The sequence below is a fragment of the Escherichia sp. Marseille-Q3837 genome (genome assembly GCF_916618735.1).
GTDB lineage: Bacteria > Pseudomonadota > Gammaproteobacteria > Enterobacterales > Enterobacteriaceae > Escherichia > Escherichia ruysiae.
This window is the reverse complement of record NZ_CAKAKC010000001.1, coordinates 2,645,844-2,703,514: the sequence shown is the minus strand read 5'-3', so window position 1 is coordinate 2,703,514 and position 57,671 is coordinate 2,645,844. Positions and strand designations below refer to the sequence as shown.

The window sequence follows — 57,671 nt, the reverse complement described above, 5'->3', positions numbered from 1 at the left end:
CACCGCCTAATACAATGGTTTTCGGTTTAAGAAATTCGCCATAGGCACGACCAATGCGCCAGGCGATATCTTCATTCAGTTCTTCACCTAATTTTCCGCGAATATCATAGGCTTTAAAGCAGGTTAATTTTTTCATGTCGTTACCCTTTTTCAGGCAATAGTTGACCCTGACCGAAGCGGCCAATTTTGTTTTTGTCGTTATTTACATCGCGGTTCGGCATTCATTGCCTGATGCGACGCTGCCGCGTCTTATCAGGCCTACAAATCCGAACCGTAGGTCGGATAAGACGTTTACACCCGTCCGTAGCGATCCGCAAAGCGCACCACATCATCCTCTTCGAGATAAGAGCCGGAGCGCACTTCAATTAAATCGAGCGGAATTTTCCCCGGGTTTTCCAGGCAGTGCGTCGCCCCCAGCGGAATATAAATAGACTCGTTTTCGCCAAGCAGTTTGATATCACCGTCAATGGTGACTTTTGCCGTTCCCGCGACAACCACCCAGTGTTCCGCGCGGTGATGGTGCATCTGTACCGACAAGCCCTCACCGGGTTTCACGGTGATGCGTTTTACCTGGTAGCGGTCGCCTGCGTCGATAGAGTCATATTTGCCCCACGGGCGATACACTTCGCGATGTACCCGATGCTCATGGCGGCCATCGGCTTTGATTTGCTCGACCACTTTTTTCACATCCTGCACCGCGTTACGGTCGGCAATCAGCACCGCATCTTTGGTCTGCACTACCACCAGATCTTTCACCCCGACGGTGGTGACCAGGCCAGATTCGGCATACACATAGCTGTTTTCGGTTTTGTGATTAATCACATCACCGTGGCAAACGTTGCCCTCGGCGGTGTGGGCGCTGATCTCCCATAAAGAAGACCAGGACCCCACGTCGCTCCAGCCCGCATCCATCGGCACCACAACCGCATCTGCCGTGCGTTCCATGACCGCGTAGTCCACCGACTCTTCCGGGCAGGCGAGAAACGCTTCTTCATCCACTCGAATAAAATCGAGATCAGGATCGACGGCGCTCATCGCTTTTTCACAGGCATCGAGAATATCCGGGCGATATTTTTTCAGTTCTTCGAGATAGCGTCCGGCGCGGAACAGGAACATGCCGCTGTTCCAGTAATATTCGCCGCTTGCCACATAGGCCTGCGCGGTTTCCAGATTCGGTTTTTCGACAAACTGCGCCACTTCAAAGGCCACCGTATCCTGCTCACCCGCCGATACTTCACCGCGACGAATATAGCCATATCCGGTTTCAGGTAGATCCGGCACAATGCCGAAGGTCACCAGTTTGCCTGCTTCAGCATACGGCATGGCGTTACGCACGGCGGCGCGGAACGCGTCTTCATCGGCAATCACATGATCCGCCGCCAATACCAGCATTAACGGGTCGCTCTCCGGGCTATGACGTTTTGCCGCCAGCGCCGCTAGCGCAATGGCAGGTGCAGTGTTACGCCCTGCCGGTTCGAGAATAATGTTCTCGGTAAGTTTGTTCAGTTGACGCAGCTGTTCCGCAACAATAAAGCGGTGCTGCTCATTGCAAATCACCACCGGGCTTTCGCACTCCACGCCGTTCAGGCGGCAGATGGTGGTTTGCAGCATGGTGAGATCGCCTTTCAGGCATAAAAACTGCTTGGGATAAAGTACGCGGGAAAGCGGCCATAAGCGGCTACCTGAGCCACCTGCCATCACGACTGGATAGAGTTTCGACTGCGCCATAATTATCCCCGAATATCATTTATAAATTGACGTAACACGTTCTCTTTATCGAGCGTGCGTTCGGCATATTCACGTGCCACCGTGTTGTGTTTGGGCAGCAGGAGCGCCTGACAAATCCCCGTCACCAGCGCCTCGACCGATTCCGGTTCTACGCAAACCGCAATTCCTGGGAAGGTTTCGCAAAGCTGCCCCAGTTCTGTATGGGCTTCTGCGGTAATCACCGCGTTACCACCTACCGCCAGAATATTGGTCAGTTTCGACGGCAATACGGCATCTGCCGCGCCGCGTTTTTGCACCACCAGATGGCAATCGCCCATCTTCAGCAGTGCGGGTAAAGCGTCATACGATTGCAGCGGGAAGAATTGCATGTTTCGCAGCCCACGCTGCTGCGCCATTTTTTCCAGCCGCGCTTTGCCGCCGCCCTGCCCGACAATGGCAAAAATCAGCGGTTCATCGCGCAGGCGATCGGCAGCTTCAATAACGTTTTCCAGCCCCTGCTTTTCACCAATATTGCCGGAGTAAAGAATGATTTTTTTGTTATCCGGCAGGTCAAGTTGGTTACGAAGGGCATCAACATCAGCCTCTGCGACATGTTGAAAACGGGCGATTTCCGACCAGTTGGGGAAGAAGATGACCTTTTCCGCCGCCACGCCTTTTTCGACAGCTTTATTCATCATCGAACGCGAAATCGTGGAGACGTTATCGACGTTATGCAGTCCGCTACGTTCGAACGCCGTCGCCAGCTGTGCCACTTTGCCGCCTTTGCCTTTTCCGGCAAGGCCCAGCCCCAGCATGGCGTCCACTTCGTAATCCTGAATATGCAGCACGGTACGCGCGCCAGAGAGTTTCGCCAGCAGACGCATTCCCGGCGTGCAAAACAGCGTTGGCACTACGCCGATAATGCGCTCCGGCTTCCAGCGACGTTGCGCCATCAGCGGAAAGAAACTGCTGGCGGCAAAACTGCCGAGATGCAACAAGCGTTTCAGGGTGCTCGGCTGTTTTGGCACATACAGCGGGCAGCGCCACACCGTAGCCACGCCCTCTTCTCGTTTGTAACGCCAGGCAGAATAGTTCTCCCCCACCTGCCACTGCGGGTAGTAAGGCGGTGCGGTAATGACCCGCACCTCATGACCTTGCGCCGCCAGCCATTCCACCATCTCGCCGGTGTATTTGCCGATACCGGTTAACTCCGGCGAGTAGTTAATGCCGTAGACCAGTATTTTCATAATCCGGGTACTCCGGTACGCTTCTCAGCGAGAAAATAGGCGCGGCTGTTAGCGTGAACATTGTCACTGGCGAGCAGCGCATCCGGCGTCAACCAGCGGTAATCGTCATGCTGCTCATCCGGCAGTAACAGCTCTTCTTCCGCTACCCTGAAGCGAAAACCGAGCACCACATAGTGAGTGGTGAAATCCGTGCCAGAGAAGTTATCGTCATAAAAGTGCTGCCAGATGCCGTAAAACTGGCCTGCTGTTATCGGCAGACGCAGCCCCAGTTCCGCCATCGTCAGCCGCTCAAATGCGGCTTCCAGCGTTTCGTCTTTCTGCACGCGCCCTCCCGGCACAAACCAGTAACCCTGCGCCGGGCGGTTGGTTCTTTTGCCAAGCAGAAACTCGCCGCGACTGTTCTCGACAATAAAGTCGAGAGAGACAAGCGGAGTGGAGCGCACTACCGTGGCAAAGTCTTCCTGACGTAAAAACATCATTACCCCCGAAAGCGGTCTTGATTCTCAAGGAACCACTGGTAAGTGCTGGCAAGCCCCGCTTCCAGTGAGATTTCGTGATACCAGCCAAGCTGATGCAGGCGCGTCACATCCAGCAGTTTGCGCGGCGTACCGTCCGGTTTGCTGGCATCAAAAACCACCCGACCTTTGTAACCCACCACTTTGGCGATGGTTTGCGCCAGCTCGCGGATAGTGCAGTCAACGCCCGTGCCGACGTTAATGTGCGACAGCATCGGCTGGGTGTTTTCCAGCCAGACTTCGTGCGCCAGCTCCATGACATGAATGCTCGCCGCCGCCATATCATCGACGTGCAGAAATTCTCGCATCGGTGTACCGCTGCCCCACACCACCACGTCCGGTGCATTCTGTGCCGTCGCCTCGTGGAAGCGACGCAGCAATGCAGGGATCACATGCGAATTACTTAGATGGAAGTTGTCATGCGGCCCGTACAGGTTGGTCGGCATGACTGAGCGGTAATCGCGTCCGTACTGGCGGTTGTAAGATTCGCACAGTTTGATCCCGGCGATTTTGGCAATGGCATAAGGCTCGTTGGTCGGCTCCAGCGAACCCTGCAATAACTCGCTTTCTGCCATCGGCTGTTTTTCCAGTTTCGGGTAGATACAGGACGATCCGAGAAACAGCAGTTTGTTCACGTCGTTCTGATGCGCGGCGTGAATGATGTTGCTCTCAATCATCATGTTCTGGTAGATGAAATCCGCCGGATAGGTGTTGTTGGCAACAATGCCGCCCACTTTCGCCGCCGCCAGATAGACCTGGTCAATACGTTCGCTGGCAAAGAAATCATGCACCGCGCGGCTGTCCAGCAGGTTCAGTTCGTCGCGGGTGCGTAATACCAGCTCCACATCACCGCGCTGTTCGAGCTGCCGCCTGATGGCGGAACCGACCATCCCGCGATGGCCAGCGATAAAAATGCGTTGTTTACTCATGCTTATGACTCCAGCGCAATCGCCACGTCGTAGCCGTGAGATTTCAGCAGAGAGTGTTTTTTCGCCGCTTCGAGGTCATTAGCCACCATTTCAGACACCATCTCTCTGAGGGTGATTTCTGGTTTCCAGCCCAGCTTTTCGTGCGCTTTGGTCGGGTCGCCGAGCAGCGTCTCTACTTCAGCAGGACGGAAGTAACGCGGGTCAACGGCGATAATCACATCGCCCGGTTTAACGCCCGGCGCGTCATGCCCGGTGACGGAAACCACAATGCCCTTCTCTTCAACGCCCGTACCTTCAAAGCGCAGTTTGATGCCCAGTTGTGCCGCCGCCATTTCCACGAACTGGCGCACGGAGTACTGAACGCCGGTAGCGATAACGAAATCTTCCGGTTGTTCCTGTTGCAGCATCATCCACTGCATTTTTACGTAGTCTTTGGCATGGCCCCAGTCACGCAGGGAATCCATATTGCCGAGGTACAAGCACGACTCCAGCCCCTGGGCGATGTTGGCGATTGCGCGGGTGATTTTGCGGGTGACGAAGGTTTCGCCACGGCGCGGAGATTCATGGTTAAACAGAATGCCGTTGCAGGCGTACATGCCGTAGGATTCACGGTAGTTAACGGTGATCCAGTAGGCGTACAATTTGGCGACGGCATACGGAGAGCGCGGGTAGAACGGCGTGGTCTCTTTCTGCGGGATTTCCTGCACCAGACCGTAAAGTTCAGAAGTGGAAGCCTGATAAAAACGGGTTTTCTTTTCCAGACCGAGAAAACGGATCGCCTCCAGCAGACGCAGCGTGCCCATCGCATCAACGTCAGCGGTGTATTCAGGGGATTCAAAAGAAACCGCAACGTGGCTCATCGCACCCAGGTTGTATACTTCGTCCGGCTGCACTTCACGCAAAATACGCGTCAGGTTGGAAGTATCACTCAGGTCGCCATAATGCAGATGGAATTTCGGGTTGCAGGTGTGTGGATCCTGATAAATATGATCCACGCGCTCGGTGTTGAATGACGATGCACGACGCTTAATGCCATGCACTTCGTAACCTTTCTCCAGCAGCAATTCTGCCAGGTAAGAACCATCCTGTCCGGTTACACCGGTGATGAGAGCGACTTTTGACATGTCTTATTCCTCTGTATTTTTTGAATTTATTCAGTTTCAACGCGTTCGCGTATCACCACTGCGGGATTCCCCCGGCAAATGGCATTTGCCGGAAGCGATTTAAAAACACTGCTTCGCGCACCCACGACGGTGCCGTTGCCGATCGTGACGCCAGGGGCAACAAAGACATCGGTTGCCAGCCAGCATTTCTCGCCAATCACAATAGGTGTGGCGTTAATGGTGAAATGTTGACTTGCATGGTCGTGGCTACCGGTGCATAAATAACTTTTTTGCGATATCACCGAATTTGCGCCAATGGTTATTTCACCGAGGGTATATAAATTGACCTCATCGCCGACCCACGCGTAATCACCTAAGGTTAATTTCCACGGATAGGTAATTTTTACTGACGGACGAATAACTACGTTTTTTCCTATTTTTGCGCCGAATAAACGTAATAAAAAAGCCCGCCAGCGATACAATACTTGTGGCGACCAGGCAAATATTGTTGCCTGTACTGCCCACCACAATTGCACTTTAATAGCGTTGCCGCCCCGGAACCCTTTCGGCACCGAGAAACCACTTAAATCTTGCATCGTTTTCCCTTATATTCAGCTTTTGTTATATAAGGCTTTCGTCTTTGAGGTAGTACGTTGGCGTAAATGCCAGGATAATTCTGCCCAGAAGCCAGGCACATGTAATATTTGCCGTTGGACTTTTTTCGCGTCTGCACACAATTCCATATTATTGGTGGTAGATACCCCACCCATAGAAAATTCAGACACCAGGCCATTGAGTTTTTTAAATGCATAACCGGCCTTATACATTTTGGCCGCCAACGCATAATCGGAAGAAACTTTATATTCCAGGTCATAACGCCATTTTTTCAAACCGGATACCGGGAAAAATATCGCCTGATGACTGGCGGGCAGGCTGTGATAAATATACCAGCCCGGTTTGGCGCTACGTTTAATTTTATGCCCGTCGCCAAAATCCAGCAGCGCATCGCCGGTGATCATCACGTTATCTTTTTGCATTTTTAACTTACGGACAAAAATTGCGGCATCCTGATGAAAAATATCGCCTGAGTTGAGAAACAACGCGAACGTGCCTTGTGCCATCGCAATGCCCTTGTTCATGGCGTCGTAGATACCGTTATCTGGCTCGCTGACAAAGCGTAGGTTATAGATACCATTGAGTTTTTCCAGATACTCACGGGTGCCGTCGTTGGAACCGCCATCGACAACAATCCATTCGAAGCTGATATCGTCCGCCTGTGCCAGATGCGCCAGCGAGGCGTGCGTTTTGACTATCCCTTCGATGTTACGAAACGCGACGGTGATTATGCTAAGCAACATGTTCTTATTCTTACCTCGTAATATTTAACGCTTTTCGCAAAATAAACGGACAGACGATTAAAAAAGCATATTCCGGGCTAAATATCGAACCGGTAAAAAACAGCGATACCGGCGTAAAAAGATAGAGCTGCACGCGAAAATTACGATTATCGCCAAAAGCGTTGAGCATCATTTTTATCACTTTCCCCATGTACCACAGAGATAAAAACACCGCGAACCAGGAAAAATAAATAATCAGCAGATACAAACCATTGTCTATGGTTTTTCCGACATCCGCACCGTTAAATATTCCGAATGATGCGACATATTCATAAAGTGAGCCAAATCTGACTACACCGTCAATATGGGTCAAAGAATAACCGACCATCACCAGCGGACCGACAATACGATAATACGATGACGATCCTTCCGTACCTAAATCGCCCAGACGGGTGGAAATATAAGGAAACGCGATTACCACACCAACCAGGAATACAGCCAGAGAAATCAATGCTAACGGTAACTTTTTCTTAATCGCTTCTTTATTCAGATACTGAAATGCCCACTCCAGCAAATAAAACAGGATAAAGGTCATAACACCTGAAAACGATCCGGATAATATTATTCCTGCGAGAATCATAGCATCAGTTTTAGGCGTTTTGATACCAAACTGTTTGATACTAAGCCAAATTGAGATTAACGCCAGAGCGAAAAATGCCGGTTCGAAATAAAGTGCCGTAGTTCGCTTACCGCCGAATTTAATGAAATTCAGTACATAGCTGTTGCTGTAAATCAGATATTTCGAAATCGACTCCATAATACTGCTGCCGCCGGTGAGAATAATTTGCGCCATCTCCACCGCCGCCAGCGCCACCACCAGCCCGACCACCAGATAAAAGAAACGTAATATCTTGCGATGGTTGTGGGGCGAAATCGTTTTAAAGCGAATACTCCACACCATACCAATAATGATCACGATATAGACAAATAGCATGGTTGAAGTGACGTATTTATTGGCATCCAAAGACTGACCAAACAAATAGTTAAACGCCGTGAGTCCCGCGCCAATCCCTAACGCTATCATCAATTTTTTAACGCTGATGCGCTCTAAAAACAGCAGCAGCAAGACAGGTAAAAAAGTGACGATGGTGATGGGGAAACTTTCGCCAAGCTGGGCGATTTTGACGTTAACCAGCAGGTAGATCAGCGGCAGCAGCAGGTAGCTACAGATTCTGATAGAAGTTGACATACTCCTCCAGCATCTGTTGTCCACTGTAGGCGGCGCGGCTGCGTTGGCTGAACTCAGCCAACGTAGTACCAAATATCGCCTGCGCGATTTCCGGTTTGCTTAACTGCGCCAGTTGCAGCACCTCTTCTTCGCTGACGGTTTTACCACCGGATTTTTGCAGCACTTCCCGCGCTGCGTCGCTATGGGTGGCGATCACCGGCACGCCAATCGATAGCGCCTCACACAAAATCAGCGGGTAGTTATCGACACGAGAACTGAACACCAGCGCATCCATCTGATTGAGCACGCTCATCAGCTTACGTTTGTCGGTTTCAAAGCCGTGATTGACCACATTACCAGCGGTGAACGGCGAGAACTTACCGAAGGTATGCAGTTCGATTTTGTCTCCCAGCGCCATCATCTCGCGCACCAGTTGCTGGTTAGTTTTGCCGTCGTAACGCAGGTCATGCGCCACCACCGCGATTTTCGGCTTGCCCTGGGTTTCGCGCACCGGTGGCAGTTCCGCCAGAATGGCTTCGGTTGCCATATCAATACCGTTATTGATAATCCGGCAACGCCCTGGCCCGTACAGGCTATTGAAAGCGTCAGCCACATGCTGGCTGGGGGAAATAAACTGACAGCCCAGCACCAGCATCTCGCGGAACAACTGGCGTTTACCCGCCACCAGCTGGTGCGCGCGATCAATCTTCACCGGTGGATAGTTATTTAAGGTCGGGCATTTCTGGCAGCCCGTTTTCCAGCCTTCGCAACCGTCGGTAAAGGCGCAGCGCCCGGTAACGCTCCAGTGATCGTGCAGCGTCCAGACCAGAGTGATGTCTGGTTTGTGGTTTTTCACTTTTTCGCAAAAGCGCACCACGCTGTTAAGATTCAACCAGTAGCTGTGCAACACATGAAAATGCAGGACTACCGGCCCCGAAGTGCGGGTTATGGAACGATACAACTCATTGAAATTGCCAAACAGATCGCGATTAAACAGACGAAACAGCGCGATGTTCGCCATCGCGGTCATCCGAGGCGTATGTTTGATGACCTGCGGATAGTTCTGATGGCTGACGCTCTCTTTGCCGCCTTTGCCGTAGCCGTAGACAAAATGTGACGCCAGCCCCTGTTGCAGCGCACGCTGGTGGAGATCTAACGCCACACCTGCCGCCCCGCCTTCCGCCAGTCGCACATTAAATTGCAGAATATTCATTTAATTACCTTCACTCGCGCTTTTTCTCCCACCACCAGCGCGTTGTCCGGGACAGAGTCGAGCACCACGCTGCCCGCGCCCACGGTGACGTTGTTACCAAGCGTGATATCACCCAGAATAATGACGTTGGCACCGAGTTCGACGCCATTGCCAATGTGTGGACATGCCATGTTATCGGCGCCACGATTGCCGATAGTGACGCCGTGGCGAATGGTGAAATCATCCCCCGCCACCACGTTTTTATTGATCACTACGGCGTAACCGTGATGGATAGTAAAACGACGGCCAATGGTTGCGGCGGCCTGGATTTCATAGCCGAAAAAGCATTCGGTGATAATGCGATACAGCACCAGCAGCGGAGCCGCCCACAGATTATTGAGGGCGTTCTTTTTGCGCCACACCGAGCAAAAATGGGCGACACGATAGGCGAGAACCATGCAACACGGGCGTAAACTCCAGCTGTTAGCGCGCAGATCTTCCAGCATCCTTAACGCCCCCGTATTCCATCAGCCAGACGTTTGCCGTTACGCACCGACAGTAGCGTCAACAAAGTCCGCCAGGTCATGCGTTTATTGCGGATCTGGTAGAGGGTAAACAATTGATATTTTTTGCTGGCGCGGTCGAATTTGTCTTTGTGCTTACGGTAAAAGTGGAAGTATCCGGAGAATTTTTTCGGTGACGAGGTGATCTGCATTTCGCCGTGATTGATATGCAGGATCTGCGTCGCCTCTTCCACCTTCCACGGTTCGCCATATTCCACCACCATCCGCAGGAAGATGTCGTAATCCTGTGCCGCTTTCAGTTCGGTATCGAACAAACACTCTTTGAAACGCCACGCCCAGGTAAAGACCTGATTGCCAATGATATTGCGTTTATAGAACAGGCGGCGTGAATACGGCGATTTGGGATACAGTGGCAAACTTGCTGGTTGGGAATAGACTTCGCCCTGGCAAACGTAATCGTTAGCGTACAAAAAGGCGTGAGTGACCAGTTGCTGTTTATGGGCGAGGAAGACGCTCAGGCGGTTGGGCGTCCATTCATCATCGTCATCGATCCCGGTAATGTATTCCCCTTGCGCCAGCATAATAGCCTGGTTACGTACCGCGCACGCCCCGCTGTTAATGTCGTTGTGAATGTAGGTAATACGCGGATCGTTGAGGGCGGTGACGTACTGTTGCAGTTGTTCCCAGGAGGTGGAGCAATCATCCACGATGATCATCTCCCAGTTACTGTAGTCCTGGCGCAGGACCGATTTTATCGCCCGAATCGCCAGTTGTTGGCGGTTCCAGGTCGGCATATAGATTGAGATCAGCGGATTTTCTTTCATAGGTTGTTCTCCCGACTTATGAGCTGGTTTGCTTGCCGGATGCGGCGTGAACGCCTTATCCGGCCTACGGGGCGGTGCGAATGCAGGTGTCGTTATTTCGCGTCCGACTTATATTCGTATTCGTAATAGCCATAATCCTGATACGCGCTGGCGCGGCGGAAGATGGAGTTCAGAATCACCCCTTTCACCGGAATACCGTTTTGCTCAAAGCGGCTCAGGCTGGTTTCCACTTCTTTTAAGGTGTTGACTGCATAACGCGCTACCATCAACGTGGTTCCGGCGTGACGACCAACAATCGCTGCATCGGTTACCGCCAGAATCGGCGGCGTATCAATCAACACCAGGTCGTAGTTTTTACTCGCCCAGCTCACCAGTTCGGCAAAGCGTTCGCTCATCAATAGTTCAGAAGGATTTGGCGGCACCTGACCGCGCGGGATCAGGTCAAATTTGGGAATCGAAGTGGGTTTAGCAGCGGTAGTAATATCGCCCTGACCAAGCAAAATCTCTGACAGGCCATTGACGTTATTGGTGCCCAACAGCTCGTGGGTATAGCCTTTGCGCATATCGCAGTCGATCAACAACACCCGTTTATTGGTCTGACTGATCACCGCCGCCAGGTTGGCACAGACAAAGGTTTTACCAATTGACGGGCTAACCCCGGTCATCATCAACACATTGTTCTGCGCCTGCATCATCGCAAAGTGCAAACTGGTACGCAGACTGCGGATGGCTTCAATCGCCAGATCGGTTGGATTCCCCACCGCCAGTAGCTGGCTCTGTTTATAGCGTTTAACCCCTTTGATGGTTTTGACGCTATCGCGCGCTTTCTGCCATTCCGACAGCGGGATGCTGGCATAGACGCTGATACCGTGTTCTTCCAGCACCTGCGGGCTTTCGATGCCACGATTAAACAACGAGCGCAGCAGTACACCCACGATAGAGAGCATCAGGCCAAGAATAATCGCACCGAGGATAATCAGCCCTTTCTTCGGTTTCAGCACGCCAGGCTGGGTGATTGCCGGGTCAACAATGCGCACATCGCCAACGGTGCTGGCTTCGGTGATTTTCAGCTCCTGCTCTTTATTCAGCAGTTGCATATAGACCTGCTGACCAGACTCGACATCACGCGTCAGGCGTACAATCTCCTGCTGAGTTTTCGGCATCGCCGTTACGCGACCGTTAAGTTTGGCTTTTTCGTCTTCCAGCACCTGACGTTTCTCCAGCAGCGTGCGGTACGCCGGATGAACTTTGGTGAACAGCTTAGAAATTTCCGCCTCTTTAAAGGTTAGTTCGTTCAACTGCGCGTCGATGTTCACCATCGAATCGAGCACCGCTTTCGCTTCCAGCGGCAGATCCACAGAATCTTTATCCTGACGGAAGGCATTCAGTTTGTTTTCGGCGACATCAAGGCGGCTGCGCACTTCCGGCAATTGTTGCGCGAGGAAAGCGAGGCTTTTCGACGCTTCCGCCGATTTGCGCTCAATATTTTGTTCCTGATAGTTACGAGCGATACTGTTAAGAATGTCGCGGATCTGTTCGCGATCTTCACCGGTATAAGTCAGGCTCAGTACGCCAGCGTCTTTGCCGTTCTCCGTTACCGTCAGACTGTTTTGCAGTTGATTGATCATCCCCAGCGTGGAGTATTTGGTGACGGTAAACTCACTGCCCGGGCTGGCGTGAATGGCCTCAACCATCAGCGTGACGCCTTCTTTTTTCAGCATCTGACCTGCTTGTCCACGGGCGCTAAAACCACTGTCGCTACTCAGCGTGTAGTTTTTGTTGTCCAGAACATTAAGTGTAAACACCTGATCTGCCATTTCTTTTGGACGGTTAAAGGTGGTGACTTTCACCGTCTCATTCTGACGTCCCATCAGGCGATCCCAGCCCGCACCGAAAATCGGGAACGTGTTTTTGCTCACCGCAATATCGAGGTCGAGATCGTCCACCGTTTTACCAAGCACCAGACGCGAACGAATCAACTGGATCTCAGCGTCCGAGGCTGGCGGTTTGTTGGCTAACGCCGAACCAATGTCCTGCACCAGCGAATTGCCGCTGCTTTGTTCGATTTGTACCAGTGCGTCGGCACTATAAATCGGCGTGGCGAAGAAAGTGTAAACCACAGCACAGAGGGCAAATACGGCGGTGATGCCAATCACCCACCAGCGCGCTTCAATGACGGTGCCGACCAGGCGACCGATATCGATTTCATCACTGCCCGTTACCGGAGCGGCATGTTGTTTTACTTTTTCTGTCATTCTTATACCTGCTCTGCGTTCAATGCCTGCGCCCACTGGCGGGCAGACCGTTCAAGTAATGTGTACACCGCTGCAAACGTTTCCCGGCTTTTGCGATACGGATCGGGGATTTCACATTCGTTATCCCAGTGACCAAACAGCATCACTTTGCCGCGCATCTCAGGTGCCATCTCGCATAAGCGTTCAATATGGCGCTTTTCCATGGTCAAAATCAGGTCATAGTTGCGACACAGGCGGCGGCTGATTTGCCGTGCACAGTGACCTTCCAGAGACAGTTGATGTTCTGCGGCGACGCTGATAGCGGTAGGATCAGCGCCCTTACCGACCAGCGCGCCGAGTCCAGCGGACTCCACTTTCAGCTCCGGGTGATAACGTTGCAGTAAGCGTTCCGCCGTCGGGGAACGGCAAATATTGCCGACACAGACAACTAAGATGTTGTTAAACATGACGATTACCAGTTATGAATGTCGCTGGCTGTATCCGTCATGTAACGGACACCGCTAATAGTTGGCAGCAACTGATTGATCAGACGGTTCCAGCGGGAAACCGGGGCGGTGGTGACATACACCACGTCATAAGGTTGCAGGCGGAATTCTGTCGCCATCACCAGCGACGTCGCATCGGACATATCCAGCTGATAGATATTGGCAATCTTGCCGTTACGCCCGCCCTCGCCTTTCAGCGGACGAATGACAAAGATGCCGCTGGCGTTGGAGGTGGTCATGTCGATACCTTCGGCATTGCCCAGAGCTTCAGTCAGGGTCATGCCGCTAAAGTCCATTTTCAGGGTGCTCTGTTTCTTCACTTCACCCATCACAAATACTTTCAGATCATCATTACGCGGCACGTAGAGAATATCGCCGGGATAAAGCAGTCGGTTCTGATTGAGGTCGCCGTTTTGCATCAGCGCCTGCAAAGAAATGCGTTCTTCACGACCATTGTGTGTTAGCACCACGTTGCGCCAGTCAGCGGTGTCGGTCAGGCCACCTGCGGCGTTGATGGCATCGAGAATGGTCAGTGGCACGTTGGTGATCGCCTGTTGACCGGATTTATTCACCTGACCGGAGATATAGGCCTTTTGCGAGCGGAAGGCGGCGATATTAACGTCCACCTGCGGGTCAGCGATGTACGTCGCTAAGCGCCCGGTAATATCACTGCGGATTTCAGCGAGCGTTTTCCCCACGACGTGAACCTTGCCGATATACGGGTAGAACATGGTGCCATCAGGCTGCACCCAGTTGCCGGTGTCGCTAGAGCTGCGGTACTGACCGGCTGGCGTAGTGAGTTCCGGGTGATCCCAGACGGTGACATTAAGAACGTCACCCGGCCCGACGCGATACTGGTAATTAGCAATCTCGCTTTCCAGCGTCATATTGGGGCGCGCCACGTTCGGGCGTGGGCGTAATTGATCAATCAGGCGCGGGGTCAGCGGATAAACATTCACCATTTTGTCGAGGTCGAAATCAGCGTCCTGCTGTTTGATGACGTCTTTACCCAGCGTAGACATATTACTGCCCGGAAGTACTGTGCAACCGCTTATCAAGGTTACTGACACCAATAATGGCATCAATTTCATTTTGGATTTCATCATTGTTTATTTATCACTTTGGCAGAGTAATTATCCTGTGCATTATTTATCGACATGCACATTTACCTTGCAGCTAATTGAATAAGAATTTAACTGGCATCAGTCCTAAAAAAATTGATTTCATCCGCAGGCTATTGACAGAATAATTCAGACTGGTCTTTCAGGCATCCAGACACGCTACCGCCCCTGGCTTTTTAGCTACCAATACACTGATTTAGTTTGGTTTTTAAAACCCTCTCAGCATACAGTCGTTTATGAGAAAGGGTTATTCAAGAAATTAACTTCCGAATATAAGGTAGCATTATGGTAATTGAATATTGGCTCTCCAATAATGCAGGAGGAAGTGTTACAGCTAACGGAATAGCAGGCAAGGTAACAATTCGACAATGGGCTATTTTTAAGAATTATAGTAAGTGTAATTTGTGGTGTTTTTTAGGAGTTTCTTTAGGTTGACAATATTTAATATAGCATCTCTATATGCGATATTTCTTAAATGATATTTTATTATTACCCCTTTTAATTCAGGGATAATGCAATGTTATAGTTCTCAAATAAAGTCAGATAAATAGTGCTGCAACATTGCATTTTTGCCCTGAATTATCCATGATCGAATTGTGACATTTGTCATACAACGAATAGGTTTTGTACTTACTATGGAATGGATTGCCGATCCGTCTATCTGGGCCGGGTTAATCACGCTGATTGTGCTCGAACTGGTCCTCGGCATTGATAACCTGGTCTTTATTGCCATCCTCGCCGAAAAACTACCGCCGAAGCAGCGCGACCGCGCACGGGTTACCGGGCTGCTGCTGGCAATGTTAATGCGCCTGTTACTGCTGGCGTCAATCTCCTGGCTGGTCACCCTGACTCAACCACTGTTCAGCTTCCGCTCATTTACCTTTAGCGCCCGCGACTTAATCATGCTGTTTGGTGGTTTCTTCCTGCTGTTCAAAGCCACGATGGAGCTGAACGAGCGACTGGAAGGGAAAGACAGCAATAACCCCACGCAACGCAAAGGTGCGAAGTTCTGGGGTGTGGTGACGCAAATTGTGGTGCTGGACGCCATCTTCTCACTCGACTCGGTGATTACCGCCGTCGGGATGGTCGACCATTTGCTGGTCATGATGGCTGCCGTCGTTATCGCTATCAGCCTGATGCTGATGGCAAGTAAACCGTTAACGCAATTTGTTAACAGTCACCCGACGATCGTTATTCTCTGCTTAAGTTTCCTGTTGATGATTGGCTTTAGCCTGGTGGCGGAAGGTTTCGGCTTCGTCATTCCGAAAGGCTATCTGTACGCTGCGATTGGTTTCTCGGTGATGATCGAGGCGCTCAATCAGTTAGCCATCTTTAACCGGCGACGTTTTCTTTCCGCTAACCAGACCCTGCGCCAGCGCACCACCGAAGCGGTAATGCGCCTGTTAAGCGGGCAAAAAGAAGATGCGGAACTGGACGCCGAAACCGCATCAATGCTGGTGGATCATGATAATCAGCAAATCTTTAATCCGCAGGAGCGGCGGATGATCGAGCGGGTGCTTAATCTTAACCAGCGTACCGTCAGCAGCATCATGACCTCGCGCCACGATATCGAGCATATCGATCTCAACGCGCCGGAAGACGAGATCCGCCAGTTGCTGGAGCGAAATCAACATACGCGTCTGGTCGTTACCGATGGCGATGACGCGGAAGATTTGCTTGGTGTTGTTCACGTTATCGATCTGCTACAACAGTCGCTGCGCGGCGAACCGCTCAATCTGCGGGTGTTGATTCGCCAGCCGCTGGTTTTCCCGGAAACCTTGCCGCTGTTACCTGCCCTGGAGCAGTTCCGTAATGCCCGCACGCACTTTGCTTTTGTGGTGGATGAGTTTGGTTCAGTGGAAGGGATTGTGACATTAAGTGACGTCACCGAAACCATTGCTGGTAACTTACCGAACGAAGTGGAAGAGATCGACGCCCGCCATGATATTCAGAAAAACGCCGACGGTTCCTGGACGGCGAATGGTCATATGCCACTGGAAGATCTGGTGCAATATGTGCCGCTGCCGCTGGATGAAAAACGTGAATATCACACCATCGCCGGGCTGCTGATGGAATATTTACAGCGTATTCCAAAACCTGGCGAAGAAGTTCAGGTGGGGAATTATTTGCTCAAAACGTTACAGGTGGAAAGCCATCGCGTGCAGAAGGTGCAGATTATTCCACTGCGTAAGGAAGATAATTTGGAGTACGAGGTGTGATGGTATGTAGGCCTGATAAAACGCGTAAAGCGTTGCATCAGGCCTACAAATTATATCATCTGGAAATTTACATCTTCTCCAGCAACTTCTTCACATCTTTGCCATTGCGGGAATCTTTATTGCGCTCAGCCCAATCGTGCAAGCGACGTTTGGCTTCATCCTGTAAGTGTTTGCGCAGTAACTGATCCACTTGCAGGCTGTAATTGAGTTGCTGCCAGTTGCCGTAAACCCGCAGCGGTACTGGCGTTTCTTTGAGGAAATCAATCAGTTTGCTTTCTCCGTTCCAGCCGCCAATGACGCGAATGTCAAACAGGGTATCGCAGGTCTGCTCTGCCAGATTCAACGTGCCTTCCCCTGTCAGTGCCAACACCGGCGATTGACCTTGCATGTCGTTTAACGTCACGAGGCCATTATGTAACGTGAGATCGGTCGTAAAGCGGTCGAGACGAGTCACATTATCGAAGTTTTCAGCGGCCTTCACATCACCGCCGTTACGTTCTACCGCTTGCTGAATCATCTGCTGGAAGTTCATCCCTTCCATGCGCGTGTCGGTCATTTCAACATGCGCTTGCCCTTGCCAGTTGTGGCGGAATGCGTCGGCATCAATATCAGCGCCAGAGAAGTCGCCAGCCAGAGACATTTTTCCGGTTAACGAAATCGGATAGTTAAATGCCTTCAGAATGGTGCCAATCTCAACGTTCTCCAGCCGTGGCTGGAAGCTTATACGTGGATTTGTTGATGTCGCGTCCAGCGTCCCCGGCAGCGATACCTGTCCACCGTTGAGTTTGCCTTGCAGTTGGGTGATTTCCAGCAAACCCAATTTATTGGTCATTTGCGTAGCAACATCAGTAAAATTCATCCCGCGCCAACGCACGTTACTGGCCTGCAACAAAATATCAGCCGCAAAACCTTTTAACCCCTGATAGGCCGGTTCATCAATACGCGAGGAAATGACCGGACGCGGCAGCATTGGCTGGTTCTGCCCCTGTTGCGTGGTTCCGTTTTCACTGTTAACGGCTTCATTAAGCGGTATGAGATTATCAAGATTCAGTTGCGAAAACTGCAATCTTAACAACCATTCGGGCTTTTCAGTCAGCGTGACCTGCGCTTGTCCACTAAGCGCGCTGTCATTCGCGGTCAAATTGATTTGATTAAATGAAAGGCGTTTATGTGGCTCTTGCCACTGAGCCTGGAAGCTCCCCTGCCCCTGAATACCTTGCTGTGGCAGATCTGCGCCTTGCAGCTGCCAGCTAATTTGCTCAATGGCTGCGGTTAAATCATGCGGATAATCAGAAGCATCCACCGTGCCCTTGAGAGATAACGTGAGATCGCGCTGATCGCGGTTAACCCGCCCGGAGAACTCAAACGAACCGCGATGCTGTGGATCTTGTTCCATTTGCAGACGGATATTGCGAATCGTCACCTGCTCGTCATCTTCATGCTGGAACACCAGCAGACTGTCCGCCACTTTCAGACTGGAGATATCAAACGACCAGCCGCGATTTTCTGCCAGATCCGGCAACGTATTGTCGCGCGGCGCAACAGGGGCATCGTCACGACGAACCGCTTCCGACTGTGGCGTAAGTTGAATTACCGCGCCTTTCAGCATCACCTGCTTAACGCTCAGTTGATGACTCAATAACGGCAATAACGCCACATCAAGGCGCATATTATCGGCGCGCACCAGTGGCTGGCTCGCGCCCTGGGCGGTGAGGGACATTCGCCCGGAGAGGATACTAAGCTGCGGCCAGACGTGCCAACGCAGCGGCCCATCCAACTGCAATTGATAACCACTACGTGCAGCGACCTGCTTGACCATATAGTCGCGGAAATCATTCGGATTCACCAGCAACACTAACGCAGATAATCCGGCCACCAGCACGACCAGGATTATCATCAGGGTCGTCAGAAATCGTCTCATGGTATCCTCAATGAGCCTGAATTAGTCTTTATCGATTCGGCTGGCAACCGCGCCCTGCTGGTTGCGATATTTCGCATCTTCACGACGGTTGTATGGTCGCGCCGCCGGGCCGGAAAGCGGCTCAAAACTTAACGCGCCAATTAACATGCCCGGACGCAGCGCCAGCGGCAATTTACCGGAGTTGTAAAACTCAAGCACGATGCAGCCAGACCAGCCTGGATCGATACGGTGAGCGGTAACGTGAACCATCAACCCCAGACGCGCCAGTGAGGAGCGCCCATCCAGCCAGCCCACAAGATCGGCAGGCAGCGTGACCGACTCCAGCGTCACCGCCAGCGCCAGTTCTCCCGGATGGAGATAAAACGCCTCGCCCTCGTCGAGCACGATTTCATCGCTCATCACCCGATCGAGCGCGGCGCTCACTTCATCTTTGGGACCGCTCAGATCGATAAACGCTGCCGTGTGACCACGGAAGGTACGAAACTTATTGCCCAAGCGCACATCTACCGTCGCGCCATTAATACGCTCCACCGGCGGACGTGGGTTGATCGACAAACGGCCTTCATCAAGCCAGGCTTCAATATCTCGGTCACACAGACGCATGGCATTTTCTCCTTTCGCGCATCACTCCCTTAACGCCAATTACGTCAAGGGCATACCAGGTTATCACTGAACGGTACACAATTTATCAAGCTTATTCAAAGAACTGACTTATTTTCGCTTTCAATATATCGATCGCGATGCGGTTTTTACCGCCGCGCGGCACGATAATGTCCGCATATTGTTTGGAAGGTTCAATGAATTGCAGGAACATCGGACGCACCGTTTTTTGATATTGTGCCATTACAGAATCCATCGAACGCCCACGCTCGTTAACGTCGCGCTTGATGCGGCGCATCAGGCAGATGTCCAGTGGGGTATCAACGAAAATTGAGAAGTTAAGTTCGTCACGCAAACGCGCATCCGTCAGCAGCAAGATGCCTTCGAGAATAATGACTTTCTTCGGCTCAACCTTCACCGTTTCTTTCATACGCGTATGTTCAACGTAGCTGTAAACCGGCAGGTCGATAGCCGAGCCGCGTTTCAACGCTTGTAAATGTTCAAGCAACAGACTGTGATCCATCGCGCTCGGATGGTCATAGTTGGTCTTAACGCGTTCTTCCATCGACAGATGGCTTTGATCTTTGTAGTAACAATCTTCCGGAATAACGCCGATGTGTTCATCACCCACTTGTTCACGTAATTCACGATAAAGGGTACTGGCAATGAGACTCTTGCCGGAAGCCGATGCGCCAGCAATACCGATAATGACGCACTGATGAGACTGATCAGTCATAAATTTAGCGACCTGATTAACCTGGATGTTAGGAAGGGGGCGCCGAAGCGCCAAACGCGGCAATTATAGGGATTTCATCCGCCTGATACCAGTCGAATAGCGTTGCCGCACACTTAGAGTTAATTGTTGACGATCAATTCCCTGACGCAAATTTAATTGTTCGGTTTTAACGCAAGGTAAAAAATGTTGTGTAAAGTTGCACAAATTATCTGCCACCACGTCACTTTATGAACAATCCGCATATAAAATGTAAAACTTTTGTACTAGCATAAACACAGATACTAATACTGACGACCTGGTCATACGGATAGAGCGGTAATGAGTAAACCATCACAACGTGTTTTAATTACCCTGCCTCATCCCCTGCTTCACCTCGTCAGTTTAGGTTTAGTCTCATTCATCTTTACCCTTTTCTCGCTTGAGCTTTCACAGTTCGGTACGCAACTTGCGCCACTCTGGTTCCCCACGTCCATTATGATGGTGGCATTTTACCGCCATGCCGGACGGATGTGGCCGGGAATCGCATTGGCCTGCTCGCTGGGGAATATCGCCGCATCCGTACTGCTCTTCTCTACCAGTTCGCTGAATATGACGTGGACGGCAATCAACATTGTTGAGGCCGTCGTGGGGGCAATGCTGCTGCGGAAATTGCTGCCGTGGTATAACCCACTGCAAAATCTGGCTGACTGGCTACGTCTCGCATTTGGCAGCGCCATCGTGCCGCCAGTATTGGGTGGCGTGCTGGTTATCCTGCTGGTATCAGACGACGATCCGCTTAGAGCATTTCTAATCTGGGTACTTTCCGAATCAATCGGCGCACTGGCGCTAGTACCGCTAGGATTGTTATTTAAGCCACATTACCTGCTCCGTCACCGTGATCCACGGCTGTTGTTTGAAACACTACTAACATTAGCCATCACGCTGACGTTAAGCTGGCTCTCGATGCTATATCTACCGTGGCCTTTTACTTTCATTATTGTGCTACTGATGTGGAGTGCCGTGCGCCTGCCACGGATGGAAGCCTTTTTGATCTTCCTCACTACAGTGATGATGGTGTCGCTGATGATGGCGGCCGATCCGACTTTACTTGCCACGCCGCGAACCTACTTGATGAGTCACGTACCGTGGCTACCATTTTTGCTGATCCTGCTGCCCGCCAACATCATGACCATGGTGATGTACGCCTTTCGCGCTGAACGCAAGCATATTTCAGAAAGCGAAACCCGCTTTCGTAACGCTATGGAATATTCCGCCATCGGCATGGCATTAGTGGGCACCGAGGGGCAATGGCTGCAATCCAACAAAGCGTTATGCCAGTTTCTCGGTTACAGCCAGGAAGAGTTGCGCGCCCTCACCTTCCAGCAACTTACCTGGCCGGAAGATCTCAATAAAGATCTGCAACACGTTGAGAAGCTAATTAGCGGTGAAATAAATACCTACTCGATGGAGAAACGTTATTACAACCGTAATGGCGACGTTGTCTGGGCGCTGCTTGCCGTCTCGCTGGTACGCCACACCGATGGCACGCCGCTCTACTTTATTGCGCAGATTGAAGACATAAACGATCTTAAACGCACCGAACAGATTAACAAACGCCTGATGGAGCGGATAACGCTGGCTAATGAAGCGGGTGGGATTGGCATCTGGGAGTGGGAACTGAAGCCGGATATTTTTAGTTGGGATAAGCGGATGTTCGAGCTATATGAAATTTCGCCACATATCAAACCGAACTGGCAGGTGTGGTATGACTGTGTGCTGCCGGAAGATCGCCAACACGCCGAAAAAGTGATTCGTGATTCATTACAGGCTCGCTTGCCCTTTAAGCTGGAATTTCGCATCACCGTGAAAGACGGTATTCGTCATATCCGCGCCCTCGCCAATCGGGTGCTGAATAAAGAAGGCGAAGTCGAACGATTGCTCGGTATTAACATTGATATGACCGAAGTGAAACAGCTGAACGAGGCGCTGTTTCAGGAAAAAGAGCGCCTGCACATTACGCTGGATTCCATCGGCGAAGCCGTGGTCTGTATTGATATGGCGATGAAAATTACCTTTATGAATCCGGTTGCAGAGAAGATGAGCGGCTGGACACAAGAAGAGGCGTTGGGCGTTCCACTATTAACAGCGTTGCAAATTACATTTGGCGACAATGGGCCGTTAATGGAGAACATTTACAGTGCCGACACGTCGCGTTCCGCTATTGAACAAGATGTCGTTCTCCACTGCCGCAACGGCGGCAGCTACGACGTCCATTACAGCATTACGCCGTTAAGTACGCTGGATGGCAGCAATATTGGTTCGGTACTGGTCATTCAGGATGTGACTGAGTCACGCAAAATGCTGCGCCAGCTTAGTTATAGCGCCTCCCATGATGCCCTGACGCATCTCACTAACCGTGCCAGTTTTGAAAAACAACTGCGAATACTGCTGCAAACGGTAAGCAGCACGCATCATCGACATGCACTGGTGTTTATCGATCTTGATCATTTTAAAGCGGTGAATGACAGCGCCGGGCACGCGGCGGGTGATGCTTTACTGCGTGAACTGGCGTCGTTGATGCTCAGTATGTTGCGCTCCAGCGATGTGCTGGCGCGACTCGGCGGTGATGAATTTGGTCTGTTGCTACCGGACTGTAATGTTGAAAGTGCCCGCTTTATCGCCACACGCATTATCAGTGCGATTAATGACTATCACTTTATGTGGGAAGGCCGCGTGCATCGGGTAGGTGCCAGCGCAGGGATTACCCTTATCGATGACAGCAATCATCAGGCGGCAGACGTGATGTCGCAGGCCGATATCGCCTGTTATGCTTCGAAAAATGGTGGGCGTGGTCGGGTGACGGTTTACGAACCACAGCAAACTGCCAAACATAGCGAACAGGCGATGATGTCACTCGATGAACAGTGGCGGATGATCAAAGAGAATCAACTGATGATGATCGCCCACGGCGTCGCTTCACCACGAATCCCGGCTACGCGTAATTTGTGGCTGATTTCGCTTAAGCTCTGGAGTAGTGAAGGTGAGACTATTGATGAACTGGCATTTCGTCGTAGTTTCAGCGATCCGGCGCTCAATCACGCCCTTGATCGTCGGATATTACATGAGTTTTTCCAGCAGACAGCAAAAGCGGTTGCCAGTAAAGGCTTAAGCATCGCCCTCCCCCTTTCCGTTGCCGGGTTAAGCAGCGCCCCGCTGGTGGATAAACTGCTTAAGCAACTGGAAAGCAGTTCCCTACCGTCACGGTTATTACATCTGATTATTCCGGCTGAAGCGATTTTCGACCACGCAGAAAATATGCATAAATTGCGGCTGGCAGGCTGCCGGATCGTGCTCAGTCAGGTGGGGCGCGATCTGCAGCTCTTCAACACACTGAAAGCAAATATGGCGGATTATCTGCTGCTCGACGGTGAGTTATGCGCCAGCGTACAGGGTAATTTGATGGATGAGATGCTGATATCGATCATTCAGGGTCATGCCCAGCGGCTGGGGGTGAAGACCATCGCGGGGCCAGTAGCGTTGCCGCTGGTGATGGATACGCTTTCCGGCATGGGTGTTGATCTGATTTATGGCGATGTCATTGCCGACGCTCAGCCTCTGGATTTGCTGATTAATAGCAGTTATTTCGCGATTAACTGAGTATTGCCTGATGCGACGCTGACGCGTCTTATCAGGTCTACAATTCGCTCATTCCCCAGACTGGATAAGACGACCAGCATCATACTTCTTCTGGTTGCCAGCCTTCCGTATACCAGATATGCAACAGCGCATAAGAACGCCAGGGTTTCCAGCGTTCGGCATAACGGCGGATTTGTGCCGGCGTCATTCCTGGAAATCGCTGTTTAATCAAATAATCATCCGGCAGGAAAACATCTTTCGCTTGCCAGCCACGCAAGGCGAAATAATTCGCCGTCCAGCGCCCAATTCCAGGAAATGTTTGCAGCGTTTTCATCGCTTGCTCAACGTCGCCCGGCATTTTCATCGGTAAGGAGCCATCCAGTGCCGCATTGGCTAAATGAATCAGCGCCTCTGCCCGTTTCAACGGCATCCCCAACCCTTTTAGTGCCTGCGGGTCGGCTGCTGCCAGTCGTTGGGGCGTGGGAAAGCAGACATATTCAGGGAAATCATCCAGCCGTTCGCCATAAAGCTGCGCCACTTTGGCAGTCAATTTTGCTGCCATCGCCACGCTCACAAGTTGGCCTAAAACCGCGCGCACGCCCTGCTCAAAAGCATCAACACTCCCGGGCAGACGTAGCCCTGGCCGCGCAGCGCCTAACTCGCCCAATGCACCGTTAACAATCTGCGGATTACATTGCAGATCAAACAGGCGGCTCATTTTCGCCAGGCACTCGGTCGCTACCGCTTCTAATCCCGAACTTACATTCACTTGCAACGTATTAGTTTCGACATCAGGAACCACCGTTATCACGCCGCGATGTTCGCCCACCGCCAGACTACGGGCATAATAATTGTCCGTGACTGTTTCTACGCCACTCACCGCACGGGCGGCAAGAAATCCCAACATCCACGACCAGTCATACGGCGGCTGCCAGTTCAGGGTATACATCGCATCTCCTTTTTTATCCGCTTTCAGCATAAACGTTATTCAGACGCTGCGCTTTGCTTTCATATTCCGGTTGTCGCGACGGCAACATTTCGCTAAAGTCACGCCCCTTCTTCACCGGCATGGGGATTATTTCGTGTTTATTGGTTTTGATTACGGTACAGCAAACTGTTCAGTGGCGGTGATGCGCGACGGTAAACCGCAGATGTTGAAAATGGAAAATGACAGTACGCTGCTGCCTTCAATGCTTTGCGCACCAACGCGTGAAGCAGTAAGCGAGTGGCTGTACCGCCATCATGATGTTCCGGCAAACGATGATGAAACGCAGGCGCTGTTACGTCGGGCGCTTCGTTATAACCGCGAAGAAGATATCGACGTCACGGCGAAAAGCGTGCAGTTCGGTCTTTCCTCACTGGCGCAGTATATTGATGATCCGGAAGAAGTGTGGTTTGTGAAATCACCGAAATCGTTCCTCGGTGCCAGCGGGTTAAAACCACAGCAGGTGGCGCTGTTTGAGGATCTGGTCTGCGCAATGATGTTGCACATTCGCCAACAAGCGCAGGCGCAACTGCCAGAAACAATTACCCAGGCAGTCATTGGTCGTCCAATCAACTTCCAGGGATTGGGCGGCGATGAAGCAAACGCCCAGGCGCAAGGGATTCTGGAACGTGCGGCGAAGCGTGCCGGATTCAAGGATGTGGTATTCCAGTACGAGCCGGTGGCGGCAGGGCTGGATTACGAAGCCACCTTGCAGGAAGAAAAACGCGTACTGGTGGTGGATATCGGCGGTGGTACTACTGACTGTTCATTGTTGCTGATGGGGCCGCAGTGGCGTTCGCGTCTCGATCGTGAATCCAGCCTACTGGGTCACAGTGGTTGCCGTATTGGTGGTAACGATCTGGATATCGCGCTGGCATTTAAACATCTGATGCCGCTGCTGGGCATGGGTGGCGAAACCGAAAAAGGTATCGCCCTGCCGATCCTACCGTGGTGGAATGCGGTTGCCATCAACGACGTACCTGCGCAGAGTGATTTCTACAGTAGCGCCAACGGTCGCCTGCTTAACGACCTGGTACGCGACGCCCGCGAGCCAGAGAAAGTCGCCCTGTTACAGAAAGTCTGGCGGCAACGTTTAAGTTATCGTCTGGTGCGCAGCGCGGAAGAGTGCAAAATAGCCCTTTCAAGCGCAGCGGAAACCTGCGCGTCGCTGCCGTTTATCGGTGACGAACTGGCAACGTTGATTAGCCAGCATGGACTGGAAAGCGCCCTCAACCAGCCGCTGGCGCGGATTCTGGAACAGGTGCAACTGGCGCTGGATAACGCCCAGGAAAAACCAGACGTCATCTATCTGACAGGTGGTAGCGCCCGATCGCCGCTGATTAAAAAGGCACTGGCGGAACAGCTGCCGGGCATCCCGATTGCAGGTGGCGACGACTTTGGCTCCGTCACCGCCGGGCTGGCGCGCTGGGCAGAAGTAGTATTTCGTTAAATAAGAAATGGCTCAGCAGCGGCTTAAATCTGCCTGCGCCTGAGCCAGTTTTCCTGCCGCCTGATGTAACGGCGCCATCAACGGCATGGTGCGTGCGGGAGCATGAAGGCGAAATCGCTGTAACTCTGCCGCGCCCTCTGTCAATGCGGCTTCCAGCCGATGACGTTTGGCGGTCATTTTCGCCATTACCGCTTGTCTGTCTGCTGGCGTTACCGCTTCGTTCGGCCTGAAAACAAAACGGCGTTCGCAACTCGCTTTCCAGTCGATAACCGCCTGGGTCAGGTGATCACCAAAACCTTTCACTTGTTTAACGCCGCGCCGGGTCACATCTGCCGCTGTTTCGATACCAAAGGAACGTAACGCCGCTTTACGCGCGGGACCAACGCCGGGAATAGAGGCAACATCAATAAAAAACCCCTCCAGAAACTTCTGCTTCTGGCGTTCCCTTGCGGTGTTGTGAAGTGCTGTCAACTCGCGTTTTTCGTCTTCCGGCAATCCCAAAAGCTCGTCCTTCATTTTTTCAAGCATCGTCCGTTTGGCGATAAAACCTTCCAGCCCACCCACCTGCTGGATCTGGTTAACTAAATGATCATAGTCCATTTTTGCACGATTAAACGCCTCACGGCGTTGCTGGATTTCTGCTTTGTACGCTTTGCTTGTCAGGCTGCCAATAATCCAGATAGCCGCCAGCACAGGAACTAAAATAATATAACGCGGTTCAGCCTGAAGGCCGCAAAGCAACAGCGATAACGCTGACAGTGCGATCTCAATCAGAATGATGTATTCACTCCGTAACAGGCCTAAAGGAAGCGGCCTGCCAGTCGGTTGGAAGTGATCGGGTAATGGCAGTTGCAATGCTGGCGGTGCTACTGATGCCATCACCATCGCCCAGACTTTCGCCAGCACAAAATCCCCGCCGGTGGTAACAACCTCTTCGCCGAGATCAATAAAATAGATAACGCCTTGATTATCCAGCGCACACCACGGGCAGTCGGTCAAATGACCGGGGTAAACATGCATTACCGAAGCAGTACATTTCTTTAACTGTTGGCGTAAAGAATCCAGTGCCGCTACCCACGCTTTTGCCGTCGGACGCGCGGTTGCCACGCCACTTTCGGTGAATGCCTGCTGAAACATGCCTTCAACATCACCCGGTAACATCGATAGCGGAATAGATCGTGGCGGCGGTTTTAAGCCACGTCGCTGATTGTCTGATGCATAGGCATAACGGAAATGAGCAATATCCTTCTCCAACGCATTACCCGCTTCGGCAATAAGCGGTACACCGGAATAAGGATGCCGACCACCAAACAAGACGTGAAAAATCAGCAACGCAAGGCCAAAATTATCGTGATTTACGGTGCGCTCAAATCCAACAAATGACGGCAAGGTTTGCAGCTCTGGCGGCGTAAAATGCGACACGCCGACTTCGCATAAATGCAGCGTGCCATTAGCGTTAATCTGAAAGGAGTCGCTGTCGATCAACACCACTTTGCTGTCACGGCCTACCATAAAGCTGTTCTGGTTTACGTCACCCACGACATGCCCGTGCTCGTGAACCGTAGCAAAAGATGAAGCAATATTGCGCGCAACATAGAGTAGAAAATCCCATGCACAATGAGGGTAACGTTGACGACGATGTGCCGGGCTATAGATCATATGAATCGGTTCTTTGCCGGAGACTTTCGGCATCATAAAACCGATAACTTTTCCGCCTCGTCCAGCGTGAAGCGTTGACTGCGGCCAGGCGACATAATTGAGCAACTGTGCGTCAGCTGTCGCAGCCATAAAGGCAAGTTTGTCCCGTTTTAAGGCGGGTGGCGGCGTGTGATAAATCTTGGCGACGCTATCGACAAACTCATTGATATCATAAACCGCGCCTTCGCCGCCTTTGCCTAATTCATGACCTGGCGTCACGCAATCGCCAGCTGCGGTATATATAGTTGATTTCACGGCAACCACATGGCCAGCGCCAGCGTTTTATCATCATCGGTGCGTTCATTCACTGCGGGGCAGGACAAAAATTGCTTTAGCAAATCTGGCAATATATCGCGTTGTTCTGACGTTGCTGACGCCAGTCCATTGAAAAATGGCGCAAAGAAAGGTACATGGGGAGAATTTTCCATCATATTTAACGCCAGCCGCTGAATACCGTCCGTAAATGCAGCCACTTTTATCGCCTGCGCATCGCAACTGTAAGTCTCAAGGCGCGTGACAGCATCTTCATCAGTAATGAAATAGGTCATATTGGCATATTCGCCATTCATCGGCGTTAGTGGTAGCTGTAGCCCTTCACCAAAATCCACCACCACGCCACCATCGCCAATCTGCATAATCAACGTGCCGGTCGCTGATGATATAACGCCCAGAAAAGTACAGGAAAAATCACGAACCGCCAGTTCTTCAGCTTGTGCACGGGCACTAATACGGTGGCGAATTGCCAGCACAATATCTGTCGCAAGCACATCATTCAGAGCACATTCACCACCCTGTACTTTTTGCATCATAAACGCCATCGCTTCATTGACGGCGAGCGTCGCGCCTTCGCCACCCTGCGAAACGCTACCTGCACCATCAGCAAGGAACATCACCAGTAACGGTTGCTGGTCGTTTAGCCAGACAACCTGCATCTGGCAGGCATCCTGGCAAGGTAAGTCCGCGCTGATATGCGACGTTCCGACGGCTGATGAATAGACCAGACGCCAGCTCACACTGACGTCCAGCCTTTTGGCGCTTCCAGTACAACTTCCGTTCCCGGCGTGGAGCGGGAAACCGAACGTAGCGAACTGGATAACCAGCTAAACAGTTCACGGAATTGTAATCCCTGCAACGGCAAAGGCTGACGGACGCTGATTTGTGCCAGAGTATTCATATCAGCCCCCTGAACACCGATGGTAAAGAAGGCAAACTTCTTATCTTCTTCTCCCTGAAACACTTTACTGGCAGCAGCCTGCCACTCATCGGTTGGCGCGCCATCGGTGATCAAGAAAATCCACGGGCGATAATACGAAATACCATTTGCACGGTACTCACGTTTCCGCTCCTCAACCATATTCAGGGCTTTGGTAATTGCAGCGCCCATTGGCGTATTGCCCTGAGCAAACAAGATGGGCGGGAAAAAGTTAGCGGCGCTGGTAAATGGTTGTTCCACATGCACCGGGCCGAAAGTCACAATGCCGAGTTCCACTCTTTTTAAGGCCAGCGGATCGGCAAGCAGTTCATCGCGAAAGGTCACCAATCCTGCGTTAAGTTCGTTAATGGGTCTACCGCTCATCGAGCCAGAAACATCCAGCAGCAAAATACAGGGGCAACGTGGTTCCGGGTTACTGGCAAAATCGCTGGTGGCAAACGTGATTTGTTCGCTCATAAGAAATCCTTTCTTAGAGAATTATTGAGATTCGGTATCATACCGAGAGCAATAATAAATTTAGAGCAAGCGAAGATACTTTCAGAATTAAGCCCGGCGGCGCAGATAAGTTTGCTATTCGCCTCGCAAGAACGTGGGCTTACAGATTGACAATAAGGGTGGAGTAACATAAGTTCAGGAGTGAGGGTAGAGCGGGGTTTCCCCCGCCCTGGTAGTCTTAGTAAGCTGGCCAGCTAATGACTAAGAGCACCACGATGATGAGTATCTTCATCATGACCCTTTCCTTATTTAGGCCCCTTCCTCGGGAGGGGCTTTCCCGTTTCAGCGTCCCGCTGAAATCGTCGGCTTACCTCCTTTCGCCATGTACGCAGTCTATCGCTGACTCGCGGATAACATAGTTTCATCTGTGATTATTGCGTAACGACTCGCAAAGAATATTTGCTGGCAGGCTCGCAGACGGCAAAGCCTGCGGATTGACAATCTGACCGTGAAGGCATATTTTCAGGAGTGAGGGTAGAGCGGGGTTTCCCCCGCCCTGGTAGTCTTAGTAAGCCGGTAAGCTAATCACTAAGAGCACCACGATGATGACTAACTTCATCATGACCCTGTCCTTATTTAAGGCCCCTTCCTCGGGAGGGGCTTTCCCGTTTCAGCGTCCCGCTGAAATCGTCGGCTTACCTCCTTTCGCCATGTACGTAGTCTATCGCTAACTTGCAGAGAAAATAGTTTCCTGCGTCATTACTGGATGCGCGCTCGCAAAGTGCACCACCATTCAGACTATTCGCGAAACTGTTTCATAATTCCTCCATTTTTCTCCCTTATTGACTGGCTACACTAGTAACATTGCGCGAAACGTTTCAGGAAGAGAAACTCTTAACGATGAAAGACAGTTATAAATCCCGTTGGGTAATCGTAATCGTGGTGGTTATCGCCGCCATCGCCGCATTCTGGTTCTGGCAAGGCCGCAATGAATCCCAGAGCGCAACCCCAGGTGCGACGAAACAAGCACAGCAGCCGCCAGCGGGTGGTCGCCGTGGTATGCGTTCCGGCCCTTTAGCACCAGTACAGGCGGCAACCGCCATTGAACAGGCCGTTCCACGTTATCTCACCGGGCTTGGCACTATTACCGCCGCTAATACTGTTACGGTGCGCAGCCGCGTGGACGGTCAACTGATGGCGTTGCATTTCCAGGAAGGCCAGCAGGTCAAAGCAGGCGATTTACTGGCAGAGATTGACCCCAGCCAGTTCAAAGTCGCATTAGCACAAGCCCAGGGGCAACTGGCAAAAGATAAAGCCACACTTGCCAACGCGCGCCGTGATTTGGCGCGTTATCAACAACTGGCAAAAACCAATCTCGTTTCCCGTCAGGAACTGGATGCCCAACAGGCGCTGGTCAGTGAAACCGAAGGCACCATTAAGGCTGATGAAGCAAGCGTCGCCAGCGCGCAACTGCAACTCGACTGGAGCCGGATTACTGCGCCAGTCGATGGTCGCGTTGGCCTGAAGCAGGTTGATGTCGGTAACCAAATCTCCAGTGGTGATACCAGCGGGATTGTGGTGATCACCCAGACGCATCCTATCGATTTGCTCTTCACCCTGCCGGAAAGCGATATCACCACCGTTGTGCAGGCACAAAAAGCCGGAAAACCGCTGGTTGTTGAAGCCTGGGATCGCACCAACTCGAAGAAGTTAAGTGAAGGCACGCTGTTAAGTCTCGATAACCAAATCGATGCCACTACTGGCACCATTAAAGTGAAAGCGCGCTTCAATAATCAGGATGATGCGCTGTTTCCCAATCAGTTTGTTAACGCACGCATGTTAGTGGACACCGAACAAAACGCCGTGGTGATCCCCACCGCCGCCCTGCAAATGGGCAACGAAGGCCATTTTGTCTGGGTGCTGAATAGCGAAAACAAAGTCAGCAAACATCTGGTGACGCCGGGCATTCAGGACAGTCAGAAAGTGGTGATCCGCGCGGGTATTTCCGCAGGCGATCGCGTAGTAACAGACGGCATTGATCGCCTGACTGAAGGAGCGAAAGTGGAAGTGGTGGAAGCCCAGAGCGCCACCTCGCCGGAAGAGAAAGCCACCAGCCGCGAATACGCGAAAAAAGGAGCACGCTCCTGATGCAGGTGTTACCTCCGAGCAGCACAGGCGGCCCGTCGCGCCTGTTTATTATGCGCCCTGTCGCCACCACGCTGCTGATGGTGGCGATCTTACTCGCTGGGATTATCGGCTATCGCGCCCTGCCCGTTTCGGCGCTGCCGGAAGTGGACTACCCGACTATTCAGGTGGTCACGCTCTACCCCGGCGCCAGCCCGGATGTCATGACCTCTGCCGTTACCGCGCCGCTCGAACGCCAGTTTGGGCAGATGTCTGGCCTGAAACAGATGTCATCGCAGAGTTCCGGCGGCGCGTCAGTTATCACCTTGCAGTTCCAGCTAACATTACCGCTGGATGTCGCCGAGCAGGAAGTGCAGGCCGCGATTAACGCCGCCACTAACCTGTTGCCGAGCGACCTGCCTAACCCGCCGGTTTACAGCAAAGTGAACCCGGCAGATCCGCCAATCATGACACTCGCTGTCACCTCAACCGCCATGCCGATGACGCAGGTGGAAGATATGGTGGAAACCCGCGTCGCGCAGAAAATCTCGCAGATTTCCGGCGTCGGGCTGGTGACGCTTTCCGGCGGTCAGCGTCCGGCTGTTCGCGTCAAACTTAACGCCCAGGCGATTGCCGCTCTTGGCCTGACCAGCGAAACCGTGCGCACCGCCATTACTGGCGCTAACGTTAACTCAGCCAAAGGTAGCCTCGACGGCCCTTCCCGCGCGGTCACGCTGTCGGCGAACGACCAGATGCAATCCGCAGAAGAGTATCGCCAGCTAATCATCGCCTACCAGAACGGCGCGCCGATTCGTCTGGGCGATGTCGCAACTGTAGAGCAAGGTGCAGAAAACAGCTGGCTCGGCGCGTGGGCGAACAAAGAACAGGCCATTGTGATGAATGTTCAGCGCCAGCCCGGTGCTAACATTATCTCTACCGCCGACAGCATCCGGCAGATGCTGCCACAACTCACCGAAAGTTTGCCGAAATCGGTAAAAGTAACGGTGCTTTCCGATCGCACCACCAACATCCGCGCATCGGTCGACGATACCCAGTTTGAATTGATGATGGCTATCGCGCTGGTAGTCATGATTATCTACCTGTTTTTGCGCAACATTCCGGCGACCATCATTCCCGGCGTTGCGGTGCCGCTGTCATTAATCGGCACCTTCGCAGTCATGGTGTTTCTCGATTTTTCGATCAACAACCTGACACTGATGGCGTTAACTATCGCCACCGGATTCGTGGTCGATGACGCCATCGTGGTGATCGAGAACATTTCGCGCTATATCGAAAAAGGCGAAAAACCGCTGGCGGCTGCGCTCAAAGGCGCAGGTGAAATCGGTTTTACCATTATCTCGCTGACCTTCTCGCTGATTGCAGTGCTGATCCCGCTACTGTTTATGGGCGATATCGTCGGGCGACTGTTCCGCGAGTTTGCCATTACCCTGGCGGTAGCAATTTTGATCTCAGCCGTGGTGTCGCTGACCCTGACGCCGATGATGTGCGCGCGGATGCTCAGCCAGGAGTCGCTGCGTAAACAAAACCGCTTCTCCCGCACCTCGGAAAAAATGTTCGACGGGATAATCGCCGCCTATGGTCGGGGGCTTGCGAAGGTGCTGAATCATCCGTGGCTGACTTTAAGCGTGGCGCTCAGCACCCTGCTGCTTAGTGTGCTGCTGTGGGTGTTCATTCCGAAAGGCTTCTTCCCGGTGCAGGACAACGGCATTATTCAGGGCACTTTGCAGGCACCGCAATCCAGCTCCTTTGCCAATATGGCCCAGCGGCAACGCCAGGTCGCGGACGTGATTTTGCAGGATCCGGCAGTGCAAAGTTTGACCTCATTTGTTGGCGTTGATGGCACTAACCCGTCGCTGAACAGTGCGCGTTTGCAGATCAACCTCAAACCGTTGGAGGAACGTGATGATCGGGTGCAAAAAGTCATCGCCCGTCTGCAAACGGCGGTGGATAAAGTGCCTGGCGTCGATCTCTTCCTGCAACCGACGCAGGACCTGACCATCGATACTCAGGTCAGCCGCACCCAGTACCAGTTTACCTTGCAGGCCACGTCGCTGGATGCGCTCAGTACCTGGGTGCCGCAGCTCATGGAAAAACTCCAGCAGCTTCCACAGCTTTCTGATGTCTCCAGCGACTGGCAGGACAAAGGGCTGGTGGCGTATGTCAATGTTGATCGCGACAGCGCCAGCCGTCTGGGGATCAGCATGGCGGATGTCGATAACGCCCTGTACAACGCGTTTGGTCAGCGACTGATTTCCACTATTTATACTCAGGCTAACCAGTATCGCGTGGTGCTGGAACACAACACCGAAAATACCCCAGGCCTCGCGGCGCTGGATACCATTCGCCTGACCAGCAGCGACGGCGGCGTGGTGCCGTTAAGCTCAATTGCCAAAATTGAGCAGCGTTTTGCGCCGCTCTCCATCAACCATCTGGATCAGTTCCCGGTAACGACCATCTCCTTTAACGTGCCGGATAACTATTCGCTGGGCGATGCGGTACAGGCGATTATGGACACCGAAAAGACGCTGAATCTACCGGTGGATATCACCACGCAGTTCCAGGGCAGCACCCTCGCCTTCCAGTCGGCGCTTGGCAGCACTGTCTGGCTGATTGTCGCGGCGGTGGTGGCGATGTATATCGTGCTCGGCATTCTGTACGAGAGCTTTATTCACCCGATCACCATTCTCTCGACGCTACCCACCGCAGGGGTCGGCGCGCTGCTGGCATTAATGATTGCCGGTAGCGAACTGGATGTGATTGCGATTATCGGCATTATTTTGCTGATCGGTATCGTGAAGAAGAACGCCATCATGATGATCGACTTCGCGCTGGCTGCTGAGCGTGAGCAAGGCATGTCGCCGCGCGATGCAATCTACCAGGCTTGTCTGTTGCGTTTTCGTCCGATCCTGATGACCACTCTGGCGGCACTGCTTGGCGCGCTGCCGCTGATGTTAAGTACCGGAGTCGGCGCGGAACTGCGCCGTCCGTTAGGCATCGGCATGGTCGGTGGTCTGGTTGTCAGCCAGGTGCTGACACTGTTTACCACGCCGGTGATTTATCTGCTGTTCGACCGTCTGGCATTGTGGGCAAAAAGCCGCTTTGCCCGTCATGAAGAGGAGGCGTAAGTGAAGTTTTTTGCCCTCTTCATTTACCGCCCGGTGGCGACGATTTTACTGTCGGTTGCCATTACCCTGTGCGGCATACTGGGCTTCCGTATGCTGCCGGTCGCCCCGCTGCCGCAGGTCGATTTTCCGGTGATTATGGTCAGCGCCTCGCTGCCCGGTGCGTCGCCAGAGACAATGGCGTCTTCCGTTGCCACGCCGCTGGAACGCTCGCTTGGGCGTATTGCCGGGGTCAGTGAAATGACCTCCAGCAGTTCGCTCGGCAGCACGCGCATTATTTTGCAGTTTGATTTTGACCGGGATATCAACGGCGCGGCGCGCGATGTGCAGGCGGCGATCAACGCCGCACAAAGTTTGCTGCCCAGCGGGATGCCCAGCCGCCCGACCTATCGCAAAGCAAACCCGTCGGATGCGCCAATTATGATCCTGACGCTGACGTCCGATACTTATTCCCAGGGTGAACTGTACGATTTCGCCTCGACGCAGCTGGCGCCGACGATTGCGCAAATCGACGGCGTCGGTGATGTCGATGTCGGCGGCAGCTCGCTGCCCGCCGTGCGCGTCGGGCTGAATCCGCAGGCGCTGTTTAATCAGGGCGTATCGCTGGACGATGTGCGCACCGCCATCAGCAATGCCAACGTGCGTAAACCGCAGGGGGCGCTGGAGGATGGTACTCACCGCTGGCAGATCCAGACCAACGATGAACTGAAAACCGCCGCTGAATATCAGCCGCTGATTATTCATTACAACAACGGCGGCGCGGTTCGTCTGGGCGATGTGGCGACGGTGACCGACTCTGTACAAGATGTGCGCAACGCCGGGATGACCAACGCCAAACCGGCTATTTTGCTGATGATCCGCAAGCTGCCGGAAGCCAATATTATCCAGACGGTTGACAGCATCCGGGCAAAATTACCGGAGTTGCAGGAGACCATTCCGGCGGCGATTGATCTGCAAATTGCCCAGGATCGCTCCCCCACCATTCGCGCCTCGCTGGAGGAAGTCGAGCAAACGCTGATTATCTCGGTGGCGCTGGTGATTCTGGTGGTCTTTTTATTCCTGCGCTCGGGTCGCGCCACTATTATTCCCGCCGTTGCGGTGCCCGTTTCGCTGATTGGTACGTTTGCGGCGATGTATCTGTGCGGATTCAGTCTCAATAACCTGTCGCTGATGGCGCTCACCATCGCCACAGGCTTTGTCGTGGATGACGCCATCGTGGTGCTGGAAAACATCGCCCGTCATCTGGAAGCGGGGATGAAACCGCTACAGGCCGCACTGCAAGGTACTCGCGAAGTCGGCTTTACGGTGCTGTCGATGAGTCTGTCACTGGTGGCGGTGTTTCTGCCGCTACTGTTGATGGGTGGATTGCCGGGGCGCTTATTGCGCGAATTTGCCGTGACGCTTTCAGTCGCCATTGGCATTTCGCTGCTGGTTTCTCTGACGCTAACGCCGATGATGTGCGGCTGGATGCTGAAAGCCAGCAAGCCGCGTGAACAAACACGGTTACGTGGTTTTGGCCGGATGCTGGTTGCGCTGCAACAAGGCTACGGTAAGTCGCTGAAATGGGTACTCAATCACACCCGTCTGGTGGGCGTGGTGCTGCTTGGCACCATTGCGCTCAATATCTGGCTGTATATCTCGATCCCGAAAACCTTCTTCCCGGAGCAGGACACCGGCGTGCTGATGGGCGGGATACAGGCGGATCAGAGCATTTCGTTTCAGGCAATGCGCGGTAAGTTGCAGGATTTTATGAAAATTATCCGTGACGATCCGGCAGTGGATAATGTCACCGGCTTTACCGGTGGTTCGCGAGTGAACAGCGGGATGATGTTTATCACCCTCAAGCCACGCGACGAACGCAGCGAAACGGCGCAGCAAATTATCGACCGTCTGCGCGTAAAACTGGCGAAAGAACCGGGGGCGAATCTGTTTCTGATGGCAGTGCAGGATATTCGCGTTGGTGGGCGTCAGTCGAACGCCAGCTACCAGTACACGTTGTTATCCGACGACCTGGCGGCGCTGCGCGAATGGGAGCCGAAAATCCGCAAAAAACTGGCAACGTTGCCGGAACTGGCGGACGTTAACTCCGACCAGCAGGATAACGGCGCGGAGATGAACCTGGTTTACGATCGCGACACGATGGCGCGGCTGGGGATCGATGTGCAGGCCGCCAACAGCCTGCTGAATAACGCCTTTGGTCAGCGGCAAATCTCGACCATTTACCAGCCAATGAACCAGTATAAAGTGGTGATGGAAGTGGATCCGCGCTATACCCAGGACATCAGCGCGCTGGAAAAAATGTTCGTCATTAATAACGAAGGCAAAGCGATCCCGTTGTCGTATTTCGCCAAATGGCAACCGGCAAACGCGCCGCTGTCGGTGAATCATCAGGGATTATCGGCGGCCTCGACCATCTCGTTCAACCTGCCGACCGGGAAATCGCTTTCGGACGCCAGTGCGGCAATCGATCGTGCGATGACGCAGCTTGGCGTGCCTTCGACTGTGCGCGGCAGTTTTGCCGGAACGGCGCAGGTGTTCCAGGAGACGATGAACTCGCAGGTGATCCTGATTATCGCGGCGATCGCCACGGTCTATATCGTGCTGGGAATGTTGTACGAGAGCTACGTGCACCCGCTGACCATTCTCTCCACCCTACCCTCGGCGGGCGTTGGGGCGCTGCTGGCGCTGGAGCTGTTCAATGCCCCGTTCAGCCTAATCGCCCTGATAGGGATCATGTTATTAATCGGCATTGTGAAGAAAAACGCCATCATGATGGTCGATTTTGCGCTCGAAGCTCAAAGGAATGGAAATCTGACGCCGCAGGAAGCCATTTTCCAGGCCTGTCTGCTGCGTTTTCGTCCGATTATGATGACTACCCTGGCGGCGCTGTTTGGTGCGCTGCCGCTGGTGTTATCTGGCGGCGACGGCTCGGAACTGCGTCAACCATTAGGGATCACTATTGTCGGCGGTCTGGTAATGAGTCAGCTCCTGACGCTATATACCACGCCGGTGGTGTATCTTTTTTTCGACCGTCTGCGGCTGCGTTTTTCGCGAAAATCTAAAGAAACGGTAACCGAGTAAATGACAGATCTTCCTGACAGCACCCGCTGGCAACTGTGGATTGTGGCTTTCGGCTTCTTTATGCAGTCGCTGGACACCACCATCGTCAACACCGCCCTTCCCTCAATGGCGCAAAGCCTGGGGGAAAGCCCGCTGCATATGCACATGGTCATTGTCTCTTATGTGCTGACCGTGGCGGTGATGCTGCCTGCCAGCGGCTGGCTGGCGGACAAAGTCGGCGTGCGCAATATTTTCTTTACCGCTATCGTGCTGTTTACCCTCGGTTCGCTGTTTTGCGCGCTTTCCGGCACCCTTAATGAACTGTTGCTGGCACGTGCGTTACAGGGCGTAGGCGGTGCGATGATGGTGCCGGTCGGCAGGCTAACGGTGATGAAAATTGTTCCGCGCGAGCAATATATGGCGGCGATGACCTTTGTCACGCTGCCCGGTCAGGTCGGCCCGCTGCTCGGTCCGGCGCTTGGCGGTCTGCTGGTGGAGTACGCGTCGTGGCACTGGATCTTTTTGATCAACATTCCGGTGGGGATTATCGGTGCGATCGCCACGCTAATGTTAATGCCAAACTACACCATGCAGACGCGGCGCTTCGATCTCTCCGGCTTTCTGTTGCTGGCGGTTGGCATGGCAGTGTTAACGCTGGCGCTGGATGGCAGTAAAGGCACAGGACTTTCGCCGCTGGCGATTGTCGGCCTGGTGGCGGTTGGCGTAGTGGCACTGGTGCTTTATCTGCTGCACGCCAGAAATAACAACCGCGCCCTTTTCAGTCTGAAACTGTTCCGCACCCGCACCTTTTCGCTGGGTCTGGCGGGAAGTTTTGCCGGACGTATTGGCAGCGGTATGTTGCCCTTTATGACGCCGGTTTTCCTGCAAATCGGCCTCGGTTTTTCGCCGTTCCATGCCGGACTGATGATGATCCCCATGGTGCTCGGCAGCATGGGAATGAAACGTATTGTGGTGCAGGTGGTTAACCGCTTTGGTTATCGTCGGGTGCTGGTGGCAACCACGCTGGGTCTGTCGCTGGTCACATTGCTGTTTATGGCCACCGCGATGCTTGGCTGGTACTACGTTTTGCCATTCGTTCTGTTTTTACAAGGAATGGTCAACTCAACGCGTTTCTCCTCCATGAACACCCTGACGCTGAAAGATCTACCAGACAATCTGGCGAGCAGCGGCAACAGCCTGCTGTCGATGATTATGCAATTGTCGATGAGTATCGGTGTGACCATCGCCGGGCTGCTGCTGGGTCTTTTTGGCTCCCAACATGTCAGCGTTGACAGCGGCACCACACAAACCGTCTTTATGTACACCTGGCTTAGCATGGCGTTTCTCATCGCCCTTCCGGCGTTCATCTTTGCCAGAGTGCCGAACGATACGCATCAAAATGTAGCTATTTCGCGGCGAAAAAGGAGCGCGCAATGAAGTTTTGGCGACCCGGTATTACCGGCAAACTGTTTCTGGCGATTTTCGCCACCTGCATTGTCTTGCTGATCAGTATGCACTGGGCGGTGCGTATCAGTTTTGAGCGTGGCTTTATTGATTACATCAAGCATGGTAATGAACAGCGATTACAACTGTTAAGTGATGCGCTTGGCGAGCAGTATGCGCAGCATGGCAACTGGCGCTTCCTGCGCAACAATGATCGCTTTGTCTTTCAGATCCTGCGTTCATTTGAACACGATAATTCGGAAGATAAACCCGGCCCGGGTATGCCACCACACGGCTGGCGTACTCAGTTCTGGGTGGTTGATCAAAACAACAAAGTGCTGGTTGGTCCGCGAGCGCCGATTCCACCTGACGGTACACGGCGACCCATTCTGGTCAACGGTGCGGAAGTGGGCGCGGTGATTGCCTCCCCCGTTGAGCGGCTGACCCGCAATACTGATATCAATTTCGATAAACAACAACGGCAAACCAGCTGGCTGATTGTCGCCCTGGCAACGTTACTCGCGGCACTCGCCACTTTTCTGCTGGCGCGCGGTTTGCTGGCACCGGTAAAACGACTTGTCGATGGCACGCACAAACTGGCGGCAGGCGATTTCACTACCCGCGTGACGCCCACCAGTGAAGATGAACTGGGCAAACTGGCACAAGACTTCAACCAGCTCGCCAGCACGCTGGAGAAAAACCAACAGATGCGCCGCGATTTTATGGCTGATATCTCTCACGAACTGCGCACACCTTTAGCAGTACTGCGCGGAGAACTGGAAGCTATTCAGGATGGCGTGCGTAAGTTCACACCGGAGACAGTGGCTTCTTTACAGGCGGAGGTCGGTACACTGACCAAACTGGTGGATGACCTGCATCAACTGTCGATGTCAGATGAAGGTGCTCTCGCCTATCAAAAAGCGCCTGTGGATCTGATCCCGCTGCTGGAAGTGGCAGGCGGCGCTTTTCGTGAACGTTTCGCCAGCCGTGGCCTGAAGCTGCAATTTTCCCTACCGGATAGCATTACCGTATTTGGCGATCGCGACCGTTTAATGCAGTTATTCAATAACTTACTGGAAAACAGTCTACGTTACACCGACAGCGGCGGCAGCCTGCAAATCTCCGCCGAGCAGCGCGACAAAACGGTGCGCCTGACCTTTGCCGACAGTGCGCCGGGCGTCAGCGACGAACAACTGCAAAAATTGTTTGAGCGTTTTTACCGCACCGAAGGTTCCCGCAACCGTGCCAGCGGCGGTTCCGGGCTGGGACTGGCGATTTGCCTTAACATTGTTGAAGCGCACAGTGGTCGCATTGTTGCCACTCATTCGCCTTTTGGCGGGGTAAGCATTACAGTAGAGTTACCGCTGGAACGGGATTTACAGAGAGAAGTATGACCGAGTTACCAATCGACGAAAACACACCGCGTATTTTGATCGTGGAAGATGAACCGAAGCTGGGGCAGTTGCTCATTGATTATCTGCGTGCTGCGAGCTATGCGCCGACCCTTATCAGTCACGGTGATCAGGTACTGCCGTATGTGCGGCAGACCCCACCGGATCTGATCCTGTTGGATCTGATGCTACCAGGCACTGATGGTCTGACACTTTGCCGGGAAATTCGTCGTTTTTCCGATGTCCCCATCGTGATGGTGACGGCAAAAATCGAAGAAATCGACCGTTTGCTGGGGCTGGAGATTGGCGCCGATGACTACATCTGCAAACCGTACAGCCCACGGGAAGTGGTGGCGCGTGTTAAGACCATTTTGCGCCGCTGCAAACCGCAGCGCGAGTTGCAGCAACAGGATGCCGAAAGCCCGTTGATTATCGACGAAGGTCGTTTTCAGGCTTCATGGCGTGGCAAAATGCTTGATCTGACGCCTGCAGAATTTCGTCTTTTGAAAACCCTCTCCCATGAACCGGGAAAAGTATTCTCCCGCGAGCAATTACTCAATCATCTTTATGACGATTACCGCGTGGTAACCGACCGCACCATCGACAGCCACATTAAAAACCTGCGCCGTAAACTGGAGTCGCTGGACGAAGAGCAGTCATTTATCCGTGCCGTTTACGGTGTCGGTTACCGCTGGGAAGCTGACGCCTGTCGTATCGTTTAATGTATCGTTGCCCTGGCGAGGGCAAAATTTCCTGTTTATTAACCCGTCATGCCCCTCTCTGAAAGGAGAGGGATAACACCGTATCCGCATTCAGATTCCTGCATATTTATCAGTAATCTCCCCCACCCTTTAGAGGGTATTCCCCTGATTGGCAGTCAACTGAATATCACCCATACTTAAATCGTTACATACTGTTTTCGATACGCAATTTCAATCAAGGAGTCATTATGGCTGGTTGGTTTGAACTCAATAAGAGCAGTGAAAATCAGTTCCGGTTTGTGCTAAAAGCGGGCAATGGCGAGATCATTCTCACCAGCGAACTGTATACCTCAAAAGCCGCTGCGGAAAAGGGCATTGCCTCGGTGCAAAGCAACAGCCCGCAGGACGAACGCTATGAGAAAAAAACAGCGAGCAACGGCAAATTTTATTTCAATCTGAAAGCTGGCAATCATCAGATAATCGGTTCCAGTCAGATGTATGCCACCGCTCAATCACGCGAAGTCGGAATTGCTACTGTAAAAACCAATGGCGCAAGTCAGAAGGTGAAAGACAATACTTAATAGTTAAGCCGGGCGCGGATAACGCGTCCGGCTTTATTTCTAATAAACACTTATTTATTGATGATTAAGATTAATCTGCGCCATTAAAATAGTAGGCACAGGCAAGCACTCATTCTCCTCTCTTTGTTTAACACTCCCCATCCTTATCCTCCTGAACATGTTCATATAGCAAAATATCTTCTAATACTTTTCGTGGCGCTATCCGGTTTATGACATACACTGACGTAAGATTTTTACTTACAAGAGAGCATAAACATGGCCAGAACGATGACAGTTGATCTCGGCGATGAGTTGCGTGAATTTATCGAGTCCTTAATTGAATCCGGCGACTATCGCACCCAAAGCGAAGTGATCCGTGAGTCACTGCGCTTGCTTCGAGAAAAACAAGCAGAGTCTCGCCTGCAAGCGTTACGTGACATGATTGCAGAAGGGTTGAATAGTGGTGAAGCTCAGCCGTGGGAAAAGGATGCGTTTTTACGGAAGGTGAAAGCAGGGATAAGGAAATAATGTGCGTATTATTAAGCTCATGCCAAAAGCCAACGAGGATTGAGAAGGCATCTGGTATTACAGTTATCACCATTTCGGCGAACCACAAGCCGACAAATATGTTGAACATCTTTCAGACGTTCTCCAGATTCTGAGTAACAATAATATTGGTACTCCCAGACCTGAATTAGGCGAAGGCATTTTTGTTCTTCCTTTTGAACACCACGTTATTTATTTCCTGTAATCACCAGGGGAAATTATCGTCACTCGTATCCTTAACCAAAACCAGGATGCTACCAGACATTTACACTGGAGCTAAACCCGCCGATTGCGCTACAATGCCCGCCCTTAAAGTGGGGACACTCCCCTAACCGCTTCATCAGGTGAAGCGGTTCTGACCTGTCATCAGAACGAGAGAATTATGTTTAAACCGGAACTCCTTTCCCCGGCGGGAACGCTGAAAAATATGCGTTACGCTTTCGCTTATGGCGCAGATGCTGTTTATGCGGGACAACCGCGTTATTCCCTGCGTGTGCGCAACAACGAATTCAACCACGAAAATCTTCAGCTCGGCATCAATGAAGCCCATGCGCTGGGGAAAAAGTTTTATGTCGTGGTCAACATTGCGCCGCATAACGCTAAGCTGAAAACCTTTATCCGTGACCTGAAACCGGTAGTGGAAATGGGGCCGGATGCGCTGATTATGTCCGATCCGGGGCTGATTATGCTGGTGCGTGAGCACTTCCCTGAAATGCCGATCCACCTTTCGGTGCAGGCCAACGCCGTAAACTGGGCGACGGTAAAATTCTGGCAGCAAATGGGCCTGACTCGCGTGATCCTCTCCCGCGAACTGTCGCTGGAAGAGATCGAAGAGATCCGCAATCAGGTGCCGGATATGGAACTCGAAATTTTCGTTCACGGCGCGCTGTGCATGGCCTACTCTGGTCGCTGCCTGCTCTCTGGCTACATCAACAAGCGCGATCCGAATCAGGGCACCTGCACTAACGCCTGTCGCTGGGAGTACAACGTCCAGGAAGGCAAAGAAGATGACGTCGGCAACATCGTACACAAATACGAGCCGATTCCGGTGCAAAACGTCGAACCGACGCTGGGTATCGGCGCGCCAACTGACAAAGTGTTTATGATTGAAGAAGCCCAGCGCCCGGGCGAGTATATGACCGCGTTTGAAGATGAACACGGCACTTACATCATGAACTCGAAAGATCTGCGCGCTATCGCCCACGTTGAACGTCTGACTAAAATGGGCGTGCATTCGCTGAAAATCGAAGGCCGTACCAAATCTTTCTATTATTGCGCACGCACCGCGCAGGTTTATCGTAAAGCGATTGATGACGCAGCCGCAGGAAAACCGTTCGATACCAGCCTGCTGGAAACTCTGGAAGGTCTGGCGCATCGTGGTTACACCGAAGGTTTCCTGCGTCGTCATACTCACGACGATTATCAGAACTACGAATACGGTTATTCCGTTTCTGACCGCCAGCAGTTTGTTGGGGAGTTTACCGGTGAGCGCAAAGGCGATCTCGCGGCGGTAGCGGTGAAAAATAAGTTCTCCGTTGGCGACAGCCTTGAACTGATGACGCCACAGGGCAACATCAACTTTACCCTTGAGCATATGGAAAATGCCAAAGGTGAAGCGATGCCGGTTGCACCTGGCGATGGTTATACCGTGTGGCTCCCGGTTCCGCAGGATCTTGAGCTCAATTACGCACTGCTGATGCGTAATTTCTCTGGTGAAACCACGCGTAACCCGCACGGTAAGTGATTAATTTCGATTATTTTTCCCGGATGGAAAATTCTTAGAAACCGATCACATACAGCTGCATTTATTAAGGTTATCATCCGTTTCGCTGAAAAACATAACCCATAAAATGCTAGCTGTACCAGGAACCACCTCCTTAGCCTGTGTAATCTCCCTTACACGGGCTTATTTTTTACGCGTAATACAATGAAATAAAAGGATTTATTTCTGGTCACGTCCACACATTGACCACATCGACAAAAAAGCCCCTCGACTGTGGGGCTTCCTGTTTGTAATTACATCCACATAATTTGCTGCCCTGACGGCAACGGGTGCGGTCTTACGGCGTGGACTTCTCCCGGCTTCACGATGTATCGCTGTACCGACTCATAAGTGATGAACGTGGCGCTGCAATTCACGTTCTGACACTGGTGATAACGCTCTTTTGTCGTGTCAGTGATATAGCGGCTTGTACGCGCATGTGCGGCATGCTGGCATAAAGGACAATGAAACATCGCGAGCACCTCTTCCGGTTTTGTTGATGGTGCCATTTTAGTTAATTTATCCTTATAAAACAAACAGATAAAATAAAAACATCACTCATCATCTTCTGTTTCGTACTCCACATCAGAAAGCCTGACCTCAAGCTCTAAGGACGTCGTGAAGCCGCTATTATTCAGAAAATGTGTCACCTTAGTGATTGTCCAGTCCTGCTCGTCTATGACGCGCTTAAAGCCTGATACTTTGACCGGCGTTTCCGTGTAAATATCTGCCCTACCAGTAGCCAGACTGATGGAGAACTCCGCAACGCCCCGTTGCAGCTTATCCCACTTCGCCTGAGCGGCGCGCATGGCCTGCGCTTTCGTGGCATATACCGTGGTCAGGGCAAAAACATTGTCAGCCTCACCGGCCATGTATTCACCTTCGCGCGCCTCCGGTACTTTTGGCGCTTTCTTCTGCCTGACCGGTTTCGCTTTCGGGTGCTCCAGTGCGCGCAGGTGTTTTTCTTTCTTTTTGCGTTTCAGTTTTACCTTCTGCTTTTGCGGCTTCGGGTCTTTGGTGTGTAACCACTTTGCCGTTACGCCGGTGTAAGCTCCACGGTCAGCAATCGCAAAATGATGGCGGTCACCGTCGCTGCGGGTGATGGTGACCTGCGGGATTTTTTTACCGCTTGCCGTCACCCCCTGCCCCGCTTTGAGAAACAACAGTTTTCCCATTTTTACCGACACTTCACCGCCGTTGCGTTCAGCAAGGCGGGTCAGGAATTTCGCATCAGACTCCTGCGACTGGTCGATGTGCGGGATTTTAATTCCGGCCAGTGACGGAGCGACACTGGCTTCCAGCCTGTTACGGGAGGCTATCGCCTCAACAATCGCACCGAGCGTGGTGTCATGCCAGGAGCCTTCACGGCGGGAATTGAGCGTCCCGCGAAAATCTGCACTCCGGGCGCGGATGGTAACCACATCCGGTGCGCCCCGGTGTTCAACCTCATCAACGGTAAATTTCCCTTTGCATACCAGGGCAAAACCTTTCCAGCCGATATACACCGTCAGGACAGCGCCACGAACCGGCAGCCCGACCTGCCCGTCGGCATCGTTCAGTTCAATATCAAGCTGGTCAGCCTCAAAGCCCCGGTTATCCGTCAGGGTCATGCTCATCAGACGGTCGCTGATATTGCCGGTAATATCCCTGCTGTCGAGCATCAGCATGTAATCCGGTGTCAGCGTACTGCCTGCATCAAATGTCAGCGCATCCAGCATTATCCCGCCCCCGTCATACCCGTGAATTTAGTCGCCATACTGCCAGCCTTACCGATGAGCGATTCCGCCTGTTTACCGATATCGCCATAAAGCGCGGCCAGTGATTCATCAACGCGGGTGAGCGACAGCGTAAAATCAATTTTCCGGGGTGTGCCGTCTGCAAAGAAAATACTCCCTGTTTCACTCACCCTGCTGATGACATACATGCCGTAAATCATGCCGGTGCCATCCAGCAACGGCCACGCCCGGCCTTCCTCTGCCATCAGTCTGAGCGTGGTCATCGTCAGCTTTCCACCGGTCAGTTCAGGATAAAGCACACCGGCAAGCGTAATGCTTTCCTCACCGACGCCGAGAAACTGAAAGGCATCCCGTTTGCCGATACGGGAATTTGACGGCCAGCGATAATCTGATTCACGCTGCATGGTCTGGTGTGGCAGCGTCTGGCGCATAAAAACAAACATACCTAACGCGAGCATCATTTTTCGTCACCTCCTTAACCGTCATGCATCATGCTGGCACGGGCGCGCGCACGTTTATCCCGCTCGTATTTTTCGAGCGCATCCTGTAACTGGCGGTCAAGCTGTGTCCCCGGCGCAGTACCACCTGTCAGGCTGATGTGATATTCGTTTTTACTCTGGTCTACATAAGAGCGGCCAGCCGGTGCCGTGACCGGCTGATAAGCCTGATAGCCTGCATAAGAGCTGGTCGCCGGAATATAACCACCGGTGCCATACGTGGCGGCATTAGTCCTTGCGGCGGTCTGGTCAAGTGTGTCTGACTCTTTGTTGATAACACCGAGTTTTTCCAGTACCCAGTCAATACCACTGCGCAGTTTGTTGAACGCATTAAGCGGCAGCATCAACGCGTCAGCCAGTGCCTGCCCGAACATGACGCCCGTGTCACGGCAACGGTTCAGGGTGTCCTGTGTGGCTTTAACCGGGGCAATCAGGTTTTTAAACCACTGCCACGCGGCCTGTAACTTTTCGCCCAGCCAGTCAAACACCGGCTTCAGTGGCGTGAACAGTTCTCCCACCGGCGCAAATGCCGCTTTCAGCCCTTCCATCACACCGCCAAAGAATGCGCTGACAGGCTCCCAGTATTTACGGATAAGCAACGCCCCGGCGACAATGGCGGCCACCACGGCCACAACCGGCCAGCTAATCGCCCCGATGGCGGTCATAACAGCACTGCCAACCGTCGTGAAGATTGCCCCCATTGCGCCTGCGGCCGCGATGATGGCATTGATGCCGGTGATAACCGGCCAGGCTACAAGACCAATGGCACCGATGATGCCAGTAAGCGCCAGCGCGCCACCGACAATGAGGCCAATGGTTGACGCCAGTGATTTGTTTTTCTGTATCCAGCCGTCGAGTTTTAACACATACTTTGTGGCCGTCTGCGTGAGCTTACGCAGTGCGCCTTCCTGCTGGTCAAACAGGTCAGTCCCCACCGCCTCATAAGCGGACTGAAACTCCTTAAAGTCACCGCCGAGATTGTCCTGCATGATATTTACCAGCTCTGCGGTCTTCCCGTCTGAGGCTTTAAACGCAGCGGTCAGTTTGTCCAGCTTTCCGGTTGAGGCGGCAGTCATCAGCACAGCGGCGGATGAGCTGGCCTCCTCCCCGAAAATGGTTTTCATGTATTCGGCCTGCTGGGCAGTACCGAGCCGGTTTTTCTCAAAACTGGCCTGCATTTCTTTCAGAATGGTAAATACTGGTCGGGTATTCCCCTTACTGTCTGAGGTTTTCACACCAAGCTCTTTGAGTGCATCCCATGCTTTTCCCGTCGGTGCCTGCAGGCGGCTTAACACGGCACGGCTTCCCGTCCCCGCCATTGAACCAGTAATTTTTGCGTCATGCAGCGCCCCGACCATTGCGGCGGTTTCTTCAATGCTGACACCGGCATTTTTTGCCACTGGTGCGGCATAGGTCAGCGCATCGCTCATACCGTCAAAATCGGCGGCGGTTTTGTTCATCGTCATGGAGAGAACATCCCCGATATGAGCGACCTTATCGTTTGAAAGCTGAAAGGCGGATTTCATCCCCATCAGCAGGGCGGCGTTTTCTTCCATCGTGCGACGGTTCGCCAGCGCCATATTCAGCGTGACCGGCGTTGCCGCCTGAATGGCATCAACATCCCCACCGGCTTTCGCAATAATAATCTGCGCACCGGCTGCATCATCTGCCGAGGCTGCGGTATTGTCGCCGAGCTGGCGCGCCTGCTTGCGTAGTGCAGCCATTTCGGCGGAGTCTTTTGCCACACCGAGCACAGCCTGCAATTCTGAGTTTTTCTGCGCAAACTCATAACCGGGCATCAGCAACTTAACTCCGGCCATCGTTCCCGCAGCAGCAATCCCCACACCGGCAGCGCCCACTGAGGCCATATTTCCGGCCAGTTCCTTTCCGGCCTGATAACGCTGTTTTACTGCGTTAAGTTTTGCCTGTTGTGCACTGACACGCGCCAGCGCGTCACGCTGACGGTTAAGCTGTGCGGTGGTTTCACTGATACGGTTTTTCAGTCCCTGCTCATCATGTGCAAGATTGCGGGTATTAATTCCCACAGCGGCCAGTTCCCGCTGCTGGCGTTTAATGGAATCTGTCAGGCGGTTATATTTCGCCTGTAAGTCCTCCGCCGCACGCTTTGCGGATTCCAGCACTTTCGCCTGAGCACGGGTCGGACGTTCAGTGTTTTTAAACTGTGTGGCAAGGGCTTCGGCTTCCTGCCGTGCCTTTTCAAGTGCATGACCAGTCACGGCAAGCTGTGCGCTGGTCTTGCGAAATCCCTCAATACGGGATGCGTGACCGTTCAGCTCGCGCAGTGATTTTTGTGTTTCCCGGATATCCCCCGACAGCGACTTACTCGCTGTGCGGATGGATTTAAACGGGCGGGATGCCTGGTCAACAGCCCTGAGCAATACCTGTAATTTTACATTGTTACTCATTCGTGTTTCCGCTTCGCCGGAGCGCCTTTTCGCGCCATGTGATGAGTTCGGTCAGGCTCATGGGATACAGTTCTGATGGCGGCCAGTGAAATATCACTGCCACATCCGCCATCAGGTCATCGACCGAGAGATTTTTCGGGAACGTTACTGCACCGAGTTCGGCGACAAAAAACCGACCACCTTACCGGCCAGCGCCACAAGGTCAGGCAGTTCCAGCGCGGCGACTTCCTGCTCGGTCAGCATCGGTGCCGTCATGCGCGGCAGCACCTTAATCAGTGCATCGACTTCGGAGTTCGCGACCGCAGCCAGACTGACACCGCGCAGCGTCCCGGCATTAGGTTTCATCAGCGTGACCTGTTCGATAACCTGCTCACCACGCTTGACCGGATTGTCCAGGGTAATCACATTTTCTTTGTTCATGGTTTTCTCACTTCTGAATCGGGGTTAACCGGTCAGCCAGGCTGACCGGATGAAAATCACAGGCCGATATTGCGGCGGTGTTGCTCCAGCCGGTCGACGCCGTTCACCTTCTCAATCATGTTGATGGTGTCGATTTCGACCAGCTCCTTACCGTCCATCGTCAGCTTGAAATAAGTACAAATCACCGGGAGTTTCGATTCGGTATCCTCTCCCTGTTTACCCTCTCCGGTGTCGACTTCTTTCTGACGCCCACGCATGACCACTTCGACGGCCACCGTTTCACCGGTATCGTCGCGCTGGTAAGAACCAGCAAAACGAATCGGTACGGCATCAGCACTGGTTGCAGCGTAAAGCTCCCAGATAACCGAATCCGGGAAGCCCCCGAGCGACCACTCCATTGACAGCGCATCATCATCAAGGCCGAGGTCTACCGGTGCGCTGCCGTTCATCCCCGCACCGCGATAGTTTTCGAGCTTACGGGTCAGTTTTGGCAGCGTGACGGAATTTGCAACGCCCTGATAGCTGTAGCCGTTCAGAAAGACATTCATGTATTTGAGTTTGCGCGGCATTGCCATCGGTCAGGCTCCTTAATTGCTGTTAACCGAGGTGACCAGATTTGCCAGGTATTTATCAGTAATACGCTGGCGCAGGGTCAGGTTTTCAAGAGGAGGCACCGGGGTATAGTCGTAGTCGATATACAGTTTTCCGGCCTTGAGGGTTTCCGCATCGTTGGATTCTTCACTGAACCAGCAGGTCGCATCCACGATATAGCCGTTTGTTTTCAGCTCTCGGAATTTGGCATTGATGCCGTCAACGATGTCGCGAATCAGCGTTGCGGTGATGGGCTTGTCCACCGCCCACATGTGCGCCTCAGCCATCGTGTCGGCCAGTACCTGCGCGGTGCGGGTGTAGTTTTCAAAGAGGAACAGCGGGTCATCAGAGCAGGTACGGTTACCCCAGAAGCGGAAACCGTCACGGCGAATCAGTGTTGTGACGCCTGACTCGTTAAGCAGGTCAGCATCGGTGCCGGACTCCTGCAAATCCCAGAATACAGATGCGCTGATGCCGGTAACACCGTTCACCCCAACGTTGGACAGTGTTTTATGCCAGCCCTGCTCCTGGTCGATTTTAGCGCGCAGACCCAGCGCACGGGCGGTGGCATACGCGGTGGCGGTGGTACTGGTGACCGTATCCCATGCGAGGAAATCCGGCCAGATGACCATCAACTCACGCTGGCTGAAATTCTGGCGGTAGGCTTTCACCTCGGAAATAGTTTTACAGCCCCATGCGCTGATATACCCGAAAGCGCGCAGCTTCTGACAGACTGATGCCAGTGCAACAGCCACCTCTTTGGTGTCCAGTCCCGGCACACCGAGAATACGCGGTTTAACACCGGTTACCGACTCCGCCGCCAGCAGGGCTTTCAGTCCGGTGTACTGACCGTTTTCGTCGGTGGTGCCGATGATATTGGAAACGGTCTGCGCGAGTTTCGTTTCCTCGTCGTCGCCGGTGCCGTCTTCCACACGCACGACAACGGTGACCGGTTTTGACTGGTCGGCGATGGCCTGCAACGATGCCGCCAGCGTGCCTTTTTTACCAGCCTTTGCAATTGCGCTCTGCACATTGGTAATCAGCACCGGTTTATTGAGGGGGAAGGTTTCCGCATCCGCATCGCTGGCTGTGCAGACCATGCCGACAATGGCGGTTGATACGGTGGAAATGACGCGGGTGCCGTCGTTAATCTCCAGCACCTGCACGCCGTGATGATAGTCACTCATCCGTTTAACTCCGTGGTTAATGGGTGCAACTATTTTCTGTTGTGCAGAGCATGAGACGCTATTTGACCTGGCTGGTCAGGGGATGAAACAACAGATAAAGAAAAGGCGGGCAATCAGCCCGCCTGTCCGAACTGCTATTTGATAGAAGCTAATCGGACTGGTAAAAAACTCTGTCATGCTACTCCATTCACAGTTAAGCAACCGAAATCTATCCGTCAATGGGTAACAACAATTCAGTAATTGACTCCGTTAGCACCATAGAGTTTTGCAAGCATGCAGTTGCACCAATCGTCGAGTAATCTCAATCCGTATCACATTCTGGGCATGAACCTTCAATAATAAAGCCATCACAATTTTCACATGGTTCCATTTCTACGAATCCACCTTGTATTCCATAGTAACACTTCTCGTTGAGGCAGACTCCTGCATTATTTTTTTCATCAAATATCAATGACGGGAATCCGCATTCAGGACATACCAGATAATCTGATATGTCAATATCTGTATTTTTATAATCACAGCAAATACAATAGGTCTCAACAGGGTAACCCGTACCTTTGTACAATATAAAGTGAGAATGGTTCTCGCACTTTGGACAAAGAGCTAAATAGTTATCAGTATCACCTTGTATTTTAAGAAATGTCTTTTCAGCACCTATAATCTGCCTTTCAATCAGCGAATTGTATTGATTAACATAATCAAGCTCAGATAAAATTATTTTAAAGGATGGCTTAAAAACATCAATGTAAAGACTTGAGAGTAACCTTGATAATATCTCTGGTGATATTTCGATTGCAAAATGCTGTATCTTGTTTCTTTCTCTAGCTAGGCCCTTGACAATATTAAGCTTTCCTTTAAACTCGTCCGGATAATGCTTCACAACCTCATCACATAAGCTATTAATATCTATTGATTTTAATTTATACAACTCATCCTCAGTAGGACTTAAAGGATCTTTGCAAATTTTAAATAAAGAGTTTTTGTCGAATATGAGTATAATATTTATCCTACTCAATATTTCTTTCAGGATTAACTCCGAGCCATGAAACATATTAATTAGGCATTGTTTATATTTACGTGGCGTGAATTCTTTTTTTGCTTCGTAAAAATACTCCAAACCTAGCTCAATAGAATCCAAGGCGTTTTCGACTAGTGAAAATTTAACCAATTTATTTTTATCCATGTCAGATTCAATTTATATGTTCTAAGTATATTGCATTGGCGGATGTTCGAAACTTGTTATTATCATGTTACCATACATTCAAGTCAGTTACGAGTTTTCTAGATAAGAGTACTAATCTTAAACAAGCCGCTTAGGTGGCCTAAAATAAATTATTTCTTCGCAGACAGAGCGGACAGGCGAGCGCCCTCGCAGCGTACCTTTTCACTTCTATTTTCGTGTATTAGATCTTGACGGATACTCCCATCACTTCGATGTAAGTCACGTTCTTCCATTGTGACAACGTATCTTCAGCAACAAGCAGGGTTCCAAAAATTCGTCATTTATCGCTATTATTCTTTCAAAAAGGGAAAAATCATACAACAGAATTGACCTTATGTTCCGGTTGAACGGGAGCTCATTAGGTTAGGTGAGTTGCCAGCCATTCAGGACTACATCGACATATCAATACCTGATTGTGCTGGCAGTGTTTCCTTTGGCCACGCAATTGCTGCTGGCACAGAGTGGACTGTCAGATTAGGTTTTACTCTGTGCCATAGATGACTAATCTCACACCAGTTCTAATACGATTTATTGCGGCATTTTCGGCCATTCAATATCCGGGGCATTTTCCGGCTGAACGCGATTCAGTAGCACACGGTATTTTTTCCAGTGTGTCAGGCTTAACTTTTCTTCCTCGGTAGCCATATCTAAATCGACAGCATCCTGCAGAGTGGCAATAATTTCACCTGCATATGCAATCAGCTCTTTCTTCTGAGAGTCAGCCGCTCTGACAAGCGCATCACGCTCTGCATTCTCATCATTCACCCACGCATTGCCGTTCCATTTCTGATAATCCCCATCCGGGGAAATGGCTGTCACGTCTGGAGGTAATACGCCAAGTTCAGAAATATAAATGACTGCTCCCGTTTTCGTTTCATAGACGGTCTTTCCGCGATGGTCTTCCATCAGTTCCCATTTCATTTCATCTGCATTGAAAACGGCTGCATAACCAGCAGGAATATCAGGCGGTGCAATATCTGTACTGTTTGCAGGCAGACCTGTATGCGGCGGAATATATGCGTCACTTTCACCAATAAATTCATTGGTTCCATCAAGTAAATTGAAAACGCGGATAGTTTGTGCTTCTGCACTCATTCTGAAAGCCATTATGCAAGCCTCACAATATAGTTAAATGCGATGTTTTTGACGGTGTTTTCGGTATTACCCGTAGCATTTACCGTGATGGTGTGTCCGTGCGCACCCAAGGCCACAGTGTGTGCATGGGCACCAATACCTACAGTGTGGTTATGCTGACCAATATCCACCGTATGGGCGTGCGCTCCGGTGGTGCTGGACACCTGATTGTTTCCTGAAGCCTGTACACGCTGTTTTCCACCGACAGAGTCGCCGCCATAAACACCACCGACAGTGTGCGTATGATTGCCCGTATTGTTCGTTGATTTTGTGCCATGATTAAACGTACTGACTGTCTTCGTGCCGTAATCAAATGAACTGGTCGTTTTCGTCCCTAAATCCGTATTTGACGCACTGGCGCTGTGAGTATGCGATTTAATCCCGTCCTGTTCCTGTGACAATACAGCACGTCCACTGGCGGGTTTGCCCTTGATTGTCCAGCCGCGCATATCTGGAATAACACCAGAAGGATAGGCAATAGCCAGTTTAGGATATGCTGCCTTATCAAACGTCTGCCCCTGCATAATTGCATAGCCTGCAGGTGGTGTATCTGATGGCCACGGCAGCGGAACACCTGGCGGAAACGCTTCAATATTTGCCGAGCCGTCAAATTTTACGCCGTTAATTGTCCTTGCCGTTTTCAGCTTTGTTGCTGTAGCCGCATTGCCTGACAGCTCACCAGAAAGGCCACCGCTGAATGTCTGTTTCGCGCCCCATGTCTGGGCTTCGTCAATGATTGGTAGCCGACGAATATTGAAGCTACGCTCCCCAGGATTGCCATATAAGCGGACTGTAAAAAAACGATAGTTGGTTTTGTTTGAAGTGCTGCGCCATACATGCATTGAACGGGCGACACCTCCGCCTTCACTGGGGCCAACAGTGATATTTATCAGGTTAGTATCAATGACGCCCCATTCCATCCCATCGGGAATATTGGTCATATCTGAAAGCCTGACAGTTATCATGCTGCCCGGTATAAAGTCGTAGGTCTGCCAGTCCAGACTGGATAACCTGTCGGTAACACCGCCGACACCTAATTTAGTGAGTAATGATTTTGAGTTGTATACTTCCGCCCATTCCCCCCAGTCAGTTTCACCGCTGGCGCGGGTTCGCTGAAATGTCCGGTTTTTATAGGCATCCGTTGCTGAAACAGTCGTGTATGTCTGGATATACGATTCAATATCACAACGTTTTTTCACTTCAACTATTGAGCCAACAGCAAGATCTTTAGAGTCGGTGACAGGTGCATTTGTGGCCTGTTTCGTAACGCTATAAATACCAGGCTTTAAAAGGTCATCAAGATCCCCTGAATAAGTCCATCCCGTGGACTGATACCCAACAGCAATCCAGTCCTCCCATTGTGGATTTTCTGCATCCCATGAGGCAGTCAGTCCGCGAATGTACATAGTCCCACTACGGGTGGTGTAACGTTGCATCCTCCCATACAGACCGCCTTCAAAGACTTCCAGAATACCCTGCCCAAAACTCCCTTCCTCCGGGAAATGACGGTCAAATGAGGCTATTGATGTACTGCTATTGCGCCATATTCCCAGGTGTTCCGCACCACCTAAAGAATTCAGGTCAATTGACGTGCTTAATGGTCGAGTCCCGCTTGTAATAACTCTCCATGCACTCCATGTTGGACTGGCTGGGTTCCATTCTGCATCAAGCATCCGAATGTAAATATTACCGGTTCGGGTGGTGTAGCGTTGTGTGCAGTGAAAGCGACCAGCATTGAATACTTCCAGAACCCCATTGCCTTTATCTTCAGGGTAACCAGACTCTGGTTTTGCAGTGGATTGTGACGGATATGACCACGTTCCAAGATATTTTTCTTCTGGGCCATAGGAGTCAAGATTGTCAGTGGTTGGAATCATTCCATTGTGTTTCATAAACGTCAGGCTGGTAACGCCAATATTGTCCAGAAAAGCGCCCTTATCTGGAATATCGTCACCGTTCTGGTCTTTCTGCAGACGTTTCTCAGCATTGTCATAGGCTGCTTTTACTGCCTTTGGCGTTGCCGCCAGCTTTTCACTGGTGCTGTTTGTTGCACTGCTTAACTGAGTAAAACCTTTTTCTGTCAGCGTGGCGTCAGGATGGCGGCGGGACTGCTCATGCTCTGCGATTTTGTCATCGACATAATCCTGCGTCGCCATCACTGTGCTGGCATCAATACTCAGCTCAACGGACGCCACATTGCTGAGAATAATAACCATGCGGCAGGTCTGCGCACGTCCGGAGCCTTCAGCCAGTTCTGGCTTATAGCTTTCTGCCATGTTGGATACCGCAATCAGTGTTCCGGCATCGTCATACAGACCAAGCTCACGCATCCAGAAGCCGCCCACTTCGGGCGGTACAACCAGTTCAGCCACAATATAGTTTTTATTCTTATTATCCACACTGACTTTATTCAGAGCGTGACGCCAGACCTCATGTACCAGTTTCGTCTGACCGGCATCCGGCACCGGTAATTTGCCATTACCGTCACCCACGGCCATTGCAGACAGGTTTACTTTTTTCCCGCCGGGGACAGTGGCGGCTGCCAGCTTTGCGGCTCCGGCAGTAGTGATAACGGTTTTAAATTTCGTGCTCATTGTTTCTCACTTATCCGGGATAAACAGTAATAACATCACCATCACAGACCACACCGCCTGTATACAGATAGCCGGGAATGTCCTGGATAATGTTCAGACCGATAAGGTGGCGACTTGCGGGTTTGGCATCGGCAATCAGCCGTTCCATTTCCAGATACATTTCCTCTGTGATACCGCTTTCCAGTACGCCGATATCAAGCCGGAAAGTGCCGGGCGGGTCGTTTGTCTCCCACCATTCCTTTACGTTAATGAGATAGCCGAGCGGCTCCACCACACGCCGGATTGCGCCTATAGTGCCCTTATGGCAGTGAATGAAATACGCATCGCGGATAACGGCGCGTTTTGTTGCTTCCGGCCACTTTTCATCCCACCTGTCGACCGAAAACGCCCACGCCAGCCACGGCAGCAGATTTGCCGGACAGGCATCCGGGTTCCACAGCTCACGAATACTGACCGGCGTTTTTTCAATTTCCGCACAGGCTTTTGCGGCGGCGACCTCAAGCGGTGATGAGCCGGTCGGCAGCAGGCGCGAATCACTCATCCGAGCCTCCGGTCACGACGCTGTATTCGGTACAGAAAGACGCCTGCGTACTGTTGAGCACGATGTCGGCCAGTGGTGCAGCCAGTTCGACACGCTGCACGCCTTCCACATGCAAAGCGGCATAAATGGCAGACAGACGGATGTCGCGCCCCAGCCGGTGCTGTGCCGTGATATACGCTTCCAGTTTTTTCACGGCGGCAGCGCGGATGGGTTCGCTTTCGGGACCAGGGTAAAGGTAAAGCATGGCATTTATCTGGTATTCAACGATGGCGGCAGACTGCACGGTCACGCGGTCGGCCACCGGTCTGACGTCCTCGCCATTAAGGGCGTTACGCACCACCGCCAGCAGGTCTTCGGAAGCGACACCGTTATTTTCACGTGACAGCACAGAGATGGTGACACAGGCCGGAGACGGACTGGTGACAGAGATATCCGCGACACGCCCGTCGGCACTGCGACCATGATACTGATAGGCTCCCACCGACCCGGCGACGCTTAAACCTTCAAACGCCTGCTGAATACGCAGACGATAATCTGTGTCAGATTCCATCACTGCCGGTGTCGGCGGGATGGTCGAATCATCTGCCGGGGTGATAGTCAGGCGCGTGGTGTTGTAATTGGCACCAATCACATCAAGGTCATTACCGGCAGCACAGGCCAGCATCACCGCCCGTGCAGCCTCATTCACACGCTGACGCCAGATAAGCTCACGATAAGCATTTTCCTCCAGCAGTTTGACGAGAGGCTCAGATTCCAGTGTCAGGGTACGGGCGACCGCCTCCTGCTGGTCTTCCGGGTAAAGGGAAATCAGTGTCGCCTTGCGTTCGGCAAGAATGGTTTCAAAGTCCAGCTCCTCGACCACATCCGGTGCGGGTAGCTGGTTCAGGTCGATAATCGGCATGGTTTCAACTCACAGGGATGGTTAACGAAAGTGGCTGGCCGGTGTCGTTGTGCTGACCGGTTAACGTGACCGTCATTCGCCCCTCAAAACTGCGCGCCGTGGTGACGGATGACAGGGTGACGCGGGGTTCCCATTTCAGCACTGCCATGTAACAGGCGACCTTAATCTGCAACTCAAGCGCCGGAGTCTGCGGCTGGTCAATCATTGACGCCAGCAACGAGCCGTAATCACGACGCATCACCCGTGAGCCGACCGGTGTGCGCAGGATATCGCCGATACTCTGGCTGATATGCTCAAGGTCAGTGACAGTCAGGCCATCACTGCGATTCATTCCGAGATAACGTGCTGTCATA

At 52.2% G+C, this 57,671-nt stretch carries 50 protein-coding genes and 2 pseudogenes (2 of these 52 cut by a window edge); 13 read left to right on the top strand and 39 right to left on the bottom strand.

The genetic code is table 11. The features are described from left to right. The 15 genes from cpsG to wza all read right to left on the bottom strand — a co-directional run. Nucleotides 1-136 carry the start of a colanic acid biosynthesis phosphomannomutase CpsG gene (gene cpsG / locus LG381_RS12670; RefSeq protein WP_225762491.1) on the bottom strand. Its footprint begins 1,235 nt before the window's first position, so the window shows 136 of its 1,371 coding nt (coding positions 1-136); the start codon lies at nucleotides 134-136; its stop codon lies off the left edge, out of view. A 155-nt stretch (nucleotides 137-291) separates the two neighbouring features. Then, nucleotides 292-1,728 (bottom strand): mannose-1-phosphate guanyltransferase, encoded by a 1,437-nt coding sequence (cpsB, locus tag LG381_RS12665; protein WP_000079285.1) that lies wholly within the window; start codon nucleotides 1,726-1,728, stop codon nucleotides 292-294. Nucleotides 1,729-1,730: 2 nt separating this feature from the next. Then, a complete protein-coding gene (gene wcaI, locus LG381_RS12660; protein WP_225762490.1) occupies nucleotides 1,731-2,954 on the bottom strand; it encodes a colanic acid biosynthesis fucosyltransferase WcaI in 1,224 nt (407 codons plus the stop codon). After that, nucleotides 2,951-3,430 (bottom strand): GDP-mannose mannosyl hydrolase, encoded by a 480-nt coding sequence (gmm, locus tag LG381_RS12655; protein WP_225762981.1) that lies wholly within the window; start codon nucleotides 3,428-3,430, stop codon nucleotides 2,951-2,953. Before gmm ends, wcaI begins: the two co-directional genes overlap by 4 nt. 2 nt (nucleotides 3,431-3,432) lie before the next feature. Beyond that, entirely contained in the window at nucleotides 3,433-4,398 is a 966-nt protein-coding gene (gene fcl, locus LG381_RS12650) for a GDP-L-fucose synthase (protein ID WP_225762489.1), read from the bottom strand. A 2-nt stretch (nucleotides 4,399-4,400) separates the two neighbouring features. Further along, nucleotides 4,401-5,522, bottom strand: a complete 1,122-nt coding sequence (gene gmd, locus LG381_RS12645; protein WP_000048207.1) for a GDP-mannose 4,6-dehydratase — start codon at nucleotides 5,520-5,522, stop codon at nucleotides 4,401-4,403. Between the two features lie 26 nt (nucleotides 5,523-5,548). After that, on the bottom strand, nucleotides 5,549-6,097 hold the full coding sequence (wcaF, locus tag LG381_RS12640) for a colanic acid biosynthesis acetyltransferase WcaF (RefSeq protein WP_225762488.1): 549 nt from the start codon (nucleotides 6,095-6,097) through the stop codon (nucleotides 5,549-5,551). A gap of 15 nt (nucleotides 6,098-6,112) precedes the next feature. Next, entirely contained in the window at nucleotides 6,113-6,859 is a 747-nt protein-coding gene (wcaE, locus tag LG381_RS12635; protein WP_225762487.1) for a colanic acid biosynthesis glycosyltransferase WcaE, read from the bottom strand. A 10-nt stretch (nucleotides 6,860-6,869) separates the two neighbouring features. Next, nucleotides 6,870-8,087 (bottom strand): colanic acid polymerase WcaD, encoded by a 1,218-nt coding sequence (wcaD, locus tag LG381_RS12630; protein ID WP_225762486.1) that lies wholly within the window; start codon nucleotides 8,085-8,087, stop codon nucleotides 6,870-6,872. Beyond that, nucleotides 8,062-9,279 (bottom strand): colanic acid biosynthesis glycosyltransferase WcaC, encoded by a 1,218-nt coding sequence (gene wcaC, locus LG381_RS12625; RefSeq protein ID WP_225762485.1) that lies wholly within the window; start codon nucleotides 9,277-9,279, stop codon nucleotides 8,062-8,064. The genes wcaD and wcaC overlap by 26 nt, the downstream gene beginning before the upstream one ends. Continuing rightward, the gene (gene wcaB / locus LG381_RS12620; RefSeq protein ID WP_000888726.1) at nucleotides 9,276-9,764 is read right to left on the bottom strand and encodes a colanic acid biosynthesis acetyltransferase WcaB; all 489 of its coding nucleotides are present in this window, start codon (nucleotides 9,762-9,764) and stop codon (nucleotides 9,276-9,278) included. The genes wcaC and wcaB overlap by 4 nt, the downstream gene beginning before the upstream one ends. Before the next feature lie 2 nt (nucleotides 9,765-9,766). Further along, on the bottom strand, nucleotides 9,767-10,606 hold the full coding sequence (gene wcaA, locus LG381_RS12615) for a colanic acid biosynthesis glycosyltransferase WcaA (protein ID WP_000662438.1): 840 nt from the start codon (nucleotides 10,604-10,606) through the stop codon (nucleotides 9,767-9,769). Between the two features lie 92 nt (nucleotides 10,607-10,698). Beyond that, entirely contained in the window at nucleotides 10,699-12,861 is a 2,163-nt protein-coding gene (gene wzc, locus LG381_RS12610; protein ID WP_225762484.1) for a tyrosine-protein kinase Wzc, read from the bottom strand. A 2-nt stretch (nucleotides 12,862-12,863) separates the two neighbouring features. Then, entirely contained in the window at nucleotides 12,864-13,307 is a 444-nt protein-coding gene (wzb, locus tag LG381_RS12605; protein WP_000482901.1) for a low molecular weight protein-tyrosine-phosphatase Wzb, read from the bottom strand. A gap of 5 nt (nucleotides 13,308-13,312) precedes the next feature. Beyond that, nucleotides 13,313-14,452, bottom strand: coding sequence for a polysaccharide export protein Wza (gene wza, locus LG381_RS12600; protein WP_016158526.1), 1,140 nt, complete (start codon nucleotides 14,450-14,452; stop codon nucleotides 13,313-13,315). 650 nt (nucleotides 14,453-15,102) lie between these two features. Here wza and LG381_RS12595 point away from each other — a divergent pair. Next, nucleotides 15,103-16,686, top strand: a complete 1,584-nt coding sequence (locus LG381_RS12595) for a TerC family protein (protein WP_225762980.1) — start codon at nucleotides 15,103-15,105, stop codon at nucleotides 16,684-16,686. Nucleotides 16,687-16,753: 67 nt separating this feature from the next. On the opposite strand, the gene asmA is transcribed toward LG381_RS12595, so the two are convergent. The 3 genes from asmA to udk all read right to left on the bottom strand — a co-directional run bounded on the left by asmA (nucleotide 16,754) and on the right by udk (nucleotide 19,943). Next, nucleotides 16,754-18,607 carry an outer membrane assembly protein AsmA gene (asmA, locus tag LG381_RS12590; protein ID WP_225762483.1) on the bottom strand — a complete coding sequence of 618 codons (1,854 nt, stop codon included), beginning with the start codon at nucleotides 18,605-18,607 and terminating at the stop codon, nucleotides 16,754-16,756. Nucleotides 18,608-18,628: 21 nt separating this feature from the next. Then, the gene (gene dcd / locus LG381_RS12585) at nucleotides 18,629-19,210 is read right to left on the bottom strand and encodes a dCTP deaminase (protein WP_001234767.1); all 582 of its coding nucleotides are present in this window, start codon (nucleotides 19,208-19,210) and stop codon (nucleotides 18,629-18,631) included. Nucleotides 19,211-19,301: 91 nt separating this feature from the next. Then, nucleotides 19,302-19,943, bottom strand: coding sequence for a uridine kinase (gene udk, locus LG381_RS12580; RefSeq protein ID WP_000132077.1), 642 nt, complete (start codon nucleotides 19,941-19,943; stop codon nucleotides 19,302-19,304). A 318-nt stretch (nucleotides 19,944-20,261) separates the two neighbouring features. Here udk and LG381_RS12575 point away from each other — a divergent pair, with 318 nt between their 5' ends. Next, nucleotides 20,262-23,579 (top strand): diguanylate cyclase, encoded by a 3,318-nt coding sequence (locus LG381_RS12575; RefSeq protein ID WP_225762482.1) that lies wholly within the window; start codon nucleotides 20,262-20,264, stop codon nucleotides 23,577-23,579. Between the two features lie 79 nt (nucleotides 23,580-23,658). Here LG381_RS12575 and alkA read toward each other — a convergent pair whose 3' ends face one another. Further along, nucleotides 23,659-24,507, bottom strand: a complete 849-nt coding sequence (gene alkA, locus LG381_RS12570) for a DNA-3-methyladenine glycosylase 2 (protein ID WP_225762481.1) — start codon at nucleotides 24,505-24,507, stop codon at nucleotides 23,659-23,661. Between the two features lie 133 nt (nucleotides 24,508-24,640). Between alkA and yegD the strand changes: the two genes are divergently transcribed. After that, nucleotides 24,641-25,993, top strand: a complete 1,353-nt coding sequence (gene yegD, locus LG381_RS12565) for a molecular chaperone (protein WP_105289984.1) — start codon at nucleotides 24,641-24,643, stop codon at nucleotides 25,991-25,993. A 12-nt stretch (nucleotides 25,994-26,005) separates the two neighbouring features. On the opposite strand, the gene LG381_RS12560 is transcribed toward yegD, so the two are convergent. From LG381_RS12560 to LG381_RS12540, 5 genes are all read right to left on the bottom strand, one after another. Next, a complete protein-coding gene (locus tag LG381_RS12560) occupies nucleotides 26,006-27,946 on the bottom strand; it encodes a helix-hairpin-helix domain-containing protein (protein ID WP_222680312.1) in 1,941 nt (646 codons plus the stop codon). Beyond that, nucleotides 27,943-28,704: a PP2C family serine/threonine-protein phosphatase gene (locus LG381_RS12555; RefSeq protein WP_225762480.1), complete on the bottom strand. Its 762-nt coding sequence runs from the start codon at nucleotides 28,702-28,704 to the stop codon at nucleotides 27,943-27,945. Before LG381_RS12555 ends, LG381_RS12560 begins: the two co-directional genes overlap by 4 nt. Then, nucleotides 28,701-29,360: a VWA domain-containing protein gene (locus LG381_RS12550; RefSeq protein ID WP_000003183.1), complete on the bottom strand. Its 660-nt coding sequence runs from the start codon at nucleotides 29,358-29,360 to the stop codon at nucleotides 28,701-28,703. Before LG381_RS12550 ends, LG381_RS12555 begins: the two co-directional genes overlap by 4 nt. A 217-nt stretch (nucleotides 29,361-29,577) precedes the next feature. Beyond that, nucleotides 29,578-29,634, bottom strand: a complete 57-nt coding sequence (locus LG381_RS12545; RefSeq protein WP_100692412.1) for a type I toxin-antitoxin system Ibs family toxin — start codon at nucleotides 29,632-29,634, stop codon at nucleotides 29,578-29,580. Between the two features lie 270 nt (nucleotides 29,635-29,904). Continuing rightward, the gene (locus LG381_RS12540; RefSeq protein ID WP_148724593.1) at nucleotides 29,905-29,961 is read right to left on the bottom strand and encodes a type I toxin-antitoxin system Ibs family toxin; all 57 of its coding nucleotides are present in this window, start codon (nucleotides 29,959-29,961) and stop codon (nucleotides 29,905-29,907) included. Between the two features lie 278 nt (nucleotides 29,962-30,239). Here LG381_RS12540 and mdtA point away from each other — a divergent pair, with 278 nt between their 5' ends. From mdtA to yegQ, 10 genes and pseudogenes are all read left to right on the top strand, one after another. Then, on the top strand, nucleotides 30,240-31,487 hold the full coding sequence (mdtA, locus tag LG381_RS12535; RefSeq protein WP_225762479.1) for a multidrug efflux RND transporter subunit MdtA: 1,248 nt from the start codon (nucleotides 30,240-30,242) through the stop codon (nucleotides 31,485-31,487). Beyond that, on the top strand, nucleotides 31,487-34,609 hold the full coding sequence (gene mdtB / locus LG381_RS12530; RefSeq protein WP_225762478.1) for a multidrug efflux RND transporter permease subunit MdtB: 3,123 nt from the start codon (nucleotides 31,487-31,489) through the stop codon (nucleotides 34,607-34,609). The genes mdtA and mdtB overlap by 1 nt, the downstream gene beginning before the upstream one ends. Further along, nucleotides 34,610-37,687 carry a multidrug efflux RND transporter permease subunit MdtC gene (gene mdtC / locus LG381_RS12525; RefSeq protein WP_225762477.1) on the top strand — a complete coding sequence of 1,026 codons (3,078 nt, stop codon included), beginning with the start codon at nucleotides 34,610-34,612 and terminating at the stop codon, nucleotides 37,685-37,687. Further along, nucleotides 37,688-39,103 carry an MFS transporter gene (locus tag LG381_RS12520; RefSeq protein ID WP_105280174.1) on the top strand — a complete coding sequence of 472 codons (1,416 nt, stop codon included), beginning with the start codon at nucleotides 37,688-37,690 and terminating at the stop codon, nucleotides 39,101-39,103. Next, complete coding sequence (gene baeS, locus LG381_RS12515) at nucleotides 39,100-40,503, top strand: two-component system sensor histidine kinase BaeS (RefSeq protein ID WP_225762476.1); 1,404 nt, start codon at nucleotides 39,100-39,102, stop codon at nucleotides 40,501-40,503. The genes LG381_RS12520 and baeS overlap by 4 nt, the downstream gene beginning before the upstream one ends. After that, nucleotides 40,500-41,222: a two-component system response regulator BaeR gene (gene baeR, locus LG381_RS12510; RefSeq protein WP_000137883.1), complete on the top strand. Its 723-nt coding sequence runs from the start codon at nucleotides 40,500-40,502 to the stop codon at nucleotides 41,220-41,222. Before baeS ends, baeR begins: the two co-directional genes overlap by 4 nt. A 227-nt stretch (nucleotides 41,223-41,449) precedes the next feature. Continuing rightward, nucleotides 41,450-41,782, top strand: a complete 333-nt coding sequence (locus LG381_RS12505; protein WP_225762475.1) for a YegP family protein — start codon at nucleotides 41,450-41,452, stop codon at nucleotides 41,780-41,782. A gap of 209 nt (nucleotides 41,783-41,991) precedes the next feature. Beyond that, a pseudogene (locus LG381_RS12500) lies at nucleotides 41,992-42,289 on the top strand (type II toxin-antitoxin system ParD family antitoxin). 49 nt (nucleotides 42,290-42,338) lie between these two features. After that, nucleotides 42,339-42,587, top strand: a pseudogene (locus LG381_RS12495) (type II toxin-antitoxin system RelE/ParE family toxin). Nucleotides 42,588-42,689: 102 nt separating this feature from the next. Next, on the top strand, nucleotides 42,690-44,051 hold the full coding sequence (yegQ, locus tag LG381_RS12490; protein WP_000476029.1) for a tRNA 5-hydroxyuridine modification protein YegQ: 1,362 nt from the start codon (nucleotides 42,690-42,692) through the stop codon (nucleotides 44,049-44,051). A 272-nt stretch (nucleotides 44,052-44,323) separates the two neighbouring features. On the opposite strand, the gene ogrK is transcribed toward yegQ, so the two are convergent. From ogrK to LG381_RS12415, 15 genes are all read right to left on the bottom strand, one after another. Continuing rightward, nucleotides 44,324-44,542 carry a prophage transcriptional regulator OgrK gene (gene ogrK / locus LG381_RS12485; RefSeq protein WP_000468308.1) on the bottom strand — a complete coding sequence of 73 codons (219 nt, stop codon included), beginning with the start codon at nucleotides 44,540-44,542 and terminating at the stop codon, nucleotides 44,324-44,326. 81 nt (nucleotides 44,543-44,623) lie between these two features. Then, a complete protein-coding gene (locus LG381_RS12480; protein ID WP_000882973.1) occupies nucleotides 44,624-45,787 on the bottom strand; it encodes a phage late control D family protein in 1,164 nt (387 codons plus the stop codon). After that, nucleotides 45,787-46,266, bottom strand: coding sequence for a phage tail protein (locus tag LG381_RS12475; protein WP_029402269.1), 480 nt, complete (start codon nucleotides 46,264-46,266; stop codon nucleotides 45,787-45,789). The genes LG381_RS12480 and LG381_RS12475 overlap by 1 nt, the downstream gene beginning before the upstream one ends. A 14-nt stretch (nucleotides 46,267-46,280) precedes the next feature. Then, a complete protein-coding gene (locus tag LG381_RS12470; protein WP_225762474.1) occupies nucleotides 46,281-48,728 on the bottom strand; it encodes a phage tail tape measure protein in 2,448 nt (815 codons plus the stop codon). Next, nucleotides 48,721-48,840, bottom strand: a complete 120-nt coding sequence (locus LG381_RS12465; protein WP_000785970.1) for a GpE family phage tail protein — start codon at nucleotides 48,838-48,840, stop codon at nucleotides 48,721-48,723. Before LG381_RS12465 ends, LG381_RS12470 begins: the two co-directional genes overlap by 8 nt. A 32-nt stretch (nucleotides 48,841-48,872) precedes the next feature. Next, a complete protein-coding gene (locus tag LG381_RS12460) occupies nucleotides 48,873-49,148 on the bottom strand; it encodes a phage tail assembly protein (protein WP_001031303.1) in 276 nt (91 codons plus the stop codon). 56 nt (nucleotides 49,149-49,204) lie between these two features. Further along, nucleotides 49,205-49,723: a phage major tail tube protein gene (locus tag LG381_RS12455; RefSeq protein ID WP_001251417.1), complete on the bottom strand. Its 519-nt coding sequence runs from the start codon at nucleotides 49,721-49,723 to the stop codon at nucleotides 49,205-49,207. A 12-nt stretch (nucleotides 49,724-49,735) separates the two neighbouring features. Beyond that, nucleotides 49,736-50,926, bottom strand: coding sequence for a phage tail sheath protein (locus tag LG381_RS12450; protein WP_001286716.1), 1,191 nt, complete (start codon nucleotides 50,924-50,926; stop codon nucleotides 49,736-49,738). 301 nt (nucleotides 50,927-51,227) lie between these two features. Next, nucleotides 51,228-52,109, bottom strand: coding sequence for a hypothetical protein (locus LG381_RS12445; protein ID WP_181237843.1), 882 nt, complete (start codon nucleotides 52,107-52,109; stop codon nucleotides 51,228-51,230). Between the two features lie 567 nt (nucleotides 52,110-52,676). Then, a complete protein-coding gene (locus tag LG381_RS12440; RefSeq protein ID WP_225762473.1) occupies nucleotides 52,677-53,255 on the bottom strand; it encodes a tail fiber assembly protein in 579 nt (192 codons plus the stop codon). After that, a complete protein-coding gene (locus tag LG381_RS12435) occupies nucleotides 53,255-55,876 on the bottom strand; it encodes a phage tail protein (RefSeq protein WP_225762472.1) in 2,622 nt (873 codons plus the stop codon). Before LG381_RS12435 ends, LG381_RS12440 begins: the two co-directional genes overlap by 1 nt. 10 nt (nucleotides 55,877-55,886) lie before the next feature. After that, the gene (locus LG381_RS12430; protein WP_021560395.1) at nucleotides 55,887-56,417 is read right to left on the bottom strand and encodes a phage tail protein I; all 531 of its coding nucleotides are present in this window, start codon (nucleotides 56,415-56,417) and stop codon (nucleotides 55,887-55,889) included. Next, a complete protein-coding gene (locus tag LG381_RS12425) occupies nucleotides 56,410-57,318 on the bottom strand; it encodes a baseplate assembly protein (RefSeq protein WP_021560394.1) in 909 nt (302 codons plus the stop codon). Before LG381_RS12425 ends, LG381_RS12430 begins: the two co-directional genes overlap by 8 nt. A 4-nt stretch (nucleotides 57,319-57,322) precedes the next feature. Beyond that, complete coding sequence (locus tag LG381_RS12420) at nucleotides 57,323-57,670, bottom strand: GPW/gp25 family protein (protein WP_021560393.1); 348 nt, start codon at nucleotides 57,668-57,670, stop codon at nucleotides 57,323-57,325. After that, nucleotides 57,667-57,671 carry the end of a phage baseplate assembly protein V gene (locus LG381_RS12415; RefSeq protein WP_021560392.1) on the bottom strand. Its footprint extends 631 nt past the window's final position, so only the last 5 of its 636 coding nucleotides appear in the window; the start codon falls outside the window, past its right edge — the gene reads right to left on this strand; its stop codon occupies nucleotides 57,667-57,669. Before LG381_RS12415 ends, LG381_RS12420 begins: the two co-directional genes overlap by 4 nt.

What these genes read in the sequence shown, in the direction of transcription:
- cpsB (WP_000079285.1), bottom strand. Translation starts at nt 1,728, where the DNA reads ATGGCGCAGTCGAAACTCTATCCAGTCGTGATGGCAGGTGGCTCAGGT.
- wcaI (WP_225762490.1), bottom strand. Translation starts at nt 2,954, where the DNA reads ATGAAAATACTGGTCTACGGCATTAACTACTCGCCGGAGTTAACCGGT.
- gmm (WP_225762981.1), bottom strand. Translation starts at nt 3,430, where the DNA reads ATGTTTTTACGTCAGGAAGACTTTGCCACGGTAGTGCGCTCCACTCCG.
- fcl (WP_225762489.1), bottom strand. Translation starts at nt 4,398, where the DNA reads ATGAGTAAACAACGCATTTTTATCGCTGGCCATCGCGGGATGGTCGGT.
- gmd (WP_000048207.1), bottom strand. Translation starts at nt 5,522, where the DNA reads ATGTCAAAAGTCGCTCTCATCACCGGTGTAACCGGACAGGATGGTTCT.
- wcaF (WP_225762488.1), bottom strand. Translation starts at nt 6,097, where the DNA reads ATGCAAGATTTAAGTGGTTTCTCGGTGCCGAAAGGGTTCCGGGGCGGC.
- wcaE (WP_225762487.1), bottom strand. Translation starts at nt 6,859, where the DNA reads ATGTTGCTTAGCATAATCACCGTCGCGTTTCGTAACATCGAAGGGATA.
- wcaD (WP_225762486.1), bottom strand. Translation starts at nt 8,087, where the DNA reads ATGTCAACTTCTATCAGAATCTGTAGCTACCTGCTGCTGCCGCTGATC.
- wcaC (WP_225762485.1), bottom strand. Translation starts at nt 9,279, where the DNA reads ATGAATATTCTGCAATTTAATGTGCGACTGGCGGAAGGCGGGGCGGCA.
- wcaB (WP_000888726.1), bottom strand. Translation starts at nt 9,764, where the DNA reads ATGCTGGAAGATCTGCGCGCTAACAGCTGGAGTTTACGCCCGTGTTGC.
- wcaA (WP_000662438.1), bottom strand. Translation starts at nt 10,606, where the DNA reads ATGAAAGAAAATCCGCTGATCTCAATCTATATGCCGACCTGGAACCGC.
- wzc (WP_225762484.1), bottom strand. Translation starts at nt 12,861, where the DNA reads ATGACAGAAAAAGTAAAACAACATGCCGCTCCGGTAACGGGCAGTGAT.
- wzb (WP_000482901.1), bottom strand. Translation starts at nt 13,307, where the DNA reads ATGTTTAACAACATCTTAGTTGTCTGTGTCGGCAATATTTGCCGTTCC.
- wza (WP_016158526.1), bottom strand. Translation starts at nt 14,452, where the DNA reads ATGATGAAATCCAAAATGAAATTGATGCCATTATTGGTGTCAGTAACC.
- LG381_RS12595 (WP_225762980.1), top strand. Translation starts at nt 15,103, where the DNA reads ATGGAATGGATTGCCGATCCGTCTATCTGGGCCGGGTTAATCACGCTG.
- asmA (WP_225762483.1), bottom strand. Translation starts at nt 18,607, where the DNA reads ATGAGACGATTTCTGACGACCCTGATGATAATCCTGGTCGTGCTGGTG.
- dcd (WP_001234767.1), bottom strand. Translation starts at nt 19,210, where the DNA reads ATGCGTCTGTGTGACCGAGATATTGAAGCCTGGCTTGATGAAGGCCGT.
- udk (WP_000132077.1), bottom strand. Translation starts at nt 19,943, where the DNA reads ATGACTGATCAGTCTCATCAGTGCGTCATTATCGGTATTGCTGGCGCA.
- LG381_RS12575 (WP_225762482.1), top strand. Translation starts at nt 20,262, where the DNA reads ATGAGTAAACCATCACAACGTGTTTTAATTACCCTGCCTCATCCCCTG.
- alkA (WP_225762481.1), bottom strand. Translation starts at nt 24,507, where the DNA reads ATGTATACCCTGAACTGGCAGCCGCCGTATGACTGGTCGTGGATGTTG.
- LG381_RS12550 (WP_000003183.1), bottom strand. Translation starts at nt 29,360, where the DNA reads ATGAGCGAACAAATCACGTTTGCCACCAGCGATTTTGCCAGTAACCCG.
- mdtA (WP_225762479.1), top strand. Translation starts at nt 30,240, where the DNA reads ATGAAAGACAGTTATAAATCCCGTTGGGTAATCGTAATCGTGGTGGTT.
- mdtB (WP_225762478.1), top strand. Translation starts at nt 31,487, where the DNA reads ATGCAGGTGTTACCTCCGAGCAGCACAGGCGGCCCGTCGCGCCTGTTT.
- LG381_RS12520 (WP_105280174.1), top strand. Translation starts at nt 37,688, where the DNA reads ATGACAGATCTTCCTGACAGCACCCGCTGGCAACTGTGGATTGTGGCT.
- baeS (WP_225762476.1), top strand. Translation starts at nt 39,100, where the DNA reads ATGAAGTTTTGGCGACCCGGTATTACCGGCAAACTGTTTCTGGCGATT.
- baeR (WP_000137883.1), top strand. Translation starts at nt 40,500, where the DNA reads ATGACCGAGTTACCAATCGACGAAAACACACCGCGTATTTTGATCGTG.
- LG381_RS12505 (WP_225762475.1), top strand. Translation starts at nt 41,450, where the DNA reads ATGGCTGGTTGGTTTGAACTCAATAAGAGCAGTGAAAATCAGTTCCGG.
- yegQ (WP_000476029.1), top strand. Translation starts at nt 42,690, where the DNA reads ATGTTTAAACCGGAACTCCTTTCCCCGGCGGGAACGCTGAAAAATATG.
- ogrK (WP_000468308.1), bottom strand. Translation starts at nt 44,542, where the DNA reads ATGTTTCATTGTCCTTTATGCCAGCATGCCGCACATGCGCGTACAAGC.
- LG381_RS12480 (WP_000882973.1), bottom strand. Translation starts at nt 45,787, where the DNA reads ATGCTGGATGCGCTGACATTTGATGCAGGCAGTACGCTGACACCGGAT.
- LG381_RS12475 (WP_029402269.1), bottom strand. Translation starts at nt 46,266, where the DNA reads ATGATGCTCGCGTTAGGTATGTTTGTTTTTATGCGCCAGACGCTGCCA.
- LG381_RS12470 (WP_225762474.1), bottom strand. Translation starts at nt 48,728, where the DNA reads ATGAGTAACAATGTAAAATTACAGGTATTGCTCAGGGCTGTTGACCAG.
- LG381_RS12465 (WP_000785970.1), bottom strand. Translation starts at nt 48,840, where the DNA reads ATGGCGGATGTGGCAGTGATATTTCACTGGCCGCCATCAGAACTGTAT.
- LG381_RS12460 (WP_001031303.1), bottom strand. Translation starts at nt 49,148, where the DNA reads ATGAACAAAGAAAATGTGATTACCCTGGACAATCCGGTCAAGCGTGGT.
- LG381_RS12455 (WP_001251417.1), bottom strand. Translation starts at nt 49,723, where the DNA reads ATGGCAATGCCGCGCAAACTCAAATACATGAATGTCTTTCTGAACGGC.
- LG381_RS12450 (WP_001286716.1), bottom strand. Translation starts at nt 50,926, where the DNA reads ATGAGTGACTATCATCACGGCGTGCAGGTGCTGGAGATTAACGACGGC.
- LG381_RS12445 (WP_181237843.1), bottom strand. Translation starts at nt 52,109, where the DNA reads ATGGATAAAAATAAATTGGTTAAATTTTCACTAGTCGAAAACGCCTTG.
- LG381_RS12440 (WP_225762473.1), bottom strand. Translation starts at nt 53,255, where the DNA reads ATGGCTTTCAGAATGAGTGCAGAAGCACAAACTATCCGCGTTTTCAAT.
- LG381_RS12435 (WP_225762472.1), bottom strand. Translation starts at nt 55,876, where the DNA reads ATGAGCACGAAATTTAAAACCGTTATCACTACTGCCGGAGCCGCAAAG.
- LG381_RS12430 (WP_021560395.1), bottom strand. Translation starts at nt 56,417, where the DNA reads ATGAGTGATTCGCGCCTGCTGCCGACCGGCTCATCACCGCTTGAGGTC.
- LG381_RS12425 (WP_021560394.1), bottom strand. Translation starts at nt 57,318, where the DNA reads ATGCCGATTATCGACCTGAACCAGCTACCCGCACCGGATGTGGTCGAG.
- LG381_RS12420 (WP_021560393.1), bottom strand. Translation starts at nt 57,670, where the DNA reads ATGACAGCACGTTATCTCGGAATGAATCGCAGTGATGGCCTGACTGTC.